At 70.2% G+C, this 56624-nt stretch carries 54 protein-coding genes (2 of these 54 cut by a window edge); 12 read left to right on the top strand and 42 right to left on the bottom strand.

Annotation, left to right across the window (positions count from 1 at the left end; translation table 11 throughout):
- The 3 genes in view from GFH49_RS08820 to hisI are tightly spaced (at most 52 nt apart) and all read right to left on the bottom strand, a layout consistent with a single transcriptional unit that may run on beyond the window.
- A protein-coding gene (locus tag GFH49_RS08820) for a TIGR02234 family membrane protein (protein ID WP_155055243.1) crosses the window boundary here: on the bottom strand, positions 1–393 show its 5' portion. 243 nt of this gene lie to the left of the window's left edge; the window shows 393 of its 636 coding nt (coding positions 1–393); it begins with the start codon at positions 391–393; its stop codon lies beyond the left edge, outside the window.
- A gap of 52 nt (positions 394–445) precedes the next feature.
- On the bottom strand, positions 446–1924 hold the full coding sequence (locus GFH49_RS08815; protein ID WP_155055242.1) for an anthranilate synthase component I: 1479 nt from the start codon (positions 1922–1924) through the stop codon (positions 446–448).
- Between the two features lie 11 nt (positions 1925–1935).
- A complete protein-coding gene (hisI, locus tag GFH49_RS08810) occupies positions 1936–2346 on the bottom strand; it encodes a phosphoribosyl-AMP cyclohydrolase (RefSeq protein ID WP_196217905.1) in 411 nt (136 codons plus the stop codon).
- Between the two features lie 74 nt (positions 2347–2420).
- Here hisI and GFH49_RS08805 point away from each other — a divergent pair, with 74 nt between their 5' ends.
- Positions 2421–3056, top strand: a complete 636-nt coding sequence (locus GFH49_RS08805) for a TIGR03085 family metal-binding protein (protein ID WP_155055240.1) — start codon at positions 2421–2423, stop codon at positions 3054–3056.
- Between the two features lie 6 nt (positions 3057–3062).
- Here the strand turns inward: GFH49_RS08805 and GFH49_RS08800 are convergent, their stop codons facing one another.
- From GFH49_RS08800 to hisD, 11 genes are all read right to left on the bottom strand, one after another.
- A complete protein-coding gene (locus tag GFH49_RS08800) occupies positions 3063–4313 on the bottom strand; it encodes an MFS transporter (RefSeq protein WP_196217906.1) in 1251 nt (416 codons plus the stop codon).
- A 4-nt stretch (positions 4314–4317) separates the two neighbouring features.
- Entirely contained in the window at positions 4318–4686 is a 369-nt protein-coding gene (locus tag GFH49_RS08795) for a hypothetical protein (protein WP_328288271.1), read from the bottom strand.
- A 2-nt stretch (positions 4687–4688) separates the two neighbouring features.
- Positions 4689–4907: a hypothetical protein gene (locus tag GFH49_RS08790; RefSeq protein ID WP_155055237.1), complete on the bottom strand. Its 219-nt coding sequence runs from the start codon at positions 4905–4907 to the stop codon at positions 4689–4691.
- Between the two features lie 79 nt (positions 4908–4986).
- Complete coding sequence (gene hisF / locus GFH49_RS08785; RefSeq protein ID WP_155055236.1) at positions 4987–5742, bottom strand: imidazole glycerol phosphate synthase subunit HisF; 756 nt, start codon at positions 5740–5742, stop codon at positions 4987–4989.
- A 12-nt stretch (positions 5743–5754) separates the two neighbouring features.
- Complete coding sequence (locus tag GFH49_RS08780) at positions 5755–6153, bottom strand: RidA family protein (protein WP_155055235.1); 399 nt, start codon at positions 6151–6153, stop codon at positions 5755–5757.
- Complete coding sequence (gene priA, locus GFH49_RS08775) at positions 6150–6875, bottom strand: bifunctional 1-(5-phosphoribosyl)-5-((5-phosphoribosylamino)methylideneamino)imidazole-4-carboxamide isomerase/phosphoribosylanthranilate isomerase PriA (RefSeq protein WP_155055234.1); 726 nt, start codon at positions 6873–6875, stop codon at positions 6150–6152. Before priA ends, GFH49_RS08780 begins: the two co-directional genes overlap by 4 nt.
- Positions 6872–7513 carry an imidazole glycerol phosphate synthase subunit HisH gene (gene hisH / locus GFH49_RS08770; RefSeq protein ID WP_155055233.1) on the bottom strand — a complete coding sequence of 214 codons (642 nt, stop codon included), beginning with the start codon at positions 7511–7513 and terminating at the stop codon, positions 6872–6874. The genes priA and hisH overlap by 4 nt, the downstream gene beginning before the upstream one ends.
- Positions 7510–7674 (bottom strand): CG2302 family histidine operon protein, encoded by a 165-nt coding sequence (locus GFH49_RS39305; protein ID WP_196217901.1) that lies wholly within the window; start codon positions 7672–7674, stop codon positions 7510–7512. Before GFH49_RS39305 ends, hisH begins: the two co-directional genes overlap by 4 nt.
- Positions 7671–8264 carry an imidazoleglycerol-phosphate dehydratase HisB gene (hisB, locus tag GFH49_RS08765; RefSeq protein ID WP_155055232.1) on the bottom strand — a complete coding sequence of 198 codons (594 nt, stop codon included), beginning with the start codon at positions 8262–8264 and terminating at the stop codon, positions 7671–7673. Before hisB ends, GFH49_RS39305 begins: the two co-directional genes overlap by 4 nt.
- The gene (locus tag GFH49_RS08760) at positions 8261–9418 is read right to left on the bottom strand and encodes a histidinol-phosphate transaminase (protein WP_155055231.1); all 1158 of its coding nucleotides are present in this window, start codon (positions 9416–9418) and stop codon (positions 8261–8263) included. Before GFH49_RS08760 ends, hisB begins: the two co-directional genes overlap by 4 nt.
- Positions 9415–10740 carry a histidinol dehydrogenase gene (gene hisD, locus GFH49_RS08755; protein ID WP_155055230.1) on the bottom strand — a complete coding sequence of 442 codons (1326 nt, stop codon included), beginning with the start codon at positions 10738–10740 and terminating at the stop codon, positions 9415–9417. The genes GFH49_RS08760 and hisD overlap by 4 nt, the downstream gene beginning before the upstream one ends.
- 201 nt (positions 10741–10941) lie before the next feature.
- Here hisD and GFH49_RS08750 point away from each other — a divergent pair, with 201 nt between their 5' ends.
- The 3 genes from GFH49_RS08750 (at position 10942) to ybaK (ending at position 14255) form a co-directional block, all read left to right on the top strand.
- Positions 10942–12519: an oxidoreductase gene (locus tag GFH49_RS08750; protein ID WP_155055333.1), complete on the top strand. Its 1578-nt coding sequence runs from the start codon at positions 10942–10944 to the stop codon at positions 12517–12519.
- 472 nt (positions 12520–12991) lie between these two features.
- Entirely contained in the window at positions 12992–13732 is a 741-nt protein-coding gene (locus GFH49_RS08745) for an LON peptidase substrate-binding domain-containing protein (protein WP_155055229.1), read from the top strand.
- Positions 13733–13748: 16 nt separating this feature from the next.
- Positions 13749–14255: a Cys-tRNA(Pro) deacylase gene (gene ybaK, locus GFH49_RS08740; RefSeq protein ID WP_155055228.1), complete on the top strand. Its 507-nt coding sequence runs from the start codon at positions 13749–13751 to the stop codon at positions 14253–14255.
- A 260-nt stretch (positions 14256–14515) separates the two neighbouring features.
- Here ybaK and GFH49_RS08735 read toward each other — a convergent pair whose 3' ends face one another.
- The 4 genes from GFH49_RS08735 to GFH49_RS08720 all read right to left on the bottom strand — a co-directional run bounded on the left by GFH49_RS08735 (position 14516) and on the right by GFH49_RS08720 (position 18422).
- The gene (locus tag GFH49_RS08735; protein ID WP_155055227.1) at positions 14516–15187 is read right to left on the bottom strand and encodes a DUF2567 domain-containing protein; all 672 of its coding nucleotides are present in this window, start codon (positions 15185–15187) and stop codon (positions 14516–14518) included.
- Positions 15188–15221: 34 nt separating this feature from the next.
- Positions 15222–16043: an ABC transporter permease gene (locus tag GFH49_RS08730; protein ID WP_155055226.1), complete on the bottom strand. Its 822-nt coding sequence runs from the start codon at positions 16041–16043 to the stop codon at positions 15222–15224.
- Between the two features lie 79 nt (positions 16044–16122).
- Positions 16123–17094 (bottom strand): ABC transporter ATP-binding protein, encoded by a 972-nt coding sequence (locus GFH49_RS08725; protein WP_155055332.1) that lies wholly within the window; start codon positions 17092–17094, stop codon positions 16123–16125.
- A 107-nt stretch (positions 17095–17201) separates the two neighbouring features.
- A complete protein-coding gene (locus GFH49_RS08720; RefSeq protein WP_155055225.1) occupies positions 17202–18422 on the bottom strand; it encodes an NYN domain-containing protein in 1221 nt (406 codons plus the stop codon).
- A gap of 224 nt (positions 18423–18646) precedes the next feature.
- On the opposite strand from GFH49_RS08720, the gene GFH49_RS39300 reads away from it, so the two are divergent.
- Entirely contained in the window at positions 18647–18811 is a 165-nt protein-coding gene (locus tag GFH49_RS39300; RefSeq protein ID WP_196217900.1) for a hypothetical protein, read from the top strand.
- A gap of 86 nt (positions 18812–18897) precedes the next feature.
- Here the strand turns inward: GFH49_RS39300 and dnaE are convergent, their stop codons facing one another.
- Positions 18898–22437 carry a DNA polymerase III subunit alpha gene (gene dnaE, locus GFH49_RS08715; protein WP_155055224.1) on the bottom strand — a complete coding sequence of 1180 codons (3540 nt, stop codon included), beginning with the start codon at positions 22435–22437 and terminating at the stop codon, positions 18898–18900.
- A 225-nt stretch (positions 22438–22662) separates the two neighbouring features.
- Between dnaE and GFH49_RS08710 the strand changes: the two genes are divergently transcribed.
- The 3 genes from GFH49_RS08710 (at position 22663) to GFH49_RS08700 (ending at position 25647) form a co-directional block, all read left to right on the top strand.
- Positions 22663–23997, top strand: a complete 1335-nt coding sequence (locus GFH49_RS08710) for a DUF2252 domain-containing protein (RefSeq protein ID WP_155055223.1) — start codon at positions 22663–22665, stop codon at positions 23995–23997.
- A gap of 68 nt (positions 23998–24065) precedes the next feature.
- Positions 24066–24752, top strand: a complete 687-nt coding sequence (locus GFH49_RS08705) for a hypothetical protein (RefSeq protein WP_155055222.1) — start codon at positions 24066–24068, stop codon at positions 24750–24752.
- Positions 24753–24837: 85 nt separating this feature from the next.
- Positions 24838–25647 (top strand): thioredoxin domain-containing protein, encoded by an 810-nt coding sequence (locus GFH49_RS08700; protein WP_155055221.1) that lies wholly within the window; start codon positions 24838–24840, stop codon positions 25645–25647.
- 236 nt (positions 25648–25883) lie between these two features.
- Here GFH49_RS08700 and GFH49_RS08695 read toward each other — a convergent pair whose 3' ends face one another.
- Together GFH49_RS08695 and GFH49_RS08690 are read right to left on the bottom strand one after the other, a co-directional pair.
- Positions 25884–26528 (bottom strand): helix-turn-helix domain-containing protein, encoded by a 645-nt coding sequence (locus tag GFH49_RS08695; RefSeq protein ID WP_230396210.1) that lies wholly within the window; start codon positions 26526–26528, stop codon positions 25884–25886.
- 275 nt (positions 26529–26803) lie between these two features.
- A complete protein-coding gene (locus tag GFH49_RS08690; protein WP_155055220.1) occupies positions 26804–27379 on the bottom strand; it encodes a dienelactone hydrolase family protein in 576 nt (191 codons plus the stop codon).
- A gap of 111 nt (positions 27380–27490) precedes the next feature.
- Between GFH49_RS08690 and GFH49_RS08685 the strand changes: the two genes are divergently transcribed.
- Entirely contained in the window at positions 27491–28606 is a 1116-nt protein-coding gene (locus GFH49_RS08685; RefSeq protein ID WP_155055219.1) for a mechanosensitive ion channel family protein, read from the top strand.
- Between the two features lie 3 nt (positions 28607–28609).
- On the opposite strand, the gene GFH49_RS08680 is transcribed toward GFH49_RS08685, so the two are convergent.
- The 5 genes from GFH49_RS08680 to GFH49_RS08660 all read right to left on the bottom strand — a co-directional run bounded on the left by GFH49_RS08680 (position 28610) and on the right by GFH49_RS08660 (position 33163).
- On the bottom strand, positions 28610–29350 hold the full coding sequence (locus GFH49_RS08680) for an SDR family NAD(P)-dependent oxidoreductase (RefSeq protein ID WP_155055218.1): 741 nt from the start codon (positions 29348–29350) through the stop codon (positions 28610–28612).
- A gap of 214 nt (positions 29351–29564) precedes the next feature.
- Positions 29565–30041, bottom strand: a complete 477-nt coding sequence (locus GFH49_RS08675; RefSeq protein ID WP_155055217.1) for a GNAT family N-acetyltransferase — start codon at positions 30039–30041, stop codon at positions 29565–29567.
- The gene (locus GFH49_RS08670; protein WP_155055216.1) at positions 30038–30982 is read right to left on the bottom strand and encodes an RluA family pseudouridine synthase; all 945 of its coding nucleotides are present in this window, start codon (positions 30980–30982) and stop codon (positions 30038–30040) included. Before GFH49_RS08670 ends, GFH49_RS08675 begins: the two co-directional genes overlap by 4 nt.
- Positions 30983–31025: 43 nt before the next feature.
- Positions 31026–31625, bottom strand: a complete 600-nt coding sequence (gene lspA / locus GFH49_RS08665) for a signal peptidase II (RefSeq protein ID WP_155055215.1) — start codon at positions 31623–31625, stop codon at positions 31026–31028.
- Between the two features lie 98 nt (positions 31626–31723).
- The gene (locus GFH49_RS08660; RefSeq protein ID WP_196217899.1) at positions 31724–33163 is read right to left on the bottom strand and encodes a TraR/DksA family transcriptional regulator; all 1440 of its coding nucleotides are present in this window, start codon (positions 33161–33163) and stop codon (positions 31724–31726) included.
- Between the two features lie 604 nt (positions 33164–33767).
- On the opposite strand from GFH49_RS08660, the gene ileS reads away from it, so the two are divergent.
- A complete protein-coding gene (gene ileS, locus GFH49_RS08650) occupies positions 33768–36953 on the top strand; it encodes an isoleucine--tRNA ligase (RefSeq protein ID WP_155055214.1) in 3186 nt (1061 codons plus the stop codon).
- A 219-nt stretch (positions 36954–37172) separates the two neighbouring features.
- On the opposite strand, the gene GFH49_RS08645 is transcribed toward ileS, so the two are convergent.
- The 16 genes from GFH49_RS08645 to rsmH form a co-directional block, all read right to left on the bottom strand.
- Positions 37173–38387, bottom strand: coding sequence for a DivIVA domain-containing protein (locus GFH49_RS08645; protein WP_155055213.1), 1215 nt, complete (start codon positions 38385–38387; stop codon positions 37173–37175).
- A 52-nt stretch (positions 38388–38439) separates the two neighbouring features.
- Complete coding sequence (locus tag GFH49_RS08640; RefSeq protein WP_155055212.1) at positions 38440–38724, bottom strand: YggT family protein; 285 nt, start codon at positions 38722–38724, stop codon at positions 38440–38442.
- A 62-nt stretch (positions 38725–38786) separates the two neighbouring features.
- A complete protein-coding gene (locus GFH49_RS08635) occupies positions 38787–39428 on the bottom strand; it encodes a cell division protein SepF (protein WP_155055211.1) in 642 nt (213 codons plus the stop codon).
- 128 nt (positions 39429–39556) lie between these two features.
- On the bottom strand, positions 39557–40276 hold the full coding sequence (locus GFH49_RS08630; RefSeq protein ID WP_155055210.1) for a YggS family pyridoxal phosphate-dependent enzyme: 720 nt from the start codon (positions 40274–40276) through the stop codon (positions 39557–39559).
- A 6-nt stretch (positions 40277–40282) separates the two neighbouring features.
- Complete coding sequence (gene pgeF / locus GFH49_RS08625) at positions 40283–41011, bottom strand: peptidoglycan editing factor PgeF (RefSeq protein WP_155055209.1); 729 nt, start codon at positions 41009–41011, stop codon at positions 40283–40285.
- Entirely contained in the window at positions 41008–42201 is a 1194-nt protein-coding gene (gene ftsZ / locus GFH49_RS08620) for a cell division protein FtsZ (protein WP_155055208.1), read from the bottom strand. The genes pgeF and ftsZ overlap by 4 nt, the downstream gene beginning before the upstream one ends.
- Before the next feature lie 286 nt (positions 42202–42487).
- Entirely contained in the window at positions 42488–43282 is a 795-nt protein-coding gene (locus GFH49_RS08615) for a cell division protein FtsQ/DivIB (RefSeq protein WP_155055207.1), read from the bottom strand.
- Between the two features lie 25 nt (positions 43283–43307).
- Positions 43308–44405 (bottom strand): undecaprenyldiphospho-muramoylpentapeptide beta-N-acetylglucosaminyltransferase, encoded by a 1098-nt coding sequence (gene murG, locus GFH49_RS08610; RefSeq protein WP_155055206.1) that lies wholly within the window; start codon positions 44403–44405, stop codon positions 43308–43310.
- Between the two features lie 6 nt (positions 44406–44411).
- The gene (gene ftsW / locus GFH49_RS08605) at positions 44412–45764 is read right to left on the bottom strand and encodes a putative lipid II flippase FtsW (RefSeq protein ID WP_155055205.1); all 1353 of its coding nucleotides are present in this window, start codon (positions 45762–45764) and stop codon (positions 44412–44414) included.
- 76 nt (positions 45765–45840) lie between these two features.
- Entirely contained in the window at positions 45841–47316 is a 1476-nt protein-coding gene (gene murD, locus GFH49_RS08600; RefSeq protein ID WP_196217898.1) for a UDP-N-acetylmuramoyl-L-alanine--D-glutamate ligase, read from the bottom strand.
- On the bottom strand, positions 47298–48368 hold the full coding sequence (mraY, locus tag GFH49_RS08595; protein WP_155055329.1) for a phospho-N-acetylmuramoyl-pentapeptide-transferase: 1071 nt from the start codon (positions 48366–48368) through the stop codon (positions 47298–47300). The genes murD and mraY overlap by 19 nt, the downstream gene beginning before the upstream one ends.
- Complete coding sequence (locus tag GFH49_RS08590) at positions 48368–49789, bottom strand: UDP-N-acetylmuramoyl-tripeptide--D-alanyl-D-alanine ligase (RefSeq protein ID WP_155055204.1); 1422 nt, start codon at positions 49787–49789, stop codon at positions 48368–48370. The genes mraY and GFH49_RS08590 overlap by 1 nt, the downstream gene beginning before the upstream one ends.
- Positions 49790–49817: 28 nt before the next feature.
- The gene (locus GFH49_RS08585) at positions 49818–51341 is read right to left on the bottom strand and encodes a UDP-N-acetylmuramoyl-L-alanyl-D-glutamate--2,6-diaminopimelate ligase (RefSeq protein ID WP_155055203.1); all 1524 of its coding nucleotides are present in this window, start codon (positions 51339–51341) and stop codon (positions 49818–49820) included.
- 214 nt (positions 51342–51555) lie between these two features.
- Positions 51556–53529, bottom strand: coding sequence for a peptidoglycan D,D-transpeptidase FtsI family protein (locus GFH49_RS08580; RefSeq protein WP_328288270.1), 1974 nt, complete (start codon positions 53527–53529; stop codon positions 51556–51558).
- A 5-nt stretch (positions 53530–53534) separates the two neighbouring features.
- Entirely contained in the window at positions 53535–54080 is a 546-nt protein-coding gene (ftsL, locus tag GFH49_RS08575; RefSeq protein ID WP_196217897.1) for a cell division protein FtsL, read from the bottom strand.
- Positions 54081–54163: 83 nt separating this feature from the next.
- Positions 54164–55120, bottom strand: coding sequence for a 16S rRNA (cytosine(1402)-N(4))-methyltransferase RsmH (gene rsmH, locus GFH49_RS08570; protein WP_155055198.1), 957 nt, complete (start codon positions 55118–55120; stop codon positions 54164–54166).
- A 473-nt stretch (positions 55121–55593) separates the two neighbouring features.
- Here rsmH and GFH49_RS08565 point away from each other — a divergent pair, with 473 nt between their 5' ends.
- Together GFH49_RS08565 and GFH49_RS08560 are read left to right on the top strand one after the other, a co-directional pair.
- Entirely contained in the window at positions 55594–56139 is a 546-nt protein-coding gene (locus GFH49_RS08565) for a beta-class carbonic anhydrase (RefSeq protein WP_155055196.1), read from the top strand.
- 260 nt (positions 56140–56399) lie between these two features.
- On the top strand, positions 56400–56624 hold the 5' portion of the coding sequence (locus GFH49_RS08560) for an AAA family ATPase (RefSeq protein ID WP_155055194.1). Its footprint extends 813 nt past the window's final position; the window shows 225 of its 1038 coding nt (coding positions 1–225); it begins with the start codon at positions 56400–56402; its stop codon lies off the right edge, out of view.

Here is a 56624-nt window from a genome sequence, read left to right as displayed (position 1 = left end):
ACCGGTGGCCTCGGCGGCCTGCTCGTCGAGCGCGGAACTGTCGGAGGCGCCGAACACGGCCGCCGCGACGGTCCCGGCGCCGGACAGCGCGAGCAGCGCGGCGACCATGAGCCGCCCGGACCTGCGGACGGCGAAGACGGCGACGAGCGCGGCGAGGCCCACTATGGCGAGGGCCGCCGGCACGCCCGTGACGTCGCTGCCTTTCGCGGTCAGCGGGAAGGAGCCGCCGGCCACGGTGGCGGTGCCCTCCGACCACTGCTGGCGGGTGGCCAGCAGTGCCACGGCCGCGCCGAGCGCGCCGGCCAGCAGGGCGACGGCGAGGCTGCGGCGGCCGGCCTGGGCGGGGCCTACGGCTTCGGAACGGGGGTGAGGTACAGCAGTCACGTACTCCACTATCGCGCGAACCCCGGGCGAAGCGTCACCCGGGGTTCGCATGAGACCCGTCCTACTTCCCGAGCCGGTTCGCCGTGTGCACCGCGCGCAGCACCGCCGCCGCCTTGTTGCGGCACTCGGTGTCCTCGGCGCGCGGGTCGGAGTCGGCGACGATGCCCGCGCCGGCCTGGACGTACGCGGTGCCGTCGCGCAGCAGCGCCGTACGGATGGCGATGGCGGTGTCGGAGTCACCCGCGAAGTCGAGGTAGCCGACGCAGCCGCCGTACACCCCCCGCCGGGACGGTTCGAGCTCGTCGATGATCTGCATCGCACGCGGCTTGGGGGCGCCGGAGAGGGTGCCTGCCGGGAAGCAGGCGGTGAGGACGTCGAAGGCGGTGCGGCCCGCCGCGACCCGGCCGGTGACCGTGGACACGATGTGCATGACGTGCGAGTAGCGCTCGATGGACATGAAGTCCACGACCTCGACCGAGCCGGGCTCGCAGACCCGTCCGAGGTCGTTGCGCCCGAGGTCGACGAGCATGAGGTGCTCGGCGCGTTCCTTCGGGTCGGCGAGCAGTTCGTCGGCGAGGGCCTGGTCCTCCTGCGGGGTGGTCCCGCGGTGCCGGGTGCCGGCGATGGGGTGGACCATCGCCTGCCCGTCCTCGACCTTGACCAGCGCTTCGGGGGACGAGCCGACGACGTCGAAGCCCTCGAAGCGGAACAGGTACATGTACGGGGACGGGTTCGTCGCCCGCAGCACCCGGTAGACATCCAACGCGCTTGCCGTGCACGGCGTTTCGAAGCGCTGGGAGGGAACCACCTGGAAGGCCTCGCCGGCCCGGATGCGCTCCTTGATGTCCTCGACGGCGTCCTGGAAGTCGGGCCCGCCCCAGAGTGCCGTGTACTCGGGGAGTTCGGAGGGCGGGAGCACGGCGGGCGGCTGGGCGACCGCGCGGGTGAGGTCGGCCTCCATGATGTCGAGGCGGGCGACCGCGTCGGCGTAGGCCTCGTCGACTCCGGTGTCGAGGTCGTTGTGGTTGATCGCGTTGGCGATCAGCAGGACGGAGCCCTCCCAGTGGTCCATGACGGCGAGATCGCTGGTGAGGAGCATGGTCAGCTCGGGCAGCTTCAGGTCGTCCCGCTCGCCGGGGCCGATCTTCTCCAGGCGGCGCACGATGTCGTAGCCGAGGTAGCCGACCATGCCGCCGGTGAAGGGCGGCATGCCCTCCTGGTGCGGGGTGTGCAGGGCCTCGATGGTGGCGCGCAGGGCGGCGAGGGGGTCACCGCCGGTGGGGACGCCGACGGGTGGGGCGCCGAGCCAGTGGGCCTGGCCGTCCCGCTCGGTGAGCGTCGCCGCGGAGCGCACGCCCACGAACGAGTAGCGGGACCAGGAGCGGCCGTTCTCCGCGGACTCCAGCAGGAAGGTGCCGGGGCGCTCGGCGGCGAGCTTGCGGTAGAGCGCGACCGGGGTGTCGCCGTCCGCGAGGAGCTTGCGGGTGACGGGGATGACACGGCGGTCGGTGGCCAGCTTGCGGAACATCTCAAGGTCCATGGCGGCTGACCTTACTGATCCGGGGAGGAGGGGCCCGAACCGGCGCCGTCCTTGAGCAGTACGTCGGCGTCGAAGCAGGTGCGTGCACCGGTGTGGCAGGCGGCGCCGACCTGGTCGACCCTGACCAGCACGGTGTCGGCGTCGCAGTCCAGGGCGACGGACTTGACGTGCTGGAAGTGGCCGGAGGTGTCGCCCTTGACCCAGTACTCCCGGCGGCTGCGCGACCAGTAGGTGCACCGGCCGGTGGTGAGCGTCCGATGCAGCGCCTCGTCGTCCATCCAGCCGAGCATCAGCACCTCACCGGTGTCGTACTGCTGGGCGATGGCGGGGAGGAGCCCGTCGGCGCTGCGCTTGAGGCGCGCGGCGATCTCGGGGTCCAGTCGGCTGGGCTGACGGGGCGTGCTGGTGGCCATGGGTGCCATTGTGCCGCGCGGCACTGACAGGGACTGTTCCGTGTCCATTGGGCGGACCCGACGGGTGGTCGTAGGCTGACGGCATGTCGACTTTCGCCAAGCGTGAACGACTTCTCCTGGCCGACCTCCTGGAGGCCGAAGGCCCCGACGCCCCCACCCTGTGCCAGGGCTGGCGGGCCCGTGACCTCGCCGCGCACGTGGTGGTGCGCGAGCGCCGTCCCGACGCCGCCGGCGGCATGCTGATCAAGCAGCTGGCGCCGCGCCTGGAGCGGGTGATGGCGGAGTTCACCGCCAAGCCGTACGAGGAGCTGATCCAGCTGATCCGTACCGGCCCGCCGCGCTTCTCGCCGTTCGCCCTCAAGCAGCTCGACGAGATGTCCAACACGATCGAGTACTACGTCCACACCGAGGACGTCCGCCGCGCCCAGCCCGACTGGACGCCGCGCGAACTCGACCCGGTCTTCCAGGACGCCCTCTGGTCCCGCCTGGAGCGCTCCGCGCGCCTGATGGGCCGCGGCGTCCCGACCGGCCTGGTCCTGCGCCGCCCCGACGGCCAGACAGCGGTCGCCCACCGCGGCACCCCGGTCGTCACGGTGACCGGCGAGCCGTCGGAACTGCTGCTCTTCGCATACGGCCGGCAGAGCGCCGCCAAGGTGGAGCTGGAGGGCGAGGAGGACGCGATCACCAAGCTGCACGAGACGAAGCAGCTGGGGATCTGAGGGCGGTCAGCGGGGCAGTTCGGCCCGGCGCAGGTCCCGTGCGCACAGGCCGGCCACCCCGCCGAGCCCGCAGACGACCGCGCTGGCGACGAAGACCGGACCGGTGCCCCACAGACCGATCGCGGCGCCGGTCAGGGGGAAGGTGAGCGGGGCGACGCCGAGGCTGAAGAAGTTCGACACGGACGTGACCCGGCCGACGTAGGCCCGGTCGGACTCGGCTTGCAGGAGCGCCCCGCACAGGACGCCGTTCAGCCCGGAGATCAGCCCGATGGACAGGGCCACGGCGACGGCGACCGCGACGTGCGGCAGGTAGGCGAGGGCGGCGATCGCGACCGCGCTGACCACGCCGGACACGGACAGCACGAACCCCGCGCGCGGGACGCGTCCACGGGCGGTGAGCAGCAGCGAGGCCGCCCCCGCGCCCGTGCCGAACCCCGCGAGCACCCACCCGACGCCCCCGGCTCCCCAGCCGCGTTCGTCGGCGAGCAGTACCAGGCCGACGTTGAGCGGGCCGACGAAACCGAGGTCGCTGAGCGCGATGACGACGATCAGCGAACGCAGGACACGGTGGCCGCGTACGTAGCGCAGACCGCCGGTCAGATCACTCCACGCTGTTCCACGCACGCGTGCGTCGTCCGCGGGTTGCTCTGCCACACGTACGGCGATCAGGAGCGGCAGGGAGGCCGCGAACAGCAGCCCGGCCAGCCCGAACGCCGCCGCGGTGCCCCCGAGGGCCACGCCGAGGCCGCCGAGCGGCGCCCCGAGGACGTTCGCCAGCCGGACGACGAGCCCGCGCATGCCGTGCACCCGGGCGAGCTGTCCGCGTCCGGTCATCCGGGTCGGCAGGGCACCCAGCGCGGGCATCATGACGGCGTCGACCGCCCCGAAGACCAGCGCCAGCACGGCCAGCGGCCACAGGCCCGGACGGCCCACGAGGAGCAGCCCGGCGACCGCGAGAACCGCCGCGCAGCGCACGGCGTCACTGCTGATCAGCACTCTGCGGGGGCCGAAGCGGTCGGCGATCACTCCCCCGCCCAGCATCAGCACGGCCCGTGGCACCGCGCTGAGCGCGGTGACCAGACCGGCCTGGGCGGGTGTACCGGCCTGGACCGCGGCCCAGGAGAGGGCGAGGTAGTAGACGTTGTCGCCGATGGCCGACGAGGCGTATGCGCCGAGCCAGCGCAGGACGTTGGGGTCGCGGTGGGCGGCGCGGTCGACCGCCGCCGGACGGGCGGCTACGTCCGCGGAGTCGGCCACCGGGTCAGGCGGACCACTCGCGCAGCAGCCGGGCGGTCTCCTGGAGGTCGGCTTCGTCGCTGCGGATGTCGGCGACGAGTTTCGCCCAGTCGCCGGGCTTGGGATTGACCGGCGTCCCTGACGCATCCATGTACGCGCGAACACAGGCGATGCCGATCGACGCGTTGTAGTCCGTGAACGGCCGCAGCCTCAACGCCGTGTGCAGGAAAGTCGCCGCACGCGCTGGAGCCTCCTCGTAGTAGGGCTCGTCGGCGATGCGCTCGTACTTGTGCCGCTCGGCCATGCAGTGCAGTGCGCCCCAGTCGCGAATCGGGGTGTTCGCAGGCGAGACCTCGACCTGAACGTTGAGGATCCAGCCCGCATCCACGTACATCGTCACCGCAACCCCGCCGGAAAGCGCTCGTCGAAGTCGGCCATGATCTCTCGGGCGTACCTCGTGGCCCCCTCGACGAACCGCTGTTTCTGCCGCCGCCGCACCACATCCTCGGTCAGTATGTCGTGGGCGAGCCGCTTGATCGAGAGGCCCTGCTCTTTGGCTTCAGCTCGCAGCTCGGCCAGCTCTTCCTCGGTGAACTCGACAGTGATTCCAGGCATGCGGACAACATAGACGCCGCGCCACCATGATCACTACCGAGTTCGCTACCGGGTTCACCATCAAGGATGGCCGGTCGTACTAACGTACGGGATGCCCCGCCCGCCGCAGCGCGTCCTTCACCTCACCGATCCGCAGATCCCCGAAGTGGAACACGGACGCCGCCAACACCGCGTCCGCCCCCGCCCCGATGGCCGGCGGGAAGTCGGCGAGCTTGCCGGCGCCGCCGGAGGCGATCAGCGGGACCGTCACGTGCTTGCGGACGGCCTCGATCATCTCGATGTCGTAGCCGTCCTTCGTGCCGTCCGCGTCCATCGAGTTGAGCAGGATCTCGCCCGCGCCCAGCTCCGCGGCCCGGTGCGCCCACTCCACGGCGTCGATGCCGGTGCCCTTGCGGCCGCCGTGGGTCGTCACCTCGAAGGAACCGGACTCGGTGCGCCGCGCGTCCACCGACAGGACCAGGACCTGACGGCCGAAGCGCTCGGCGATCTCGCGGATGAGATCCGGGCGGGCGATGGCCGCCGTGTTGACGCCCACCTTGTCAGCGCCCGCCCGCAGCAGCTTGTCCACGTCCTCGGCCGTGCGGACGCCGCCGCCGACGGTCAGCGGGATGAAGACCTGCTCTGCCGTGCGGCGCACCACGTCGTACGTCGTCTCGCGGTTGCCGGAGGACGCGGTGATGTCCAGGAAGGTCAGCTCGTCGGCGCCTTCGGCGTCGTACACCTTGGCCATCTCGACGGGGTCGCCCGCGTCGCGCAGGTTCTGGAAGTTGACTCCCTTGACGACCCGGCCGTTGTCCACGTCCAGGCAGGGGATGACTCGGACCGCCAGGGTCATGAAGCCGGCTCCTTACGCACGTCCTCTGAATGCTTCTATTTCCACTTCGACCAGGATGCGCGAGTCCACGAAGCCCTCCACGACCAGCAGCGTCGAGACCGGGCGCACCCCGTCGAAGATCTCCTTGTGGGCCCGGCCCACGGCGTCCACGTCCCGCGCGTGGGTCAGGTACATCCGCGTACGGAGCACGGCCCCGACGCCGAGCCCGAACTCGCCGATCGCCTCGATCGCGCTGGTGAAGGCCACCCTGGCCTGTTCGTACGGGTCGCCCTCGCCGTACAGCACATCGCCCTTGAAGGACGTCGTGCCCGCCACCAGCACTCGGTCGCCCGCCGCGACGGCACGCGCGAACCCGAAGGTCTCTTCCCACGGACTTCCGCTCTGCACGCGCCGCACGGCATCGGACGTCATGACGACACAGCCTCCAGGGCCTCTTCCAGCGTGAACGCCTTCGCGTACAGGGCCTTCCCTACGATCGAGCCCTCCACGCCCAGCGGCACGAGCTCGGCGATGGCCCGCAGGTCGTCCAGCGAGGACACGCCGCCGGAGGCCACGACCGGGCGGTCCGTCGCCCCGCAGACGTTCTTCAGCAGCTCCAGGTTCGGGCCCTGCAGCGTGCCGTCCTTCGCGATGTCGGTGACCACGTAGCGCGCGCAGCCCTCGTTGTTGAGGCGCTCCAGCGTCTCGTAGAGGTCGCCGCCGTCGCGGGTCCAGCCACGGCCGCGGAGCGTGGTGCCCCGTACGTCCAGACCCACCGCGATCTTGTCGCCGTGCTCGGCGATGACCCGGGCCACCCACTCCGGGGTCTCCAGGGCGGCCGTGCCGAGATTCACCCGGGTGCAGCCGGTGGCGAGGGCGGCGGCCAGCGTGTCGTCGTCGCGGATGCCGCCGGACAGCTCGACCTTGATGTCCATCGCCCCCGCGACCTCGGCGATGAGCGCGCGGTTGTCGCCGGTGCCGAACGCGGCGTCCAGGTCGACCAGGTGCAGCCACTCGGCGCCGGCCCGCTGCCAGGCGAGGGCGGCTTCCAGGGGGGAGCCGTACGACGTCTCGGTCCCGGACTCGCCGTGCACGAGGCGGACGGCCTGGCCGTCGCGGACGTCGACGGCGGGGAGGAGTTCGAGCTTGCTCACAGTGTTCCGATCCAGTTGGTGAGGAGCTGGGCGCCGGCGTCGCCGGACTTCTCGGGGTGGAACTGCGTGGCCCACAGCGCACCGTTCTCCACGGCGGCCACGAAGGGCTTGCCGTGCGTCGACCAGGTGATCTTGGGAGCGGCCATCGTCGGGTTGTGCACTTCGAGGTTCCAGTCGTGGACGGCGTACGAGTGCACGAAGTAGAAGCGCGCGTCCGCCTCAAGACCGGCGAACAGCTCGGAGCCGGGCGCCACGTCGACGGTGTTCCAGCCCATGTGGGGCACGATGTCGGCCTGCAGCGGCTCGACCGAGCCGGGCCACTCGTCGAGGCCGCCGGTCTCCACGCCGTGCTCGATGCCGCGCGCGAACAGGATCTGCATGCCGACGCAGATGCCCATGACGGGACGGCCGCCGGCGAGACGGCGGTCGATGATCCAGTCGCCGCGGGCCTCGGTCAGGCCCTTCATGCAGGCGGCGAAGGCACCGACACCGGGCACGAGGAGCCCGTCGGCGTTCATGGCCCTGTCGTAGTCACGGGTGATCTCGACGTCGGCCCCCACGCGCGCGAGGGCGCGCTCGGCCGACCTCACATTGCCGAAGCCGTAGTCGAAGACCACGACCTGCTTGGGTGCACTCAATTCCACACCTCCAGCCGTAGGACGCCCGCTGCCAGACACATCGCGGCGCCGATCGAGAGGAGCACGATGAGGCTCTTCGGCATGTCCTGCTTGGCGAAGGAGATGATCCCGCCGACCAGGAAGAGCCCGACGACGATCAGGATGGTGGACAGCCCGGTCACAGCGCGCCCTTCGTGGAAGGCAGGATTCCGGCGGCGCGCGGGTCGCGCTCGCTGGCGTAGCGGAGCGCTCGGGCCAGCGCCTTGAACTGGCACTCCACGATGTGGTGCGCGTTGCGCCCGTACGGCACGTGCACGTGCAGGGCGATCTGCGCCTGGGCGACGAAGGACTCCAGGATGTGCCGGGTCATCGTGGTGTCGTACTCGCCGATCATCGGCGCCATGTTCTCGGGCTCGGTGTGCACGAGGTACGGGCGGCCTGACAGGTCGACCGTCACCTGGGCGAGGGACTCGTCCAGCGGGACCGTGCAGTTGCCGAAGCGGTAGATCCCCACCTTGTCGCCGAGCGCCTGCTTGAAGGCGGCGCCCAGCGCGAGGGCGGTGTCCTCGATGGTGTGGTGCGAGTCGATGTGCAGGTCGCCCTCGGTCTTCACGGTCAGGTCGAACAGACCGTGCCGGCCGAGCTGGTCGAGCATGTGGTCGTAGAAGCCGACGCCGGTCGACACATCGACCTTGCCGTGGCCGTCGAGATCGATCTCGACGAGCACCGACGTCTCCTTGGTGACTCGCTCCACGCGTCCTACGCGGCTCATGTGCGCTGCTCCTTCGGGGGTGCGGGGGTGTCCCCCACAAAGCTCATCGGTTCACGTACAAAGCTCAGTGGTTCACGTACCGCGTCGAGGAACGCGTCGTTCTCCTGTGGGGTTCCGGCGCTGACCCGAAGCCACCCCGCGATGCCGTTGTCCCGGACCAGGACTCCCTGGTCGAGGATCCGCTGCCAGGCCGCGTGGGAGTCCTCGAACAGCCCGAACTGCACGAAGTTCGCGTCGGACTCCACCACTTGGTAGCCCAGCGCCCGCAGCTCGGTGACCAGCCGGTCCCGTTCGGCCTTCAGCTGCTCGACGTACTTCAGCAGCGTGTCGGTGTGTTCCAGGGCGGCCAGCGCGGTCGCCTGGGTGACGGCCGACAGGTGGTAGGGCAGCCGTACGAGCTGGACCGCGTCGACCACGGCCGGGTGGGCGGCGAAGTAGCCGAGGCGGAGGCCGGCCGCGCCGAACGCCTTCGACATCGTCCGGGAAACGACGAGAGTCGGCCGGCCTTCGATCAGCGGCAGCAGCGAATCGCCGTGGCTGAACTCGATGTACGCCTCGTCGACCACGACCAGCGACGGCTTCGCCGCCTGCGCGGCCTCGTACAGCGCGAGGACCGTCTCGGGCGGAACCGCGTTGCCCGTGGGGTTGTTGGGGGTGGTGATGAAGACGACGTCCGGCCGGTTCTCGGCGATCGCCTTCTCGGCGGCGGGGAGATCGATCGTGAAGTCGTCCTCGCGGGGGCCCGAGATCCAGCCCGTTCCGGTCCCGCGCGCGATGAGCGCGTGCATCGAGTACGACGGCTCGAATCCGATCGCGGTACGGCCCGGTCCGCCGAAGGTCTGCAGCAGCTGCTGGATGACCTCGTTGGAGCCGTTGGCCGCCCACACGTTGGCGAGGCCGACCTGGTGACCGGACGTGTCGGTCAGGTACCTGGCCAGCTGCGTGCGCAGTTCTACGGCGTCCCGGTCCGGGTAGCGGTTGAGGTTCCGGGCCGCCTCGCGCACCCGCTCGGCGATCCGTTCGACCAGCGGCTCGGGCAGCGGGTAGGGGTTCTCGTTGGTGTTCAGCCGTACGGGGACGTCCAACTGGGGCGCACCATAAGGGGACTTGCCGCGCAGCTCGTCCCGTACGGGGAGATCGTCGATGCCAGTCACTTGCTTCCGGGTACCTTCCAACCGAACCTAGCCTTGATCGCCGCGCCGTGTGCGGGCAGGTCCTCCGCCTCCGCCAGCGTCACCACGTGGTGCGCGACCTCGGCCAGCGCGTCCCGCGTGTAGTCGACGATGTGGATGCCGCGCAGGAAGGACTGGACCGACAGGCCCGAGGAGTGGCAGGCGCAGCCACCGGTGGGCAGCACGTGGTTGGACCCGGCGGCGTAGTCACCGAGCGAGACCGGCGCCCAGGGGCCGATGAAGATCGCGCCGGCGTTCTTCACCCGGTCGGCCACGGCGCCCGCGTCGGCCGTCTGGATCTCCAGGTGCTCGGCGCCGTACGCGTCCACCACCCGCAGGCCGTCGTCGATGCCGTCGACCAGGACGACGGCGGACTGCCTGCCCTTGAGGGCGGGCACGATCCGGTCGTCGATGTGCTTGCTGGCCGCGACCTGCGGCTCCAGCTCCTTCTCCACCGCGTCCGCGAGTTCCACGGAGTCGGTGACCAGGACGGCGGCGGCCAGCGGGTCGTGCTCGGCCTGGCTGATCAGGTCGGAGGCGACGTGGACGGGGTCGGCGGAGGAGTCGGCCAGGATCGCGATCTCGGTCGGGCCCGCCTCGGCGTCGATGCCGATCTTGCCGGTGAAGTAGCGCTTGGCGGCGGCGACCCAGATGTTGCCGGGGCCGGTGACCATGTTCGCGGGCGGGCAGGACTCGGTGCCGTACGCGAACATCGCGACGGCTGTGGCGCCGCCGGCGGCGTACACCTCGTCGACGCCGAGCAGGGCGCACGCGGCGAGGATCGTCGGGTGCGGGAGGCCGCCGAAGCCGGCCTGCGCCGGGGAGGCGAGGGCGAGGGACTCGACGCCGGCTTCCTGGGCCGGGACGACGTTCATGATCACGGACGACGGGTAGACGGCCCGTCCGCCGGGCGCGTACAGCCCGACCCGCTCGACCGGCACCCACTTCTCGGTGACCGAACCGCCGGGCACGACCTGGGTCGTGTGCGTCGTACGGCGCTGCTCGCGGTGGACGAGACGGGCACGCCGGATGGACTCCTCCAGGGCGGCGCGGACGGCCGGGTCGAGTTCTTCGAGCGCCTTTTCGAGTTCTGCGGCCGGGACGCGTACCGAATCCAGACGCACCCCGTCGAACTTCTCGGCGAAGTCGATCAGCGCCGCGTCGCCCCGATGATGCACGGCCTCGCAGATCGGGCGCACCTTCTCAAGGGCGGCCGCAACGTCGAAGTCGGCTCGGGGCAGCAGGTCGCGCAGGGCGGGACCCTCCGGGAGGGCGTCGCCGCGCAGATCGATTCGGGAGATCACGGGCTCAATTCTCGCAGACCGGAGCCGGGCCTCGTTCGCGCATTCCAATGGCTGATACGCCACCCGGAAGATCAGGGGGGTGCGGGGGGTGTCCCCCCACAAAGCGCAGCACGGCTAGCGTTCGGGGCGTCACTCAGCGGGCATGAACGATTGTACGAAACCCATGAGTAACAGCATGAGTAACAGGAGGACGTGACCACCGTGACCGAGGGGGCCGGCATCCGCGCCGGGGAGCTGCCGGACGATCTGACCGCCGCCGAGGCCGGCATGTGGCAGGCCTTCCGCAACGGCAGCATGTACGACCTGAGCAGCGGCGACCCGATCGTCGACGATCCGCACGGCGGGCACCCGTGGGGGTCCGAGCGGACCGTGCGGGCGCGGATCGTGTGCTGGCTGCTGCTGGACGGCCCGCCGGCACTTGCGGGCCGGGTGTCGTCCCTGAAGCTCACCGGGGTGCAGATCAGCGGCACCCTGGACCTCGCGGGCGGCACGGTCACGCCCTACGTCGAACTGCGCGGCTGCCGTTTCGAGCGGGAGATCCTGCTGCCGGAGGCCCGCTTCACCACCGTACGGCTGGTGGACTGCTCGGTGCCGCGGCTGGAGGCGGCGCGGGTGCACACGGAGGGCGATCTGCATCTGCCGCGCTGCCGCTTCCACAACGGGGTACGGCTGACCGACGCGCACATCGGCACGGATCTGCTGCTCAACCAGGCCATCGTCTACCGGGACCGCAGCGGGCGTTCCATCTCCGGGGACGGCATGACCATCGGCCAGGACCTCCAGGCCGAGCTGCTTGAGTCGCACGGCGAGCTGCGGCTGCGCGGGGCCACCGTCGGCGTGTCGCTGAGCCTGCGCGGCGCCCGGCTGGCCAACCCGTACACCCGGTTCGCGCTGAACGCGCCGCAGCTGACCGTGGGGCGGACGCTGTACCTGACCCCGGCCGGTGTCGGCAGCGTGCTGCTGAGCGGGACCACACCCGCGCGCGGGACCCGGGTCCAGCGGGTCGAGTGCGAGGGCGGGGTGCGGCTGGACGACGGGCGGTTCGGGGACTCCGTGGACTTCGAGCGGGCCCGGTTCACCTTCACCGACGAGCAGGAACTGTCACTGCGGCGGGTCCAGACGCCGGAGCTGCGCTTCCTCGGAAAGGCGCCGGCCCGCGGGCGTGTCGTGCTCTCGGGGGCGAAGATCGTCAACCTGATGGACCGGGGGGACAGCTGGCCCGGTCCCGGGCGGCTGCACATGGGCGGCTTCGCCTACGAGAACCTCGTGCCGCGCGGCCCGTTCCCGCTCGCCGAGCGGCTGGAGTGGGTGGCCGCCGCGACCGCCGAGTACAACCCGGAGCCGTACGAGCGGCTGGCCACCGTGCTGCGGGCCGGGGGCGAGGACGAGGACGCCCGCGAGGTGCTGCTGGCCAAGCAGCGCCGCCGGCGCGAGACACTCCCCGCGGCGGCCAAGCTGTGGGGGTACGTGCAGGACTGGACGGTGGCCTACGGCTACCGGCCCGGCCGGGCGGCGGTCTGGATGGCGCTGCTGTGGGCGGCGAGTTCGGTGGCCTTCACGCAAGCCGACCATCCGCCGGTCGAGTCCGGCGAGAATCCGCCGTGGAACTCGACCCTCTTCGCGCTCGACCTGCTCCTGCCGGTCATCGACCTCGGTCAGGTGGGTTTCTGGCGGCTGCGCGGCGGCTGGCAGTGGCTGGCGGCGGCGATGATCCTGGTCGGCTGGATCCTTGCGACGACGGTGGCGGCGGGGGCGACGCGGCTGCTGCGCAGGAGCTGAGCGCTCCGCGGGACGGGCGCTCCGCGGGACAGCCGGTACACGGGACAGCCGGTACACGGGACGGGCGGTACACGGGACGGGCGGTACGCGGGACGGCCGGTACGCGGACCACGGGCCTGAGCGGGGCGGGCGAAGTCGGCTGCGGTGCGGAAGCACCCTGGAAGGGACGCGGGGCTGTACCGAATCTGCGGCTCCGCCGCGCGGACGCCGCCAGCCGCTACGGCGCCGCAGACGGCCGACGGCACATCGCGACCCCCGCGGCGGAGCCGCATGTCGACGCGGCCGGCGGAGCGCCTGGTGCGGCCGGTCGCTCCCCCGCCCGGGCTCCGTTGCGGAAACCGCTCGGCTCCGTTGCGGAAACCGCCGGCTCCGTTGCGGAAACCACCCGGCTCCGCTTGCCCGGTCGCCCGCGTTGCCCACCAGATGGGCGGTACGCACGCCCGTTCTGCCGCGACCACTAGGCTTTTGCGCCGTGACCACCGTCCGGCTTCCGCTCTTTCCCCTGAACTCGGTGCTGTTCCCGGGGCTCGTGCTCCCGTTGAACGTCTTCGAGGAGCGTTATCGTGCCATGATGCGCGAACTCCTCAAGTCCCCCGAGGACGAATCGCGCCGTTTCGCCGTCGTGGCGATCCGCGACGGCCACGAGGTGGCCGCCAGCGCGCCCGGCATGCCGGACCCGACGGCCCTGCCCGAGCGCGGGCCCGCGGCCGGCTTCGGCGCCGACCCCGGCAAGGCGTTCCACGGCGTGGGCTGTGTCGCGGACGCGGCGACGATCCGGGAGCGGGCCGACGGCACGTTCGAGGTCCTGGCGACGGGGACGACCCGGGTGCGGCTGCTGTCGGTCGACGCGTCCGGTCCGTTCCTGACGGCCGAGCTGGAGGAGCTGGGGGAGGATCCCGGCGACGAGGCGGGGGCGCTGGCCCAGGGGGTGCTGCGGGCGTTCCAGCAGTACCAGAAGCGGCTGGCGGGCGCCCGGGAGCGGTCGCTGTCGACGGGCGCGGAACTGCCGGACGAGCCGGCCGTGGTGTCGTATCTCGTGGCCGCCGCGATGATGCTGGACACCCCGACGAAGCAGCGTCTGCTCCAGGCACCCGACACCGCGTCGCGGCTGCGCGACGAACTGAAACTCCTTCGCTCCGAGACGGCCATCATCCGTAACCTGCCGTCGTTGCCGGCGTCGGACCTGACGCGCGGCCCGACGAACCTCAACTGAACCTGGAACAGGCCGGATGGCGAAGAAGTCGAAGAAGAAGCAGCAGCAGTCGGGGGGCACGCCCGCGACGGTGGCGTTGACGGCGGCGGGCGCGGACTTCACGGTCCACGCCTACGCCCACGACCCCGCGCACCCCTCCTACGGCGAGGAGGCGGCCGAGGCGATGGGTGTGTCCCCGGAGCGGGTCTTCAAGACGTTGGTCGCGGACGTCGACGGCACGCTGGTGGTCGGCGTCGTCCCGGTGTCCGGCTCACTGGACCTCAAGGCCCTGGCGACGGCGGTGGGCGGCAAGAAGGCGGCGATGGCGGACCCGGCCCTGGCGGAACGCACGACGGGCTATGTCCGGGGCGGCATCTCCCCGTTGGGCCAGCGCAAGAAGCTCCGGACGGTCCTGGACGCCTCAGCGGCGGCCTTCGCCACGATCTGCGTCTCGGCGGGCCGCCGGGGCCTGGAGGTCGAGCTGTCCCCGAAGGACCTGACCGACCTCACGGACGCCATCGTGGCCCCGATCGCCCGCGCCTGACCTCTCGACACCGGTCCCTTCCTCGGTTAAGCAGAGGGGACATGTCGAAGAAGACCCGGAAACGCAGGTGGCGCGTCAAGAAGGGCCGAGCGAATCATGGTCGTCGACCAGCTTGAGTGAGGCCCACAACCAGCCCGTCCCGCGTTTGAGGACGAGGCCGTTCAGGCCGAAGCGGCGATCTGGGGGCGCAGCCCCGGAGACGGGAAGAGCAGGGGCGGCGGGGGCGAACCACCCCCGCCGCAGCCACAGCGGACCTGTCCCTACGCGGGCGGCGCCCCGTACGCCACTTGCTGGTCCGGCTCCGGATCCCGGGGCCCGAACGCCGCCGTGAGCCCCAGGTGCACCAGCAGCCCGGCCAGCGGCCACGCCAGCAACGCGCCCCTCGCGCTCAGCTTCAGAGGCGCGGAGAACGTGGCTCCCTGGCCCACGTCCTTGGCGTGGGCGATGACGTCGTCGGTCGGCCCGAGCCAGATCCCCAGCCGCCAGGCGAGCAGCGACGCGAGCAGCCCCCCGACGGCCAGCCCCACCACCAGCGGCACACCGCCACGGCGCCGCAGGAGGAACACGACCAAGGCGCTCACGACACCGAAGGCGACGGCCAGCAGGGTGAACGTTCCGTCCACCCCCACCGCCTGCTCCCCCTCGCTGTCCTTGAGGTAGACGACCCAGTTCCCGTCGACGACGTCCCCCACCAGCGGCACCCGCGGCGCCAGCCAGGCCCACACCGCGCCCAGCAGCAGTCCGCTCAGCGCCACCACGACCGCGATCACCGCGGCTTCCCGCACTTCGGTCTTCATCCCGGGCCCGTCCTGTCCGTACCGGACATCATGCGTCGCGAGGGCCCCGTACGCCTGCCCGGCAGGCGACGGCGGCCACCCCCCGTGGGGCGGCTGTTCATGCGGCGGCGGAGGAGGATTCAGCGGTGCGGTCACCCTGACATCGTGCCAGGCCCACCTGTGCGGTGGGTCATCGGACGGCAGCCCGGCGATACGCCCAGGTCGCGACGGCCAGCGAGACCACGCCCACCACCCCGCACACGGCGAGGTCACCGAGTACGAAGGCCCAGTCGGGCCGCGGCCCGAACGTACGCGCGAAGGCCTCCACGCCATACGTCGACGGCAGCAGATCCCGCAGGAACTGCACCCCCTCCGGCATCCGCTCCGCCGGCAGCACGCCCAGCAGCAGCGCCGCCGACATGCCCAACTGCCCGAGCAGCGTGGCCAGTTCGGGCCGTGGCGCGAGCAGCCCGAGGGCCGCTCCGAGCCCGGCGAGTGCGGCACCGGCGAGCGGGATCACCGCCGCGAGCACCCACAGATGCGCCAGCGGCAGCCCGAACAGCACACACCCGAACACCGCCGTCACGACGGTCCCCGGCACGGTGAACGACGCGTACGCGCCCGCCGCCCCCAGCACCACCGCCGCCGGCGGCACCGGCAGCGTCGCATAGTGGTCGAGCCCACCGCTGGCCCGCAGCTGCCCGAAGTACTGGGCGAGCAGGTTCAGCGCGACGAAGGCCACGACGAGCACCGACGACCCGGCCACCACGGCCCGCGCCTCGCCCCCGCCGTCCACGACCCCGCGCATCAGAATCATGATCCCGACCGACTGGAAGGTCGCCACGAACAGCAGCGGTATCCGCGCGACCCGCGCCCTGGACAGCTGCGCCCGGTACACGGCGGCGAGGGACGGCCACAGCCGCGCCCGCGGCCCGAGGACGGCCGCACCATCGGCGGTCTCCTCCACGGCCAGGGCCCCGCCCGGCAGGACATCGGCGGATACGACACTCACGTCGAGCTGCTCCCCTTCGTACGGCCCACTGAGGCAGTCCCCCTGTCCCATACGGATACGGATACGACGATCCGCGCGCTCATGCCTTCACCAGCCCCCGTGCGTCGCCGCCCAGCGCCAGGTACACGTCCTCCAGGCTCGGTGTGGCGAGCGTGAAGTCGTCCAGGGCGGTGAACGCGGCCCCGCCGGTGACCGTGGCGACGGCCACCCGGGCCTCCTCCGGTGCGAGCCGCAGCGTCCAGCGACGCCCGGACTCCACGGCCCGTTCCCGCAGCGCGGCGACCTCCGGCACCTCCAGCGGCGCCCGGTCCCGCCACACCAGCTCGACCCGGACCTCCCCGGCGACCTTCTCCTTGAGCCCGGCGGGACTGTCGCAGGCGATCACGCGTCCCTGGTCGAGGACGGCGACCCGGTCGAGGACGGTCTCCGCCTCGATGACGTTGTGGGTGACCAGCAGGACTGTGGTGCCGCGCTCGGCCCGGCGCCGGTCGACGGCGGACCACACGGCCCGCCGGGCCACCGGGTCCATACCGGTGGTCGGTTCGTCGAGCACCAGCAGCGGCCGCTCCCCCACCAGCGCCGAAGCGAAGCAGGCCAGCCGCCGCTGCCCGCCGGACAGCTTCCTGATCGGGCGCCCGGCGAGCGGCGTGAGGCCCAGCTCGTCGAGTACGTCGTCCCGCTCGGCCCGAGCCTGCTTCACCTCAAGGCCGCGCAGCCGCCCGGTGGTCTCGGCGGCCAGCGACACCGTGAGTTCGTCGAGGGCGGTGGACTCCTGGCCGAGGTAGGCGAGGATCCGCGCGGCCCGCTCCGGATGCCGCACGATGTCGTGCCCGAGGATCTCCACGCTGCCGCGGTCCGGCCGCATCAGCCCGGTCAGCTGCCGTACGAGGGTGGTCTTCCCGGCCCCGTTCGGCCCGAGCAGCCCGAAGATCTCACCGCGCCGGATGTCCAGCCGTACATCGTCGGTGGCCCTGACCTCGGGCGTCGCCGGAACCCCGCGCCGCCCCCGCACCGCCGGATAGGTCTTCGTCAGCCCGCGCACCGCGCACACGGCATCCCCACCGTGCCGAAGTGCCTGTCCCGCGCGCATGCTCACAAGGGACGAGGGTACGGGGTCGGGAAGCTCTGCTCGCCCTTGGGGGAGGCGTATGTGCCGTTTCACTCCCCCGCGGAAGCGGGTTCCGCGGTCGTGCGCGCATCGATCTCACGCCAGAACCCGGCCCGGATCGCGTAGCGGTCGTGCTCGTCGATCTGGTCGTCCTTGTGGGCGAGCAGCCCGAACCGGGCGGCGTACCGCAGCAGTTCCCCGTCGACGCGATGCGGGATCCGCGGATACATCCCCGACAGCTTCTGCAGATGGCTCTGGTCGCCGAGCCGCTCCATCCACCGCCGCGCGAACACCTGCCCCACCTCGAACGGGTCCCCGCCGACGGTGGTGATGTCCTCCTCCCGGTCCGCCCACCGCTGTTCCGCCGTGGTCAGCTGCGCGAGCGTCGGCATGGAGGCGACCTCGGGCGGCTCGGCCGCGACGCCGGGCCGGTCGACCCAGCCTCTGTCGGAGGACCAGCGCAGCGTCGCGCTCGCGGGCTGCTTGTCGGTCTGACCACCGCCGGGGGCACGCAGCGCGGCCAGGTCCTTGGGGGTGGGCACGCCCTTGGGGGCCGGCACCCGCTCCCGCGTGCCGTTCTCGGAGGCGGTGGCCGCGGGCGGGTGCTCCCGCTCCTCGGCGGACCGCTCGGCCGAGGCGAGCGCGGACTCCGGCAGCGGCGCGGAGAGGATCGCGGCGATCTCGGGCCGCGGCACCGGCGGCGGCGCGCAGATCCCGCCGAGTTCCTTGGCCCGTACCGCCTTGGTGATCCAGGTGCGGTCGAGCACGCGCCGCTCGTCCGCCTCGGCGACCAGGTCCTCGGACTGGTTGTAGTCGCCGTCGGCGGCCTGCACGGCCCACAGATGTACGGCGACCCCGTGCTCCTTGGCGGCCATCATGCCCGGCAGCAGATCGCCGTCGCCGGTGACCAGGACGATGTCGGAGCAGGCGCGGTTGCGGGCCAGCTCGGTCAGCTCGGCGTGCATCGCGGCGTCGACGCCCTTCTGGGCCCAGCGGCCGTCGCTGCGGGTCAGGGCGCCGAGCCGGACGGTGACCCGGGGCATCACGCGCAGCCTGCGGTGCTCGGGCTGCGGGACGCGGTCGGGGGCGCCGTCGAACCAGTAGATGCGCAGCAGCGGCCGTTCGGTGTCCGACTCGGCGCGCTCGCGCAGGCCCTGGATGAGGGCGGTGTGGTCGACGGTGATGCGGGAGCGGGAGGGCTCTCCGGCGAGAAGAGAGGCGGCGGCCCCCAGCAGATACCCGGCGTCCACCAGGACGATGCAGCGGTCCACGCGATCCACCCTCTTTCCGGGAGGTTTGCTTCGGGCTTCCTTCGAGTCTGCCCGACCACGCGAGGGTTAACGGTCCGAACTCGATCTTCGGCGTGGCGTTTCGGGGCATCGCCCCCCGACAAGGGCTGTCACAGACGGTAATTATCCGAAATGCGTTCCTTGTCAGCCTATGTGAGTCTGGTCGCGGCCCTGGCCCCTAGATCCCCCACAGGAGGCAGATCACCATGGCCAAGAACAAGAAGCAGGACCGAAAACAGCCCCAGTCCGAGCGCGGGCAGCACCAGGCCCAGCAGCCCCCGATGGAGGCGCAGGCCGAGCAGCACATGTCCCAGGTGACTCCCAGTGACATCGCGCGCAAGGGCAAGCAGAAGCGCTTCGGTCACAACTGACATCTTCATAACGGGCTGTTGCAGCCCAGGCACACGACAGGGGGCGTGCCCGGCACGGCGCACGCCCCCTCTCGCCCGACTGCGCCTCAGCCGGCCAGACAGGACGGGCCGAGCAGCACCTTCAGGTCGCCGAAGAGCGCGGGATCCGGCTTGACCCGGTGCCGGTCCAGGCGGAGCACGGTCGTCTTCCTCGGCCCCTGGAGCCTGATCCGCACCTCGCTGTCGCCCTTGTGGTGGCTGAGGATCTCCCCGAGGCGGCTGACCATGGGCGGGGTGACCCGGGTGGCCGGGATGGTGAGGATCACGGGCGCGTTGGTGCCCGCGTTCGACAGGTCGGGGACCTGGAGCTCCATCGCGACGAGCCGCGGCACGTCCTCACGCTTGTCGAGCCGCCCCTTGACGAACACCACGGCGTCCTCGACGAGTTGGGTCGACACCAGCTGGTACGTGGCCGGGAAGAACATGCACTCGATGGAACCGGCGAGGTCCTCGACGGTGGCGATCGCCCAGGCGTTGCCCTGCTTGGTCATCTTGCGCTGGAGGCCCGAGATGATGCCGCCGATGGTGACGACCGCGCCGTCCGCGTGCTCACCTCCGGTGAGCTGGGCGATGCCCGCGTCGGCCTTGTCGGACAGCACATGCTCCAGGCCGAAGAGCGGGTGGTCGGACACATACAGTCCGAGCATCTCCCGCTCCTGGGCGAGCAGATACGTCTTGTCCCACTCCTCGGTGGTGAACTCGACGTCGAGTCCGAAGCCGGGCTCGCTGGTGTCCTCCTCGCCCATCCCGCCGAAGAGGTCGAACTGCCCCTCGGCCTCCTTGCGCTTGACCGCCACCACGTTGTCGATCATCGGCTCGAAGTGCGCGGTGAGGCCCTTGCGGGTGTGCCCCAGGGAGTCGAACGCACCCGCCTTGATCAGCGATTCGGTGGTGCGCTTGTTGCAGGCGGCGGCCTCGACCTTGTCGAGGTAGTCGGGGAAGGAGGCGTACTTCCCCTTCGCGTTGCGGGACCGGATGATCGAGTCGACCACGTTCGTGCCGACGTTGCGCACGGCTTCCAGGCCGAAGAGGATCACGTCGTCGCCCTGGGCGGCGAAGTTGTGCAGCGACTCGTTGACGTTCGGCGGGAGCACCTTGATGCCCATGCGGCGGCACTCGTTGAGGTAGACGGCCGACTTGTCCTTGTCGTCCTTGACCGAGGTGAGCAGGGCGGCCATGTACTCGGCGGGGTGGTTCGCCTTCAGGAACGCGGTCCAGTACGAGACCAGGCCGTACGCCGCCGAGTGCGCCTTGTTGAACGCGTAGCCGGCGAACGGGACCAGCACGTCCCACAGGGCCTGGATCGCCTCGTCGCTGTAGCCCTTGTCCCGCGCGCCCTTCTGGAAGAGGACGAAGTTCTTCGCCAGTTCCTCGGGCTTCTTCTTGCCCATCACGCGGCGGAGGATGTCGGCCTCGCCGAGCGAGTACCCGGCGATGATCTGGGCGGCCTTCTGGACCTGCTCCTGGTAGACGATCAGGCCGTAGGTGACGGCCAGGACCTCTTCGAGGGGATCCTCCAGTTCCTTGTGGATCGGGGTGATCTCCTGGAGCTTGTTCTTGCGCAGCGCGTAGTTGGTGTGCGAGTCCATGCCCATCGGGCCGGGACGGTAGAGCGCCGAGACGGCGGAGATGTCTTCGAAGTTGTCGGGCTTCATCAGGCGCAGCAGCGAGCGCATGGGACCGCCGTCGAACTGGAAGACGCCGAGCGTCTCACCGCGCTGGAGCAGTTCGAAGGTCTTCGGATCGTCGAGCGGGAGGGCCAGCAGGTCGAGGTCGATGCCCTTGTTGGACTTCACCATCTTGACGGCGTCGTCCATGATCGTCAGGTTGCGCAGGCCGAGGAAGTCCATCTTCAGCAGGCCGAGCGACTCGCACTGCGGGTAGTCCCACTGCGTGATGGTCACGCCGTCCGTATGCCGCACCCAGATGGGAGCGTGGTCGACGATGGGCTCGCTGGACATGATCACGCCGGCGGCGTGCACGCCCATCTGCCGGACCAGGCCCTCGACGCCCTTGGCGGTGTCGATGACCTTCTTCACGTCCGGTTCGTTCTCGTACATCGCGCGGATCTCGCCCGCCTCGCTGTAGCGCGGGTGCGAGGGGTCGGTGATGCCGTTCAGGTCGATGCCCTTGCCGAGCACGTCGGCGGGCATCGCCTTGGTGAGCCGGTCGCCCATCGCGTACGGGTAGCCCAGCACGCGCGCGGAGTCCTTGATCGCGTTCTTGGCCTTGATCTTGCCGTAGGTGCCGATCATGGCCACCTTGTCGGCGCCGTACTTCTCCGTCACGTACCTGATCACCTCGACGCGCCTGCGCTCGTCGAAGTCGATGTCGACGTCGGGCATGGAGACGCGCTCGGGGTTGAGGAACCGCTCGAAGATCAGGCCGTGCGGGATCGGGTCGAGGTCGGTGATGCCCATGGCGTAGGCGACGATCGAACCGGCCGCGGAGCCCCGGCCGGGGCCGACCGCGATGCCGTTGTTCTTGGCCCACATGATGAAGTCGGCGACCACGAGGAAGTAGCCCGGGAACCCCATCTGGATGATGACGTCCATCTCGTACTCGGCCTGCTTCTGCCGGTCCTCCGGGATGCCGCCGGGGAAGCGGCGCTCCATGCCGCGGCGGACCTCCTCCTTGAACCAGGTGACCTCGGTGTAGCCCTCGGGGATGTCGAACTTCGGCATGAGGTTCTTGGCCTCGAACATGCCGGTGGTGTCGATCTGCTCGGCCACCAGGAGGGTGTTGCGGCAGCCTTCCTGCCAGGCGTCCGAGGAGTCGACGGCGTACATCTCGTCCGTGGACTTCAGGTAGTAGCCAGTGCCGTCGAACTTGAAGCGGTCCGGGTCGGAGAGGTTCTTGCCGGTCTGGATGCACAGCAGCGCGTCGTGCGCGGTCGCCTCGTGCGCGTAGGTGTAGTGCGAGTCGTTGGTGACCAGGGGCGGGATGCCGAGCTTCTTGCCGATCTCCAGCAGGCCGTCGCGGACCCGGCGTTCGATCTCGATGCCGTGGTCCATCAGCTCCAGGAAGTAGCGGTCCTTGCCGAAGATCTCCTGGTACTCGGCGGCCGACTTCAGGGCCTCGTCGTACTGGCCGAGGCGCAGCCGGGTCTGCAGCTCGCCGGAGGGGCAGCCGGTGGAGGCGATGAGCCCCTCGGACCACTGGGAGATGGTCTCCTTGTCCATCCGGGGCCACTTCTGCAGCCAGCCCTCGGCGTACGCGTCGGAGGAGAGCCGGAAGAGGTGGTGCAGGCCGGTGGCGTTCGCCGCCCAGATCGTCTTGTGGGTGTAACCACCGGAACCGGAGACGTCGTCGCGCTTCTGGTGCGGCTGGCCCCACTGGATCTTGCGCTTGTTGCGCCGCGACTCGGGGGCGACATAGGCCTCGATGCCGATGATCGGGGTGACTCCGGCCTTCTTCGCGGAGTGGAAGAAGTCGTACGCCCCGTGCAGGTTGCCGTGGTCGGACATGGCGATATGGGTCATGCCCATCTCGTTGCACGCGTTGAACATGTCCTTCAGCCGCGCGGCACCGTCCAGCAGCGAGTACTGGGTGTGGACGTGCAGGTGCGTGAACGGCGGCTTTGACACGGCTTCGGCCTCCAAGGAAAACGTACGTCGACGAGGGTCCGACAAGCTGCGGACGGTCCGGGGGACAGCGACGAAGTCTATGCCTCGGCACTGACACTCGCGGGGGTTCCCCGCGTACCTTCATCCAGGGGTCACGGGCACTCCCGCGGACCTTCGGACGTTGGTCTGGACGGAAGGTCCGCCCCACATGTCATGCACCACCCCCGCACCAGGAGGCACCAGGCAATGTCGGTCCCGCAGCTCAGCGCCGAGCAACGCGGCGAGGAGATCCTCACCGTCTTCGACACCGCCTTCGGCGAACTCCTGGCCGCCGACCCGGCCGCGTTCCGCGTGAAGTTCCGCAAGATGGCGGCCTCGGCGTTCGCGTTCTACCGGGGCACGGCGTGCCTCTTCTACCACGACCAGGACGCGGAGAAGCGCGGCGGCCCGTACCTGGACGAGCGCACCTCGCGGGTGTGGATCCACGGCGACCTGCACGCCGAGAACTTCGGCACGTACATGGACGCCAACGGCCGGCTGATCTTCAACGTCAACGACTTCGACGAGGCGTACGTCGGCCCCTTCACCTGGGACCTCAAGCGCTTCTCGGCCTCCATCGCGCTGATCGGGTACGCCAAGGCGCTCAGTGACGAGCAGATCACCGAGCTGGTGCAGGTGTACGCGGGCGCGTACCGCGAGCGGATCCACGCCCTGGCGACCGGCGCCAAGAGCGACGAGGTGCCGCCGTTCACGCTGGACACCGCCCAGGGCGCGCTGCTGGACGCGCTGCGTGACGCCCGCTCGCTGACCCGTTTCGGGCTGCTGGAGTCGATGACCGAGATCCGCGACTTCGAGCGTCGCTTCGCGCCGGGCGGCGGTTCCATCGAACTGGACGCCGCCACCCGCTACAAGGTGCTCGCGGCCTTCGACGGCTACCTGGAGACACTCCCCGAGGCCTCCCTCTCCCGCCCGGACTCCTACCGCGTCAAGGATGTCGTCGGCCGCCGCGGCATCGGCATCGGCTCGGCCGGGCTGCCCTCGTACAACATCCTCCTGGAGGGCCACACCGACGCCCTGGAGAACGACGTCGTCATCTACATCAAGCAGGCCCAGACCCCGGCCGTCTCCCGGCACGTCGCCGACCCGGCGATCCGCGACTACTTCCAGCACGAGGGCCACCGCACGGTGATCTCCCAGCGCGCCCTCCAGGCGCACGCCGACCCGTGGCTGGGCTGGACCGAGCTGGACGGCGCCGGTCAGCTGGTCGCCGAGGTCTCGCCGTACGCCGTGGACCTGGACTGGGGCGACATCGACGACCCGGAGGAGATCGCAGCGGTCGTCGCCGACCTCGGCCGGGCGACGGCGACGATGCACTCCGCGGCCGACAACACCTCCGGCGAGTCCCTGGTGCCCTTCTCCACCGAGCGGGCCATCGACGCGGCGATCGCGGCGGACTCCGACGACGGCGCCGGCTTCGCGGACCTGCTGGTGGACTTCGCGCACAGCTACGGCGCACGCGCGCGTGCCGACCACCAGATCTTCCTGGACCTGTTCCGCAACGGCCGGATTCCGGGTCTGTGACGGAAGGGCCACTCACAGGAGCCCTTTAGGGATCCCTTACCGGCCCACGTGACACACTTTCCTCCGCCATGGACATATCCGGGACCCAGCTCAGAGCCGTACGCGCGGCGCTGTTCACGGCACTCGTCGTGACGCTCAGCACCGCGTCGCACGTGCTGCTGTCCGGGGTCCCGCTGCCGCTGAACACGGTGGCCGCGGTCGCCGCCGCCGTGTTCGCCATCGCCTACGCCCTGGCCGGCCGGGAGCGCGGGTTCGGGCGGATCGCCGCCCTGCTGATCCCGCTGGAGCTGGCCGCCGACACCGTCTTCACCACCGGCCAGCACGTCTGCTACGGCGCCGCGGGCGGCCCGGTCGCGGGCCCGCTGCGCTCCGTCGGCTTCGACGTCCTGTGCGGCGGCGGCACCGGCGTCGGCACCCCGCTGGCCCGGGTCACCGGGGCCGACCCCGACCAGGCCGCCCTGCTCGCCCACGTCGACCCGACGGCGGCCTGGCTGCTGCTGGGCGCCCATGTCGGAGTCGGGCTGCTGGCCGCCGCCTATCTGCGCCGCGGTGAGCGGGCCCTGGCCCAGCTGCTGTGCGCGGTGGCGGCGACCACGTTCCGGCCGCTGCTCCTCGCGACCGCCGCGGTGACCGTGCGCCCGGCCTCGCCGGCCCGCCGCCTGCCGCGCTCCGCCCACCGCCCGGCCGTCATCCGCGACCGGATCCTCGTGCACTCCCTGGGACGCCGAGGGCCGCCGTGCCCGGCCTTCGCCTGAGCCTTCACGCGAACAGCCGCTGAGCACCAGCAGTCCCCATACGTATCCCGCGCACGACAGGTGCGCGTCCCACTGGAGAACCCCCATGAGCAAGCGGAACAGCCAGGCCGCGAAGTCCGCCGCCCGCGAGCGGCTGCGCCAGGAGCGCGAGCGGCAGGCCAAGCGCGACAAGGTCAAGCGCCAGGTCATCGTGGCCTGTTCGATCGTCGGCGTCCTCGCGATAGCCTTCGGCATCGCCTACGCGGTGCAGCAGAGCAACCAGCCCGGTTACTGGGAGGCCGCGAAGGACGACAGGCTCGTCAAGCCGGCCAACACCACCGGAAAGAACGGCACGACCGTCGTCATCGGCGAGTCCAGCGCCAAGAAGACCCTGGTCATGTACGAGGACCCGCGCTGCCCGATCTGCGCCCAGTTCGAGCAGGCCGTCGGCGCGACGGTCGACAAGGATGTCGAGGACGGCAAGTTCAAGATCCAGTACGTCGGCGCCACCTTCATCGACAACGGCGTGCCCGGCGAGGGCTCCAGGAACGCGCTCAGCGCCCTCGGCGCGGCCCTGAACGTCAGCACCGACGCCTTCCTCGACTACAAGACCGCGATGTACTCGGCTAAGTGGCACCCGGAGGAGACGGACGACAAGTTCAAGGACGACGACTACCTGATCGAGATCGCGGACACGGTCGACGCCCTGAAGGGCAACAAGCAGTTCCAGAACGCCGTGACCAACGGCACCTACGACAAGTGGGCGCTGGAGATGTCGGCCACCTTCGACGACAGCGGCGTGACCGGCACCCCGACCCTGAAGATGGACGGCAAGACGCTCACGGCCTCCGACGGCAACGTGCCGATGACGGTGGCCGACTTCAACACGGCGGTCGACGCGGCCCTCAAGGCCTGAACCACGATTCCCGGTCGACCCCCGGCCGAAGAGCGGGCGAACTCTTGCGAGTTCGCCCGCTTTCGTTCATACCGGTCAGTAACCTGATCGCTCGTGCCCCGTCGACACAGAACTTCACAGAGCGCCAACTCGCTTGCACCGCGCTGCCGACGACGCCCCCGCGTTCCTGCACGGTGTCGCCTCGGGCGACCCGCCCGCTCCCCCGACGGTGTCCTGCTTTGACATCCTCCCCCTCCTCAAGAGAGGGGGGTTCCAACCCGGGTGGGTTGAGGTTCACGAGCACTCGAACGGACAGTGGCCGTTGTCACCCTCCGGCACCGGCTGAACACCACAGGAGTACGGAGCCGGGACGTCCTCCATACGTCCGGGGCCTTGTGCCCGGTGCGCCGCCGGAGCACAAGGCCCCAGCCCTGGGCGAGAATCACCCGGTTCAGTCCGGCCTTCTGCCTGACCTTCTCCCCGGGCTCGTCGACCGTCCCTCTCGCGGAGGCGGTCATGTTCCTGATGTTCAGCTTCTCGAACCGCACCAGGTCACAGGTTCGGGCGAGCATCGTGCTGGTCTTCTCGCACCAGTCCTCACGCCGGTCAGCTTCGCGTGCCTTGAGTGTGGCGACCTTGGCGTACTCGGCGGTCCTGGCCTTGCCGAAGTCCTTGAGGGCCTGCTGCTGCACGTCAGCGTTCCCGGCCGCCAGCCATTCGTTGTCACGCCGGGCCTCGGTGAGCTGGCGGCACTGCTCGGCGAAGCCGGGCGCGGCCTTGCGCCCCTTGTACCAGTGCGAGTGCTGCTCGACGGCCAGATCCCACACGTACCGGGCATGCGCACAGTGGCCGGGCATGATGCCCGCCTGCCCGCTCGTCGGGTACATCCGAAACCGTGCCATGCCCTGAACCCAGCTCGCGTGTTCCCCGGCCGCGCACACCATCGGTCAACATCACCCGAGTGAGTGACCGCCCAGGCCGCCACCCCGGCCGGCCACCGATCACAGGCCTCAACTCCCCCGTCACGACCGTCTGTTTGCAGCCACCGTCAGCGCCTACCTTCCGGAACGCCGAATCACCCTGCCCGCGATTCGGCTTCCCCTGCCCGAAGGCAAGGGGCCGACAGCACAGCGCGGCCCCGCGGCCAGGCCGCATGTCGACACAGCCGGCGGAGCGCTTACGCGTCCATGCCGTCGAGGAAGCCGAGTGCCACCCGCCAGGTGGCCTCTGCGGCCTCCTCGTCGTAGTCCGGCAGGCCGGGGTCGGTGAACAGGTGCCCGGCCCCGGCGTATCTGTAGACCTCCACGTCGGCGCCCGCTCTGCCCATCTGCAGATACCAGGCGCTCAGCCAGTCGTCGGTCTCGAACGGGTCCGGCTCGGCGACATGCAGCTGCACCGGCAGATCGTCCGCCGAGACGTTCGGCGCGAGGTCCGAGGTGCCGTGCAGAAGCAGCAGCCCGCGCGCCTTCTCGTCGCCCAGTGCGAGGGTCTGCGCGATGGAGGCGCCGAGCGAGAAACCGGCGTACACCAGCCCCCGCCCGGAATAGGGCGCCGCGGCCAGCACGGCCCGCTTCAGCAGCTCGTCCTTGCCGACCTCGTCATTGAAGGTCATGCCCTCCTCGACCGTCTCGAACGTCCGCCCCTCGAACAGGTCCGGCGTCCACACCTCGTGTCCGGCGCCGCGCAGCCGGTCCGCCGCGGCACGCACCGCGGGCCTGAGGCCATAGGTCGAGTGAAAGAGCACGATGTTCATGAGGCCATGGTGCCAGCCGGGTACGACAACGCCCCGCGACGCCCGCCTCGCAGGACCCGCACCGGGGGCGCCATGTTCACGCCCCCGGTCGGCCGGTTACGGTTCGGAGGCATGGAGAACATACTCCGCCCGCTGATCGTCATCGGCGGCTCGATCGTGCTGCCGCTGCTCATCGGCTGGGCCACCGACCGGCTGCTGTGCAAGGCCGACGCACGGCACAGCGAGACGCCGCTGTGGGGCCTGCTGCGCCGCGCCAGGATTCCCTACCAGGTCGTGCTGTGCGCGGCGATGCTCAGAGGGTCGTACGACGCGGCGGAGCTGCTGGAGGAGTTCCAGGTCGGCATCGGCCGGACGCTGACGCTGGTGCTGATCGGGGCCGCCGCCTGGCTGGTGGTCCGGATCACCGCGGCCGTCGTCGAGACGTCGTACAGCCGCTATGCGCGCGCCCATCGCGACGCGGCCCGGGTCCGGCGGGTCCGTACGCAGGTGACGCTGATCATGCGGGTGGTGGCGGCGATCGTCGGCGTGGTGGCCGTGGCCGCGATGCTGCTGACGTTCCCGGCGATGCGCGCGGCCGGCGCCTCGCTGCTGGCGTCGGCGGGCATCCTCGGCATCGTCGCCGGTGTCGCCGCGCAGTCGACGCTGGGCAACATGTTCGCGGGACTGCAGATCGCCTTCGGCGACATGGTGCGCATAGGCGACACGGTCGTCGTGGACGGCGAGTGGGGCACGGTCGAGGAGATCACGCTCACCTTCCTGACCGTGCGGACCTGGGACGAGCGCCGGATCACCATGCCGGTGTCGTACTTCACATCCAAGGCCTTCGAGAACTGGTCGCGCGGCGGCGCCCAGATGACCGGAATCGTCTACTGGCAGGTCGACCACTCCGCCCCGGTGGAGGCGATGCGCGAGCAGCTGCGCGACATCCTGCGCGAGTGCCCGGCCTGGGACGGCCGCCACTACGGCCTGGACGTCACGGACGCCACCGCCAGCACCATGGAGGTGCGGGCGCTGATGACGGCCAAGGACGCGGACGACATCTGGACGGTACGGGTCATGGTGCGCGAGCGGATGATCCGCTGGCTGGCCGCGGAGCACCCCTACGCACTGCCCCGCGTCAACACGGCGGACGCGGTACTGCCGCCGGGCCACGTCGACGGCCGCGCGCTCCGCGACGGCACGGCCCCCCGCCGCGCCTATGAGCCGCCGCACCGCCCAGGCCGCTGACGGTCAATGCCCGCGCTCAGCGCCCCCGTTGACCTGGATCACCTGGGAGGTGATGTGGCCGGCCGCGTGGGAGGCGAGGAAGTGCAGGGTCGCGGCGATGTCGCCGGGCGTGCCGGCCCGCCCGGTCGAGGTCTCTTCGATGAGCCGTTCCCGTCGCGCCTGGTCCATCGTGTCCCCGAAGAACCCGGTGTCCTCGACATACCCCGGCGCGACCACGTTGACGGTGATCGCCCGCGGCCCCAGCTGCCGGGCCAGGTCATGGGTGTACGGATGCAGCGCGGCCTTGGCGGCGGCGTACGCGCCGCTGCCCGACCCCCGGAACGCGGCGATGGAGCTGAGGAACAGCACCCGCCCACCGGGTTCGGCGAGCCGCTCCTTGAGCGCCTCGGTGAGCAGCACGGCGGTCAGCGTGTTGAGCCGGAAGTTGACGGTCCAGTCGTGGGCGACCGCGTCGAGCGGATCGTCCGATTCGGCCGGCGGTTCGAGATACCCGGCACCACCGGCACTGTGGATCAGTACGTCCACGGTCCCGAACTCCCGCGCGACGAAATCGGCGACGCCGCGCACCTCACGCGGATCGCTGAGATCGGCGGCACATGTCAGCGCACCGGCCACCCCGGCTTCCGCCAGCACCTCCGCCCGCCGCCCCAGGAGCAGCACCCGGTCCCCGTCACCGGCGAAGAGCCGCGCCGCCGCGAGCCCGATCCCCGTACCGCCACCACTGATCACCACGTTGCGAGCCATGATCAAACCCTACGACGTCGGCCACGAATGGCGACATATCACCTTAAAACTGGACACATCCAGCTGCCCCAACAACCCGCTCCACCACCTCGGAATCCGCCCCCGCCGGGCGCATCGTCTCTCCCCCCGTCCCCGGCTGATCCGCACCCCGAGGCCGAAAGCCCGCCGCACAAACTGCTCGGACAGCTCCTCCAGCTGTTCCCCCGGGCTCGGGCTACACAGACCGCCGCATCGCCCGATGCGGCATCCCCGCGTCCAGGAACTCCGGTCCGTACGCCGCGTACCCCAACCGCTCGTAGAACCCCGTCGCGTGGGTCTGCGCATGCAGATCCACGGCCCGCAGTCCACGCGCGCGTGCCGCCTCCTCGACGGCCCGCACCAATGCCGCCCCGATGCCCAGCCCGCGTGCCGCCTTCGTCACCGCGAGCCTGCCGAGCGAGCCGACGGACGGATCACCGCCGTTCTTCGCGGCGGCCTCCTCACCGCACAGCAGCCGCCCGGCCCCGAGCGGCGTCCCGTCCTCCCGAACGGCCAGCACATGCACCGCTACGGCGTCATAGGCGTCGTACTCAAGATCCTCGGGCACGCCCTGCTCGGCGACGAAGACCTCCTTGCGCACGGCGAAGCACGCCTCGCGGTCGCCGGGACCCTCGGCGACCCGGACCACGTACGACGGGGTGGCGGAGCTCATCCGTACGTCTCCTCACGGACCTGGTCCAGGGCCTTCTGCAGGTCGGCCGGGTAGTCGCTGGCGAACTCGACCCACTGCCCGTCTCCGGGGTGCTCGAAGCCCAGCCGTACGGCATGCAGCCACTGGCGGGTCAGGTGGAGCCGCTTGGCGAGCGTCGGGTCGGCGCCGTAGGTGAGGTCGCCGACGCAGGGGTGCCGGTGGGCGGCCATGTGGACGCGGATCTGGTGGGTGCGGCCGGTCTCCAGCTTCACATCGAGCAGGGAGGCCGCGCGGAACGCCTCGATGAGGTCGTAGTGCGTCACGGACGGCTTGCCGTCGGCGGTGACCGCCCACTTGTAGTCGTGGTTGGGGTGGCGGCCGATGGGGGCGTCGATGGTGCCGCTGGTCGGGTCGGGGTGGCCCTGGACCAGCGTGTGGTAGCGCTTGTCGACCGTGCGCTCCTTGAACTGGCGCTTCAGTGAGGTGTACGCGCGCTCCGACTTGGCGACCGCCATCAGCCCCGACGTACCGACGTCGAGGCGGTGCACGATGCCCTGGCGCTCGGCGGCGCCGGACGTCGAGATGCGGTACCCGGCGGCGGCGAGCCCGCCGATGACCGTCGCTCCGGACCACCCGGGGCTGGGGTGCGCGGCCACGCCGACCGGCTTGAGGATGACGACCACGTCCTCGTCGTCGTGAATGATCTCCATGCCCTCGACCGGCTCGGCGACCACCTGCACCGGCGCGGGCGCCTGCGGCATCTCGACCTCCAGCCAGGCGCCGCCGTGCACCCGCTCGGACTTCCCGACCACCGAGCCGTCGACGACGACCTTCCCCGCCGCCGCCAGCTCGGCGGCCTTGGTACGGGAGAAACCGAACATGCGGGAGATGACGGCGTCGACGCGCTCGCCCTCCAGGCCGTCGGGCACGGGCAGGGTGCGGATCTCGGGAAGCGTGCTCACCCGTCGAGTATGCCGGACACCGCCGACACCCCCGAACGCGTGCTCAGTCCTTGTGGACGGTCCCGTCCGGATCGAGCCCCCGGAACGACAGCAGCACGATCAGGATGCCGCCGCACACGATCGCCGAGTCGGCCAGGTTGAACACCGCGAAGTGCTTGGGCGCGATGAAGTCGACGACCGCTCCCTCGAAGACGCCCGGCGAGCGGAAGATCCGGTCGGTGAGGTTGCCGAGCGCACCGCCGAGCAGCAGGCCGAGCGCGATCGCCCAGGGCAGGCTGTAGAGCTTGCGGGCGAGGCGTGCGATCACGACGATCACGGCCGCGGCGATCACCGTGAAGATGACCGTGAAGGCCTCGCCGAAGCCGAAGGCCGCGCCCGCGTTGCGGATCGCCTCCAGCTTCAGCCAGTCCCCGAAGATCTCGATCGCGTCGTGGTGCTCCAGCTCGGCGACCACGATCATCTTGCTGATCAGGTCCAGGGCGTACGCGAACGCGGCCACGGCGAACAGGACGGCGATCCGGCGCTTGCCCCTGGACCCCTCACCACCGCTCTCCTGCCCATCCCGACCGGACGACCGCTCCGGCTCAGCTCCAGCTCCCTCGGGGGAATCCGGCGTACCGATGATGCGCTCCGCCTCTGCCACGTGAGTCCCTCAACCTAGGTACCTGACTGAGCACGAGCGTACGGCACGCCTCATGGGACCGGCGTGCTGGAGGCGTACGACGAACCGGCCGCCGGCGATCAGTAGCGGCGCTCCTGCTTCTGCTTGCACTCGACGCACAGGGTGGCCCGCGGGAAGGCCTGCATGCGGGCCTTGCCGATGGGGTTCCCGCAGTTCTCGCACAGGCCGTACGTGCCCGCGTCGAGCCGCTCCAGGGCGCGCTCCGTCTGGATCAGCATCTCGCGCGCGTTGGCGGCGAGGGCCAGCTCGTGCTCGCGCGTGATGTTCTTGGTGCCGGTGTCCGCCTGGTCGTCGCCCGCACCGTCCCCGGAGTCCCGCATCAGACCCGCGAGCGACTCCTCGGACGACGTGATCTCGGTACGCAGCCGCGTCCCCTCGGACAGCAGCTCGGTACGCGCCTCCTCGACCTCCTCCGGGGTCCAGGGGTCCTCACCGGGGCGCACCGCGAGCTCGCCCGGCTCCACCGCCGCGGCGATCCGTGCCTTCGGAACGGCGGTCTTCGCCGCCGTGGCCGTGCCAGGAGTCTTCTTCGCAACCACCGTCGTGGCTCCCGTCTGCTTCGCGGCCTCGGCCGCGCCCGCCTTCTTGGCCGTGCTCTTCTTCTTGGCCGCACTCTTCTTGGAGGTGCTCTTCGCAAGCGTGCTCTTCGTGGCGCCGTCCTGCTCGGCGGCACTCTTCGAAACAGCCGTCTTCTTCGCAGCCGCCTTCCTGGTACCGGCCGCCCTGACCTCCTTCTCCGAGGCCGCCTTCTTCGCCACGGCCGTCCTGTCCCCCGCCTCCTCGGCAGCGGCCTCCTCTGCCGCCAGCTTCTCGGCCGCCGCGCCCTTGGCCGCCGCCTTCGCTGCCGCCGCCTTCTCCACCACGCCCTTCTCTGGGGACACCTTCCTACCTGCCGCCTTCTTGGCAGCGGCCTTGGTGGCGACCGCCCCTTTCGTGGGGACCGCCTCCCTCGCAGCGGCCTTCTTGGCAACCGCCCCCTTCGAGGAAGCCGACGGAGGTGAAGGAGCCGAGGGAGCCGCCTTCGATGCCGCCGACGCCCTCTTGGCGGCGGTCTTCGTGGCGGCGGTCTTCGTGGCGGCCGCCTTCTCGGTCGCCGTCCTCTTGGCAGCCACCTTCTTGGCAGCCGTCTTCTTCACGGCCGTCTCTTCGTCAGCCGACCCCTTCGCGACCGACCCCTTGTCAGCCGACCCCTTGTCAGCCGTCTTCCTCTCGTCCCCTTTGGATGCACCGGGCCCCTTCTTCTCCGACCCCTTCTCCCCCGGCGACTTCCCCCCCGCCCCCTTCCTCCCCGCCAGGCTGCCTGCCGCCGTCGCACCGGCCACCTTCCCGGCGGCGTCAGCCTCACGCACCGTCTTCACCGGCTTCGCCGCCTCCGCGGCCCTCCCCGCGGCACCCCCTTGCGCGCTCTTCTTGCCGCTCACGTCCTTGGCCGCACCGTCGGAGCCACGTGTGGATCTGCCGGACGCCGACTGCTGTACGGCGGTCTTCTTCGCCACCATGGCCGCGGCCCCTTCACATATTGTGATCTTGCTCGCGAATCGTGCTGGGACGATAAATCGACTTGAGTCCCGCGGCAACGGGGCACGCCGCCCGATTCGCCCGCCCCGCAGGCGCCGGGCGGGAAGCATGCATCCGTTGTGCCCAGCTCTCCGCCGGGTAATCCGCCAAGCCCGCCGTCCCAGGATCCGAGCGCACCTACCTGGCCAATCGGGTCATCCCGGAACCCGCCACCGGTCCGCCCCCGGCCACCGGAAAACCGGTCGGCCGCTGTCCGCGGGGCGCCGTACACTGGGCGGAGCGAAAAGCGTGGATGGGGACGAGTAGCGGCGTACGCAGCCCAGAGCGACCCGGGGACGGTGGAAGCCCGGGGGCGAGCGCGACGTGAAGATCACCCCGGAGCCGCCGGAAGAAAGCCGCAGTCGAACAGCTGCGGTCGGTAGAACCGGCATCGCGACCCCAATGAGGGGGCTCACCGGCGTGGACGACGCACCGGGGAGCCAAGGAGGGTGGTACCGCGGGAGCGCGCCGAAGGCGGCGCAAGGAAAGACGTAGCTCTCGTCCCTCCGGTCGGAAGGCAGAAAGTCCGCCGGAGGAAGCTCGCTGATGACAACGCCGACGTACCGCCAGGTGCCCGCCCAGGTCGACCTGCCCGCGCTGGAGCACGCCGTGCTCGACTTCTGGCGCGATCAGAAGATCTTCGCCAAGACTCTGGAGCAGTCCGAGGGCCGCCCCGAGTGGGTGTTCTACGAAGGCCCGCCCACCGCGAACGGCATGCCGGGCGCCCACCACATCGAGGCACGCGTCTTCAAGGACGTCTTCCCCCGCTTCCGCACCATGCGCGGCTACCACGTGGCCCGCAAGGCCGGCTGGGACTGCCACGGCCTGCCGGTGGAGCTGGCGGTCGAGAAGGAGCTCGGCTTCTCCGGCAAGCAGGACATCGAGGCGTACGGCATCGCCGAGTTCAACGCCAAGTGCCGCGAGTCGGTGACCCGCCACACCGACGCCTTCGAAGCGCTCACGACCCGCATGGGCTACTGGACCGACCTCAACGACCCCTACCGCACCATGGACCCCGAGTACATCGAATCCGTCTGGTGGTCGCTGAAGGAGATCTTCACCAAGGGCCTGCTGGTCCAGGACCACCGCGTCGCCCCGTGGTGCCCGCGCTGCGGCACCGGCCTGTCCGACCACGAGCTGGCACAGGGCTACGAGACGGTCGTCGACCCGTCCGTGTACGTCCGTTTCCCCCTCACCTCCGGTCCGCTCGCCGGCCAGGCCGCCCTCCTGGTGTGGACGACGACCCCCTGGACCCTGGTCTCCAACACGGCCGTCGCCGCCCACCCCGAGGTCACCTACGTCGTCGCGACCGACGGCGACGAAAAGCTCGTCGTCGCCGAACCGCTCCTCGCCAAGGCCCTCGGCGAGGGCTGGGAGACCACCGGTCAGACCTTCACCGGCGCCGAGATGGAGCGCTGGACGTATCAGCGCCCGTTCGAGCTGGTCGAGTTCCCGAGCGTCAGCGAGGGAACCGACGAGCACAGCCCGGAGACCGAAGGCGGCACCCACTACGTGGTGAACGCCGAGTACGTCACGACCGAGGACGGTACGGGTCTGGTCCACCAGTCCCCCGCCTTCGGTGAGGACGACCTCAAGGTCTGCCGCGCGTACGGCCTGCCCGTCGTGAACCCGGTCCGCCCGGACGGCACCTTCGAGGAGGACGTCCCCCTCGTAGGCGGCGTCTTCTTCAAGAAGGCGGACGAACGGCTCACGGAAGACCTCCAGCAGCGCGGCCTGCTCTTCAAGCACATCCCGTACGAGCACAGCTACCCGCACTGCTGGCGCTGCCACACCGCGCTCCTCTACTACGCGCAGCCCTCCTGGTACATCCGCACCACGGCCCTCAAGGACCGCCTCCTGGCGGAGAACGAGAACACCAACTGGTTCCCGGACACGGTCAAGCACGGCCGGTACGGCGACTGGCTGAACAACAACATCGACTGGGCCCTGTCCCGCAACCGCTACTGGGGCACCCCGCTGCCGATCTGGCGCTGCGAGGACGACCACCTCACCTGCGTCGGCTCCCGCGCGGAGCTGACCGAGCTGACCGGCACCGACCAGTCCGGCCTCGATCCGCACCGCCCGTACATCGACGAGGTCACCTTCGCCTGCCCCCAGGACGGCTGCGCCAAGCCGGCCACACGCGTGCCGGAGGTCATCGACGCCTGGTACGACTCGGGTTCGATGCCGTTCGCGCAGTGGGGCTACCCGTACAAGAACAAGGAACTGTTCGAGGCCCGCTACCCGGCGCAGTTCATCTGCGAGGCCATCGACCAGACCCGCGGCTGGTTCTACACGCTGATGGCCGTCGGCACCCTGGTCTTCGACAAGTCGTCGTACGAGAACGTGGTCTGCCTCGGCCACATCCTCGCCGAGGACGGCCGCAAGATGTCCAAGCACCTGGGCAACACCCTGGAGCCGATCCCGCTCATGGACCGGCACGGCGCCGACGCCGTCCGCTGGTTCATGGCGGCCGGCGGCTCCCCGTGGGCGGCCCGCCGCGTCGGCCACGGCACGATCCAGGAGGTCGTCCGCAAGACGCTCCTCACGTACTGGAACACGGTCGCCTTCCAGGCCCTGTACGCCCGCACCTCCGACTGGGCCCCGAGCGAGGCCGACCCGGCCCCCGCCGACCGCCCGCTCCTGGACCGCTGGCTGCTGTCCGAACTCCACGCGCTCACCGACCAGGTGACCCAGTCCCTGGAGGCGTACGACACCCAGCGCGCCGGCAAGCTCCTGTCGGCGTTCGTCGACGACCTGTCCAACTGGTACGTACGCCGCTCCCGTCGCCGCTTCTGGCAGGGCGACAAGGCCGCGCTGCGCACGCTGCACGAGGTCGTCGAGACCGTCACCAAGCTCATGGCCCCGCTGACGCCGTTCATCACCGAGCGGGTCTGGCAGGACCTGATCGTGCCGGTCACCCCGGGCGCCCCGGAGTCGGTGCACCTTGCGTCCTGGCCCGAGGCGGACCTGTCGGCGATCGACCCGGAGCTGTCGAAGCAGATGGTCCTGGTCCGCCGCCTGGTCGAGCTGGGCCGTGCCACGCGCGCGGAGTCCGGCGTCAAGACGCGCCAGCCGCTGAAGCGGGCCCTGGTCGCGGCGACGGGCTTCGGCTCCCTCAACCCCGAACTGCACACCCAGATCACGGAGGAGCTGAACGTCGAGTCGCTGGCCTCGCTGTCCGAGGTGGGCGGCTCGCTGGTCGACACGACCGCGAAGGCCAACTTCCGCGCCCTGGGCAAGCGGTTCGGCAAGCGCGTCCAGGACGTGGCCAGGGCCGTGGCCGATGCGGACGCGGCAGCGCTGTCGCTGGCCCTGCGCGAGGGCACGGCGTCGGTGGAGGTCGACGGTGAGACGATCACCCTCGCCCCCGACGAGGTGATCATCACCGAGACCCCGCGCGAGGGCTGGTCCGTGGCCTCCGACTCCGGTGCGACGGTCGCTCTCGACCTGGAGATCACGGAGGAACTCCGCCAGGCGGGCCTCGCCCGTGACGCGATCCGACTGATCCAGGAGGCCCGCAAGAACAGCGGCCTCGACGTGGCCGACCGGATCGCCCTGCGGTGGACGGCGACGGACCCGGCGACGATCGCGGCCCTGACCGCGCACACCGAACTCATCGCCGACGAGGTCCTGTCCACGGACTTCGCCCAGGGAGAGGCAGACGGCACGTTCGGCTCTCCGTTCACGGACGAGACGCTGACCCTGACCTTCCACCTCCGCAAGGCATAACGCCCACGCATGCCCGCAGGCGGCACCCCACCTGGAAGGCCCGGCCCACCGAGGAATTCTCGGTGGGCCGGGCCTTCGGCATTGCGTACGTCGGACACCTCACCCCCGCCCGAACAAACACCGCACATGTCCGTGTACGCACAGCAAAGGGCGGGCCCCGGATCAGAAACCCGGGGCCCGCCCTGAACGCTGCCGACGTCTACGCCGTACTACGAACCGTCAGTTGTCGTCCTCGTCAATGAGGAACCCCCGCATCGGAGAGGGAGCCTGTCCCATCGGACCCGGACCCTGCGGCCGTACCGGCGCCATCGGCTGGGTCATCGCCGGCGACATCTGCTGCTGACCGCCGTAGGACGGAGCGGCAGGAGACGGGGCGCCGCCCATCGCCTGGTTGCCGCCGTACGACGGCGCGCTCGCACCGGCCGGAGCCATGGAAGGCGCCGGGGACGGCGGGAGAGACGCCGTGGCCGGGGTGCGCGGCGGGGCCAGCGAGTCGTCGGACTGGGTCTCCAGCTGACGCAGCTGCGACTCCAGGTACGACTTCAGCCGCGTGCGGTACTCGCGCTCGAAGCCGCGCAGGTCCTCGACCTTGCGCTCCAGCGTGGCGCGGGCGGACTCCAGGGAGCCCATCGCGACACGGTGCTTCTCCTGCGCGTCCCGCTCCAGGGCGTCGGCCTTGGCACGGGCGTCCCGCTCAAGACCCTCGGCACGCGAACGCGCCTCGCCGACGATCTTGTTGGCTTCGGAACGGGCCTCGGCGATCGCCTGGTCGGCGGTCTGCTGGGCCAGCGAGAGGACACGGGCGGCACTGTCGCCACCGGGGCCCTGACCGGGGCCGCCCATCGGACCGCCCATGGGGCCGCCCATCGGGCCACCCATCTGCTGCTGCATCGGGGGCTGACCCCCCATGGGGCCCTGACCCATCGGACCCTGGCCCATCGGGCCGGGACCCTGCGGGCCACCCTGTCCGCCGGGGCCGGCGGGCAGCTGCGGTGCACCGCTCGGCAGCTGGGGCGGGCCTCCCATGGGGCCACCCATCTGCTGCTGCGGCGGGCCCGATATGCCGGCGGGCACGGGGGCGCCGGGACCACGCATACCCTGCTGCGGCATACCACCCTGCTGCATACCACCCTGCGGCATACCGCCCTGCTGCGGCATTCCGCCCGGCTGCATTCCGCCCTGCGGCATTCCACCCTGCTGCTGGTCCTGCGGACCGGGACCCTCCGGGGGCTTGCGCATGTTCTGCTGGTTCTGGGCAGCAGCACGCGTGGCCGCGGCCAGCTTGGCGCGCAGGTCCTCGTTCTCGCGAAGCAGGCGGGTCAGTTCGGCTTCGACCTCATCGAGGAAGGCATCGACCTCGTCCTCGTCATAGCCTTCTCGGAGGCGGACGGTCGTGAACTGCTTGTTCCGCACGTCCTCGGGGGTCAACGGCATCTCTTCACCTCAACGTAGTCGTCGGCATCGGCAAGACGGTAGTTCACATCGCTCACAGCCCGCTCACGATCGAGATCAGGATGTAGACGATGATCATCAGTACGAAGAAGGACAGGTCGAGCGCCACGCCCCCGAGACGCAGCGGCGGAATGAACCGCCGCAGAAGCTTGAGCGGTGGATCAGTGACAGTGTAGGTGGCCTCCAGAACGACCACCATCGCCTTGCCGGGTTGCCATGAGCGGGCGAACTGGAAGACATAATCCATGACCAACCGGAAGATCATCACGATGAGGAAGCACATCAGCGCGATATAGACGACATCCAGGACCACGCTCATGACCCTTGCTTCCCTCTCCCCTGATCCGTGCTGTTCGGTACTGCTGTTTCCGGTGGTGCGTCTCAGCTCTGGTTGAAGAACCCGCCCTCTGCGATACGGGCCTTGTCCTCCGCCGTGACATCGACGTTAGCAGGCGACAACAGAAACACCTTCTGCGTCACCCGCTCGATGCTTCCATGAAGACCAAACACCAAACCGGCCGCAAAGTCGACAAGTCGCTTGGCGTCTGTGTCATCCATCTCAGTCAGATTCATGATCACCGGGGTGCCCTCACGGAAGTGTTCCCCGATGGTACGGGCCTCGTTGTAGGTCCGCGGGTGAAGCGTGGTGATCCGGTAAGGCTCTCGTTCCGACACGACCTTGGGCATGATCACCGGTGCGTTCTTCTCCAGGCTTTGACGTTCTTGTGTGATGGACGCCACGGGCGCGATGCGCGCCGGACGCCCGGATTCAGCAGGCAGTGCGGCCGCGTGAGGCACCGGATCGCGCGGCGCCGGAGGCTGCACCACTCGTACCGATTCATCCCTTTGGGAGTGATGTGATCCGTGGGACTGGTGCGACGGTTCGTGTCGCCGGTGGTCCCGTTCGGGCTCCGGGTCGAGTTCGGGTTCGAAGTCGTCGTCGGGGTCGAAACCGCGGCCGTCGTACCCATCGTCCTCCACGAGGCCGAGGTAGACCGCCATCTTGCGCATCGCGCCGGCCATGCTCTGAGTCCTCCGCTCTGTGGTGGATCGGCTGACGACTGCCAAGTGCCAGGGATCCACGAGGTCGTTATGCCCGCTGTACAGCGGTAATGACCATATTTTCTGCTGTGGTCCGACTCTTGGCGACGTTACCCGAGCCCGGCACGGACTCCGAGTACCGCGGTGCCGACGCGCACATGTGTCGCTCCGGCAGCCACGGCTTGCTCAAGGTCCGCGCTCATTCCTGCCGAGACCATGTTCGCAGCCGGATGTGCCCGGCGCAGGTCAGTCGACAAATCCATCATGCGCTCGAACGCCGCCAGTTCGCGTCCCGCGTACTCCCCGGCGAGCGGCGCGACGGTCATCAGTCCGTCGAGCCGCAGCCCCGGAGACCGAGCGACCAGTTCGGCCAACTCGGCGATTCCGTCCGGTGCCACGCCTCCCCGCTCCCCTCTGCCGCTCGCACCCGCGTCGAGCGCGACCTGGATCAGGCAGCCCACCTCGCGCCCGGCCCGCACGGCCTCGTTCGAGAGGGCCGTCACCAGCCTGGAACGATCGACGGACTGCACGTGATCCGCGTAACCGACCACGGATCGCACCTTGTTGGTCTGGAGCTGACCCACGAAATGCCATGTAAGGGGCAGATCCGAGCATTCGGCGGCCTTGGGTGCCGCGTCCTGGTCGCGGTTCTCGGCGACATGACGCACACCGAGTTCCGACAGGACTCGCACATCACTCGCCGGGTACGTCTTGGTGACCACGATCAGGGTCACCTCCTCGCGCTTCCGTCCGGCGGCCGCGCACGCGGCGGCGATCCGCTCCTCCACCTTCGCCAGGTTTACGGCGAGTTCTTCCTTACGGTCCGTCATGCCCCATCAGCCCAGCCAGACATAGCCCGCGAGCCGACCGGTGGTGCGGTCGCGGCGGTACGAGAAGTGGTCGCCCGACTCCAGCGTGCACACCGGTGACTGCTCCCGGTCGCGCACCCCGAGCCGTTCGAGTTGCGCATGCACGCCGGCGCTCACATCGACGGCGGGTGTACCCCAACTCGTCTCGGCGTACGCCGTCGGCTCCACGGCGGCCACCTCGGCTCGCATCGCCTCCGGCACCTCGTAGCACCTACCGCAGACGGTGGGTCCGGTGCGGGCCACGATCCGGGAGGGCTCGGCGCCCAGGTCCGTCATCGCGCGTAGCGCGGCGGGGACGACTCCGGTGATCATGCCGGGCCGTCCGGCGTGGGCAGCGGCCACGACCCCGGCGACCGGGTCGGCGAGGAGAACGGGCGTGCAGTCGGCGGTGAGGACGGCGAGGGCGAGTCCGCGCCGCACGGTCACGATCGCATCGACCTCAGCGGCGGGCCGTTCACCCCAGGGACCGTCCACCATCGCGACGTCGTTGCCGTGCACCTGGTTCATCCAGACCACGTCGGCCGGGTCCAGGCCCAGCGACTTGGCGGCCAGTTCGCGATTGGTCCGTACGGCGTCGGGGTCGTCGCCGACCGCGCCGCCGAGGTTGAGCTCCTCATACGGAGCGGCGCTCACCCCGCCCCACCGGTCGGTGAAAGCGAAGTGCGCGCCGCTCACGCTCTCGCGCCGTCCTATCACTTCAGGAAGTCCGGCACGTCCAGCTCCTCGGCCGCGCTGTCCGAGTAGGACCGGGACGGCGGGACCGGCGGGGCGACCGGGATGTCGTTGGCCGGCTCGGGCGCCGGCGGCTCCGGCTCCTCCTTGGGCTTGACGCTGCCGAGCGAGCCGAAGGACGGACGGCTCTCGATCTGCCGTGCCGGAGCCGGCTCCTCGCGCTTGGGCGCGGACGAGCCGAGGATGTTGTCCCGCTTGGACGGCGGCTGGCCCCCGTCGAAGCCGGCCGCGATCACGGTGACCCGGACCTCGTCGCCGAGGGCGTCGTCGATCACCGCGCCAAAGATGATGTTGGCCTCGGGGTGGGCGGCCTCGCTGACCAGCTGGGCGGCCTCGTTGATCTCGAACAGGCCGAGGTCGGAGCCGCCGGAGATGGAGAGCAGCACGCCCCGGGCGCCGTCGATGGACGCTTCGAGGAGCGGCGAGGAGATCGCCATCTCGGCGGCGGCCACCGCGCGGTCGTCGCCGCGGGCCGAGCCGATGCCCATGAGGGCCGAACCGGCCTCGGACATGACCGACTTGACGTCGGCGAAGTCGAGGTTGATCAGGCCGGGCGTGGTGATGAGGTCGGTGATGCCCTGGACACCGGAGAGCAGGACCTGGTCGGCCGACTTGAAGGCGTCGAGTACCGAGACCTGGCGGTCCGAGATGGACAGCAGCCGGTCGTTCGGGATGACGATGAGGGTGTCGACCTCTTCGCGGAGTTCGGCGATGCCGTCCTCGGCCTGGTTGGCACGGCGCCGCCCCTCGAAGGTGAACGGGCGGGTCACCACGCCGATGGTGAGCGCGCCGAGCGACCGGGCGATGTTGGCCACGACGGGGGCGCCGCCGGTGCCGGTGCCGCCGCCTTCACCGGCCGTCACGAAGACCATGTCGGCCCCCTTGAGGACCTCCTCGATCTCCTCGCGGTGATCCTCTGCGGCCTTGCGGCCCACGGCCGGGTTGGCTCCGGCCCCGAGTCCGCGGGTGAGTTCGCGGCCGACATCGAGCTTGACGTCGGCGTCGCTCATCAACAGCGCCTGTGCGTCGGTGTTGATGGCGATGAACTCGACGCCCTTGAGACCGACCTCGATCATCCGGTTGATGGCATTGACACCACCGCCGCCGACACCGATGACTTTGATGACTGCGAGGTAGTTCTGCGGTGCTGCCACGTCGAAGGCCTCTCGCCTCGAGTTACGTGCCGCCGGCCGGTCGAAGCACTGCTGCTTCGCGATCCGGCGACTGATGCCGAATGGGACGGTCCGAACGCCGACCCGAACCCTAACGTTGAAGTTTAGGGTTACCAGTGTGTCTGTTCGCTGGAATCTTCTGAACAGGACACTAAGTCGACAAGTGGCGCACGTTCAACGAACACGCCGAACCTCCCGTTTTTCTTTTCACCCTATGTGATCAGGCGTTGCACTGCCCAACCAGGGTGCTGGCCTGCGCGGATGTGCGTCAACTCCCGGATGACGCAGGGGCGGTGGGAACGCTGACATCGAAGTGCCGCGCATCCGGTGATGCTTTCATGAGAGCGGTGAGCGTACGCGCCTTCGCGGCACCGTTCTCCGCACTCCCCCACGCGACGGTGCGGCCGTCGCTCAACTCCAGTGAGATGTCGTCGTACGAACTCGCCCTGACGGTCCGGGTGTCACGGGCGACGGCGGCCGGAATGGCACCCGCGGCGCGTACGGCCTCGCGCACCAGTCGGTCCTCGCCGAAGCGGCGCTGGCTCGCGGCGCTCGAACCGCTGCGGGACAGCGTCAATTCGAGTGTGGGGATACCTTTCGGGGCTTCAGAAACCGTGGCGAATCGGACACCTTCATCGTCCACTTCGACGAACTTTCCGCCCTTTTCGACAATCAGAACCGGAACGCGCTCAATCACTTTCAGCCCGATTCCATGGGGCCACGAGCGGACCACGTCAACCGAGTCAATTCGGGGCAATTTTCGACTCAGCCGTGCCTCAATCGCATCGGTGTCGACGGATACCAGCGGCGCCCCGACCGGTACGTCGGCGGCCTTACGTACCTGCTGCGGCGTCAGAACCCGTGTGCCCGCGATCGATACACGATCCACCCGCAGCCACTGCGAGCCGTAGAGCACCCAGACCGAGCCGGCCCCGATGAGCACCAGCACCACAGCCAGAATGACAATCGTACGAAGCCTCGGTCCCCGTCGGCGACGTACCGGAGGCGGGCCGGCCGACTCCTGCTGGCTCTCACCGCGTTCGGCGGTCGTCGGTCCGGCCACGCTTCCTGCCCTCCGTCATCAGCCCCTACTGGCGTGCACGACGCGCGGCGATCGCCTCGTACACCATGCCGACGAGCAGTTCGTCGGCGTCCCGGCGGCCGAACTCGCCGGCGGCGCGGGACATCTCGTACAGCCGGTGCGGGTCGGCGAGCACGGGCAGGACGTTCTGCTGCACCCACTGGGGGGTGAGTTCCGCGTCGTCGACCAGCAGTCCACCGCCGGCCTTGACCACCGGCTGGGCGTTCAGCCGCTGTTCGCCGTTGCCGATGGGCAGCGGTACATAGGCGGCCGGGAGCCCGACGGCGGAGAGTTCGGCGACGGTCATCGCGCCCGCGCGGCAGAGCATCATGTCGGCCGCGGCGTACGCGAGGTCCATCCGGTCCAGGTAACTTACCGGGATGTACGGGGGCATCCCCGGCATCTGCTGCACGTGCGGCAGTTCGTTCTTCGGGCCGACCGCGTGCAGGACCTGGATCCCGGCCTGCTGGAGGTAGGGGGCGACCTGCTGGACCACCTCGTTGAGGCGGCGGGCGCCCTGGGAGCCGCCGGAGACCAGCAGCGTGGGCAGGTGGGGGTCGAGGCCGAACATGTGCCGGGCCTCGGGGCGGACGGCGGCCCGGTCGAGGGTGGCGATGGAGCGGCGCAGCGGGATGCCGATGTAGCGGGCGTCACGCAGCTTGCTGTCCGGGGTCGAGACGGCGACCTTGGCGGCGTACCGCGAGCCGATCTTGTTGGCGAGGCCGGGGCGGGCGTTGGCCTCGTGGATGATGATCGGCACGCCGAGACGCTTGGCGGCGAGATAGCCGGGCAGGGCGACATAGCCGCCGAAGCCGACCACCGCGTCCGCCTTGGCGCGCTCCAGGATCTGCTCGGCCGCCTTGATCGTGCCGCGCAGCCGCCCCGGAACCGTGATCAGCTCGGGCGTGGGCTTGCGCGGCAGCGGTACGGCGGGGATCAGCGCGAGTTCGTACCCGCGCTCGGGTACGAGTCGGGTCTCCAGGCCGCGCTCCGTGCCCAGGGCCGTGATTCCCACGGTGGGGTCCTGCCTGCGCAGGGCGTCCGCGAGGGCGAGCGCGGGCTCGATGTGGCCGGCGGTCCCCCCACCGGCGAGTACGACATGCACCGAAATTCACCGCTCTCCGGACGAGCGCGCCGCTGAGGCACGCCGTCGCATCGTGTTCCATCTGCCCGGCCCCGAAGGGCGTCCCGCGCGCTTTCTACCAAAGCGAGATTGCCGCATGGAAAGCGCCGCCCGCGCAGCGGGCTCGTCGCGCGCGAACGCGATCAGCAGCCCGGTGGCGAACATGGTCGGCAGCAGGGCTGACCCTCCGTAGGAGAACAGCGGGAGGGGGACGCCGGCGATCGGCAGCAGACCGAGCACCGCACCGATGTTGATCACTGCCTGAGCGGTGATCCAGGTGGTCACGCCTCCCGCGGCATACCTCACGAAGGGGTCCTCCGTGCGTCCGGCCACGCGGATACCCGCATAGCCTAGAGCCGCGAAGAGGGCGAGCACCGACAGCGTCCCCGCCAGACCCAGTTCCTCACCGGTGACGGCGAAGATGAAGTCCGTGTGCGCTTCGGGGAGTTGGCCCCATTTTTCCACACTCGCACCGAGCCCGGAACCGAAGAGTCCGCCGGAGGCGAGCGCGTAGATCCCGTGCACGGCCTGCCAGCAGTCGGCGGTGCCGGTGCCGGGCTCGGTGGCGCCGATGCAGGCGAAGCGGGCCATACGGTTCGGGCTGGTCTTGATCAGGATCGCGCCGACGAAGGCCGCGCCCGTCAGCACGCCCACGAACAGCCTGGTGGGCGCCCCGGCCAGCCACAGCAGGCCGAACAGGATCGCCGTCAGGATGATCGCCGTACCCATGTCACCGCCGAGCATGATCAACCCGAGCAGCATGAACGCCACCGGAACGAGCGGCACCAGCATGTGCTTCCACTGGGTGAGCAGCCGCTTGTCCTGCTTGCGGGCCAGCAGGTCGGCGCCCCACAGCACCAGCGCGAGCTTGCCGAACTCGCTGGGCTGGAGCTGGAAGGGGCCGACGATGGAGATCCAGTTCTGGTTGCCGTTGACCGCCACCCCTATCCCCGGCACCTGCACCAGGGCCATCAGGAACACGGCGCTCGCCAGTATCGGGTAGGCCAGCGCCCGGTGCAGCTTGACCGGCATGCGCGAGGCGGCGAGCAGCAGTGCGGCGCCGATCAGCGCGGCCACGGCCTGCTTGCGGAAGAAGTACGACCCCGGCAACGACAGCTGCAGCGCGGTGATCTGGGAGGCCGAGTAGACCATCACCAGCCCGAGCACGGTGATCAGCAGGCTGCCGCCGAGGATCAGGTAGTACGCGGTCAACGGCCGGTCCCAGGCCTTGCGGGTGCGTGTGAACAGCCGTACGACGGGATTCTCGCCCGGGGTTCCCGGCACGGCGGGCTTGCGGACGGCACGCTGCACGGGCGGCCGCCCGGTACGGCTACCGGGCATCGGTGCCTCCGCTGTACGTCGGCCTCGACGGCTCCACGCGTCCCTCCCAAGGTCGCCCGGCAGCCGGCGGCCGGGGTCAGGCGCCGAGTTCGCGAACAGCGTCCGCGAACGCGTCTCCACGCTTGTTGTAGTTGACGAACATGTCCATGGAGGCACAGGCAGGTGCCAAGAGCACCGTGTCTCCGGCGACGGCGAGTCGCCGCGCCTCCCGGACAGCCGCCGGCATCGCCCCAGTGTCGGTCCGGTCGAGGTCGACGACGGGTACCTCGGGCGCGTGTCGCACCAGGGCTTCATGGATCAGCGCACGGTCGGCGCCGATCAGCACCACTCCGCGCAGCCGCTCGGCCGACTGGGCGACCAGCTCGTCGAAGGTCGCGCCCTTGGCCAGACCGCCCGCGATCCAGACGACCGAGTCGTACGCCGCCAACGACGCCTGGGCCGCGTGCGTATTGGTCGCCTTGGAGTCGTCGACATACGCGACCCCGTCCACATCGGCGACGTGCGCGATGCGGTGGGCGTCCGGGGTGAACGCCCGCAGCCCGTCCCGTACGGCCGCCGCGGGCACCCCGAAGGCGCGCGCGAGGGCCGCGGCGGCAAGGGCGTTGGCGATGTTGTGCGGGGCCGGCGGGCTGACGTCGGAGACCTCGGCGAGTTCCTGGGCGTTCTTCTGCCGGTTCTCGACGAAGGCGCGGTCGACCAGGATGCCGTCCACGACGCCGAGTTGGGAGGGGCCGGGGGTTCCGAGGGTGAAGCCGATCGCCCGGCAGCCCTCCTCGACGTCGGCCTCGCGGACCAGGTCCTCGGTGGCCTTGTCGGCGACGTTGTAGACACAGGCGACGCGATTGCCCTCGTAGATACGGCCCTTGTCGGCGGCGTACGCCTCCATGGAGCCGTGCCAGTCGAGGTGGTCGGGGGCGAGGTTGAGGACGACGGCGGAGTGGGCGCGCAGGGAGGGCGCCCAGTGGAGCTGGTAGCTGGAGAGTTCGACGGCCAGTACGTCGAGATCGCGGTACGGCTCCTCGCCGAGCACCGCGTCCAGCAGGGAGACGCCGATGTTGCCGACCGCGGCCGTGCGCAGGCCCGCCGCCGTCAGGATCGAGGCGAGCATCTGGACGGTGGTGGTCTTGCCGTTGGTGCCGGTGACGGCGAGCCAGGGGGCTGCTTCTCTGCCGTCCCGGCCGCGCAGCCGCCAGGCGAGTTCGACGTCGCCCCAGATCTCGATGCCGACTTCGCGCGCCGCCGCGAACAGCGGCTTGTCCGGCTTCCAGCCGGGTGCGGTGACGATCAGGTCGGTGCCCTCGGGCAGGGTGCCCGCGGCAGAGCCGCTATTGGATGCAGTGTCGCCGAGGCGGACGGTGACACCGAGCGCCTCCAGCTCCTCGGCCTGGGCACGCGCGCGTGCGTCGTCGCCGTCGTTGACGACGGTGACGTGCGCGCCGAGGCCGTGCAGGACCTTGGCCGCCGGGACACCGGAGACGCCCAGCCCGGCGACGGTGACGTGCTTGCCCTGAAACTCGAAGGGCTCCGAGGAGATCACTTTTCCGCTGCCCATCCCGCGTAGAAGAGGCCCAGTCCAACGATCACACAGATGCCCTGAATGATCCAGAAGCGGACCACGACGAGCACTTCCGACCAGCCCTTGAGTTCAAAGTGATGCTGGAGTGGCGCCATCCGGAAGACGCGTTTGCCGGTCATGCGGAAGGAGCCGACCTGGATGACCACCGACATCGTGATCAGGACGAAGAGACCGCCGAGGATGGCGAGCAGCAGCTCGGTGCGGGAGCAGATGGCCAGGCCCGCGAGCACCCCGCCGAGCGCGAGCGAACCGGTGTCCCCCATGAAGATCTTGGCGGGAGAGGTGTTCCACCACAGGAAGCCGAGGCAGGCGCCCATCAGCGCGGCGGAGACGACCGCGAGGTCGAGCGGATCGCGCACCTCGTAACAGGCGTTGGGGTTGGTCAGGTCCTGCGCGTTGGCGCACGACTCCTGGAACTGCCATACGCCGATGAACGTGTAGGCGCCGAAGACGAGCACGGACGCGCCGGTGGCCAGACCGTCCAGGCCGTCGGTGAGGTTCACGCCGTTCGACATCGCGAGGATCATGAACAGCGCCCAGACGACGAACAGCACCGGGCCGATCGTCCAGCCGAAGTCGGTGATGAACGACAGCTTCGCGGACGCCGGGGTGTTGCCGCGGGCGTCCTCGAACTGCAGCGAGAGCACAGCGAAGGCGATGCCGCCGAGCAGCTGGCCGGCCATCTTCGCCTTGGCCCGCAGGCCCAGCGAGCGCCGCTTGACGATCTTGATGTAGTCGTCGAGGAAGCCGACCAGGCCCATGCCGACCATGAGGCCGAGTACCAGCACACCGGAGTAGGTCACCGAGTAGCCGGTGATCAGCTTGGACAGGAAGTAGGCGGCCACCGTCGCGAAGATGAAGGCGATACCGCCCATCGTCGGCGTACCGCGCTTGCTGGCGTGCTCCCGCGGGCCGTCGTCCCGGATGTACTGGCCGTAACCCTTGCGGGCCAGCAGCTTGATCAGCAACGGGGTGCCGACCAGCGTCAGGAAGAGGCCAATGACTCCTGAGAACAGGATCTGCTTCATCATCGGGCGGCAACCTCACCCTCGGCACCGGCCTCGACGAGCGCCTGCGCCACGCTCTCAAGCCCGACCGACCGGGACGCCTTCACGAGTACGACGTCTCCCGGGCGCAATTCGCTGCGCAACAGGTCGATCGCCGCCTGTGCGTCGGACACGTGCACCGACTCCTCACCCCACGAACCCTCGTTATATGCGCCCAGTTGCAGCCAGGACGCTTCCCTTCCCCCGACCGCGACGAGCTTGCTGACGTTGAGCCGGACGGCGAGCCGTCCGACCGCGTCGTGCTCGGCGAGCGCCTCGTCCCCGAGCTCGGCCATCTGCCCGAGCACCGCCCACGTCCGACCCCCTTTTGCCCGTGAGGCTTCGCCCATGGCCGCGAGCGCGCGCAGGGCGGCTCGCATGGACTCGGGGTTCGCGTTGTAGGCGTCGTTGACGACCGTCACGCCGTCCGGGCGCTCGGTGACCTCCATCCGCCAGCGGGAGAGGGAGCCCGCCTCGGAGAGCGCGGTGGCGATCTCTTCCGCGGACATGCCCAGCTCATGGGCGACGGCGGCCGCGGCGAGCGCGTTCGACACGTGGTGCTCACCGTACAGGCGCATGGTCACGTCGCTTGCACCGGAGGGTGTGTGGAGCGTGAAAGCAGGCTGTCCGGTGTCCGTGAGCCGCACGTTCTCAGCGCGTACGCCCGCTTCGCCGGACTCTCCGAAAAGGACCACCTTCGCCTTCGTACGGGATGCCATGGCCCGTACGAGGGGATCGTCTGCGTTGAGGATCGCGGCCCCGTCTTCCGGAAGGGCCTCTACGAGTTCACCCTTGGCCTGCGCGATCTGCTCCCGGCCGCCGAACTCGCCGATGTGGGCGGTGCCGACGTTCAGGACGAGGCCGATCTTCGGGGGCGTCAGATCCGTGAGGTAGCGGATGTGGCCGATACCGCGGGCGCCCATCTCCAGGACGAGGAACCTCGTCTCCTCGGTGGCGCTCAGGGCGGTCAGCGGCAGCCCGATCTCGTTGTTGAACGAACCGGGCGTCCACACGGTCGGCGCCTTGCGCTGCAGCACCTGGGCGATGAGGTCCTTGGTACTGGTCTTGCCGGCCGAGCCGGTGAGCGCCACGAGGGTCGTGCCGAGCCGTCGTACGACATGACGCGCGAGCGCGCCGAGGGCCGTCTGGACGTCCTCGACCACGATGGCGGGGACGCCCACGGGACGGGACGCCAGCACGGCGGCGGCTCCCGCTTCGACGACCTGGGCCGCGAAGTCGTGGCCGTCCACGCGCTCGCCGACGAAGGCGACGAAGAGGCTGCCGGGACCCGCCTCACGGGAGTCCCGGACGACCGGTCCCGTGACCTGGACGGACGGATCCGGTATGTCGTGTGTCTGCCCGCCGACGACTGCTGCGATCTCGGCGAGAGAGAGGGCGATCACAAGTTCATCCCCTGGATCTTCTGGATTCTCATCCCTGGGTTTTCCGGATTGCTTCGCCAAGCACCTGGCGGTCGTCGAAGGGACGGACCACCCCGGCGATGTCCTGGCCCTGCTCGTGGCCCTTGCCCGCGACCAGCACGGTGTCCCCGGGCTGCGCGCGGGCGACGGCGGCGGCGATCGCGGCGGCCCGGTCCTCGAAGACCTGGACCTCGCCGCGCTCGTGTACTGGCACGGACGCCGCGCCCTGCAGCATGGTTGCGAGGATCGCGAGGGGGTCCTCGGAGCGGGGGTTGTCGGAGGTCAGTACGGCGGTGTCGGCGAGCCGGGCGGCGGCGGCGCCCATCGGTGCCCGCTTCGTCCGGTCGCGGTCGCCGCCGCAGCCGAGTACGACGTGCAGCCTGCCCTCCGTGACCTTGCGCAGGGCCCGGAGCACCGATTCGACGGCGTCGGTCTTGTGTGCGTAGTCCACGACCGCGAGATACGGCTGGCCGGCGTCCACCCGCTCAAGCCGGCCCGGCACGCCCGGCACGGCGGCGACGCCGTCGGCGGCGGCCTGCGGGGCGAGGCCGGCGGTGGCCAGGGCGACGATCGCGGCAAGGGTGTTGGCGACGTTGAAGGGGCCCGCCAGCGGCGACTTGGCGGCGATCCGCTCGCCCTTGGGGCCGATCACGGTGAACGCCGAGTCCATGGGCCCGACGTTGACGTCGTCCGCGCGCCAGTCGGCGTCGGGGTGGCCTTCGGCGGAGAAGGTGACGACCGGGACCGTGGATTCCTTGGCGAGCCGGCGGCCGTACTCGTCGTCGAGGTTGACGACACCGAGTTTGCTGCGTCGAGGCGTGAAGAGCTGTGCCTTGGCCCGGAAGTAGTCCTCCATGTCGGAGTGGAACTCCATGTGTTCCGGACTGAGGTTGGTGAAGACGGCGATGTCGAAGACGCAGCCGTCGACGCGGCCGAGGACCAGCGCGTGGCTGGAGACCTCCATGGCGACGGCCTCGACGCCGCGTTCGCGCATGACGGCGAACAGGGCCTGGAGGTCGGTGGCTTCGGGGGTGGTCCGCTCGGACTTGATGCGCTCCTCGCCGATGCGCATCTCGACCGTGCCGATGAGCCCGGTGGACCTGGCCGTCTTCAGACCGCCCTCCACGAGGTAGGCGGTCGTGGTCTTGCCCGAGGTGCCGGTGATGCCGATCTGGAGCAGATCCCGGCCGGGGTGGCCGTAGATCGTGGCCGCCAGCTCGCCCATCCGTCCCCGCGGGTCGTCGACGACCAGGACCGGGAGCCCGGTGGCCGCGGCGCGTTCGGCCCCGGTGGGGTCGGTCAGCACGGCGACCGCGCCGAGACCGGCGGCCTGCGTGACGAAGTCGGCGCCGTGCAGGCGCGCGCCGGGGAGAGCGGCGTACAGGTCGCCGGGCCGGACGGCGCGCGAGTCATGGGTGATGCCCGTGACCTCGGCGGCGACTTCCGGCTGCGCGACACCACCCAGCTGATCGGCGAGCTCCACGAGGGATGTTGCGGAGACCTGAACCGGCCTGGGCGGTCCCGGATATGTCACGGGTGCGCCCTTCTGAGTGGTTTGGGACTGATCAGCGTGTGGCACGGCGGTGAGCGTACCCGGCGTACCCGCTTCGGAGCTAAAAAGGGGCCCGCGGACAGCGCGGTCCGGCAGGGGCGGTGGGTGACGGGTGGGCGAGGGCTCGGGCGGGCCCTGGTTCCCGGAGTCGGGGGTGATCGTTGTCACGAGGTGGTTCCCGGTGGCTCGGTGCTGATCAGGGTCCGTAGGTGACCGGCAAGTTGGCGGGCTTGGCCCCGGTCGGCGGGACCTGAAGGGTCTTCAGCGCGAACTCCATGACCTCCTTGTAGACGGGCCCGCAGATCTGGCCGCCGAAGTAGCTGCCCGCGGTGGCGTTCTGGATGGCGCAGTAGACGGTGACGCGGGGGTTGTCGGCGGGCGCGAATCCGGCGAACGACGAGGTGTAGCCGTGGTACTTGCCGGTGGCCGGATCCACACGGTTCGCGGTGCCCGTCTTGCCCGCGACGCGGTAGCCGGGAATCCGCGCCTTGGTGCCGGTGCCCTCCCGGTCGTCCACGACGGACTCCAGCATCTGGGAGAGGCTCTTGGCCGTCTTCTCGCTGACGACCTTGGTCTTCTTGGGTTTCGCGGCGGGAGTGAAGCGGCCGTCGGGGCCTGTGGTGCCGCGGATGAGCGAGGGTTCCACGCGTACGCCGCCGTTGGCGATCGTCGAGTAGACGGAGGCGGCCTGCATCGCGTTGAGGGACATGCCCTGGCCGAAAGGAATCGTGTACTGCTGCGAGGTCGACCACTGGTCGGGCGGCGCGAGGATGCCCTTGGTCTCGCCGGGGACGCCGAGCCCGCTGTAGCTGCCGAGGCCGAACTTGCGCAGATACGAGTAGAGGATCTCGTTGGACTCGGCCTGGGTCTCGCCGAGCTGGCCGGTCGCCAGGATGGTACCGATGTTGCTGGACTTGGCGAGCACGCCGTTCAGCGTCAGGTACCAGGTCTCGTGGTCGATGTCGTCCCTGAACAGCCGGTCGCCGCGGTGCAGCCGATTGGGCACGACGACATGCGTCAGCGGGGTCGCGGCGTTCTCTTCGAGGACGGCGGCCATCGACATGACCTTGGCGGTGGAACCGGGCTCGTAGGCGTCCTCCAGGGCCCAGTTGTGCAGGGCGTCCGGTTCGGCCTGGGAGAGGTCGTTGGGATCGAAGCCGGGCGAGTTCGCCATGGCGAGGATCTCGCCGGTCTGGTTGTCCTGCACTATCACGTAGCCGCGGTCCGCCTCGGACTCGCGCACCTGCTCGGTGATCGCGTTCTGTGCGGCCCACTGGATGTCGCGGTCGATGGTCAGCTCGACATCGCTGCCGGGAACGGCGGGCGTCTCGGTGGAGGCCACGGTGGGCACCTGGCGGCCACCGGACTGGGCGTAGCGGATCTTGCCGTCCTTGCCGGCCAGCTCGGAGTTCAGCTGCCGCTCGACACCGCCGCCGCCCTTGCCGTCGGCGTTGACCCAGCCCAGTATCCCGGCGGCGAGTTCGCTGTTGGGGTAGACCCGCTTGCTGGTGGGTTCCGCGAGCACGCCCGCGAGGACGTTGACCGTGCCCTTGTCGGACTCGGCCTTGGTGGCGAGCGCGGTCTTCAGGTCCTTGATCTGCTGCCAGACCTGCGGCGTCTGCCGCCGCGCCAGCAGGGCGTAGCGCGACTCCTTGTTCTCCGGCCTGAGCTTCTTGACCAGGCCGTCCTGGTCCACGCCGAGGATCGGCGCGAGGAGCGCGGCGGCCTGCTCGGGCCCGTCGTCGATCTTCAGCTGCTCACGGGTGAACAGCGTGGGGTCGGCCGTGATGTCGTACGCGTCCTCGCTGGTCGCGAGAGCGATGCCGTTACGGTCGGTGATCTCGCCGCGCTCGGCGGACAGAGTGCGGCCGACGTACCGGTTCTCCCCGGCCTTGGCGGCCAGGGTGTCGGCGTCGACGGCCTGGACCTGGAGCAGTCGTACGACGAACGCGATCAGTACGAGGGTCAGCGCGAGGCTGACCATGCGCAGCCGGGGGCGTGGGCTGCCCAGCCGGATGACGCGGGGGGCCGGGGGACGCCGCGCGGCGGCCGGGTTCGGGCGGCGGACCGGGCGGGCGCCGGGGCCGGGGCGCCGCTGGCTGCCGCCGCGGGGGCGGTCGGGCCGGGCCGGGCCGGGCACGCGGCGGCGCGGCTGTTCCCTGTCGGACACTTCCGTCACCTGCCGGGGGTTGTGGTCGGAGTGGGGGCCGGTACTGCGGGCGCGGCGGGCGTCGGGAGCGCCGCGGCGTCCAGGGGGGTGGGCGTCGGGATCGTGGCCGGGTCTGCCGCCGGGTCGGCCGACAGCGCCTCGGGGGCGAGCACGAGGGGCGCGAACTCGTCCGTCTCGAAGGCCCCGGCGGGTGAGGGGACGCCCTTCACGGTGCCGTCGGGGGCGAGGAAGGCGGGGTCGCCGCCGGGGATCATGCCGAGTTCGAGGGCACGGCGCTGGAGGGCGTCGGGGGCCGCGTAGGCGTCGATGTCCCGTTGCAGGGCCTGTTCCTCGTCGGTGAGGCTCTGGGTCTCCTTCTGCAGGTCGTCGAGTCTGAACGACCCTGCGCTGAGCGCCGAGTTCAGCACCAGGAGTCCGATGAGGCCGCCGCCGAGCAGGAGGACGACCAGGAGGACGAAGGGGGTACGGGCGGCCTGCTTGCGGCCCATCGCTCCTGGGATGAGGCGTGCGAGACGTGCCGCCCGCCCTCTCAGCTGGGGTTTGCTACTCACTCGCCCTCCCCTGAGTCCGGTTCCCCAACCGACTCGCCCATCTGCGGGTCCGGTTTCCCAACCCACTCACGCCCCTCACACCCCTAATCAACGTCTTCCCTGACCCGCTGGGCTCCGCGCAGTCGCGCCGGTGCCGCTCGCCGGTTGTCTGCGACCTCTTCCTCGGTGGGAAGTTCGGCGCCGCGGGTGAGCAGCTTGAGCCGCGGCTGGTAGCGCTCGGGGACGACCGGCAGACCGGGCGGCGCGGTGCCGGCGGCGCCGGTCGCGAACACCTGCTTGACCAGCCGGTCCTCCAGCGAGTGATACGACAGCACGGCGATCCGTCCGCCCACGGCGAGCGTCTTCACGGCCGCCGGGATCGCCCGCTGAAGGACGGAGAGTTCCCCGTTGACCTCGATACGCAGGGCCTGGAAGGTGCGCTTGGCCGGGTTGCCGCCGGTGCGTTTGGCGGCCTGGGGCAGCGCGTCCCGGATCAGCTCCACGAGCCGGGCGCTGTTGCTGAACGGCTCCTTCTCGCGCTCCCGCACGATCGCGGCGACGATCCGCTTGGCCTGCTTCTCCTCGCCGTACATACGCAGGATCCGGACGAGCTCGCCCGCCGGGTAGGTGTTGAGGACCTCGGCGGCGCTGATGCCGGTCGTCTGGTCCATGCGCATGTCCAGTGGCGCGTCCTGCGCGTAGGCGAAACCGCGGCCGGCCTCGTCGAGCTGCATGGAGGAGACGCCGAGGTCGAAGAGGACGCCCTGCACGGGCGCGATGCCGAGCCGGTCCAGTACGTCCGGCAGCTCGTCGTACACGGCGTGCACCAGGGTGGCCCGCTCACCGAAGGGGGCGAGCCGCTCGCCGGACAGGCGCAGGGCCTCCTTGTCCCGGTCGAGGGCGACCAGCCGGGCCTCGGGGAACCGCGCGAGCAGGGCTTCGCTGTGGCCGCCGAGACCGAGCGTGCAGTCGACCACCACCGCTCCGGGGGCCTGGAGGGCGGGGGCCAACAGGTCCAGGCACCGCTGGAGCATCACCGGGACGTGTCGGCTCTCTCCCACCCGTCGCCCGCCACCACCCTCATTCGAATGCGCTTCGCGCCCCATTTGATTGCGGGCCCTCTCAGATCCGGCGGTCCCGCACGCACCGCCGGGTCCCGGCCCGCTCGACAAGGGGAATGCCGGCCGGCGCCGGAAGCGTCAGCCGACCGGGAGCGGGAGGAGGCCGAGCCGTACGTACGCGCCGCGCACGCGGGGAGATCTCCGGAAAATCACCGGGGTCTCCGGGGGAATGCAGTCCAGCAGGGAGAGTCTCGCCTCCCACCTCGCGCCACTTTAGTCCACGCTCTCTCGCGGTCAATCAACCGGCCTGCGCGTCGCGGCCCAGGGCGCGCAGGAAGCGGCCGGCACGGAAAACCACTCGTCCGAGGGCTCCCCGGTCCCACTTGTGGGTTACCTCACAACAAGGTTCATTGATGTTCTTTGTCCTCTCTCACAGCGGGCCCAGATCGGACGTGACCAGTACCGTCATGGGTATGACGACTTCCGCATCAGTTCCCGCTGGACCCGAAGGCGCCATATCGGCCGGCACCGTCACCGATCGTCTCGTAGACGCCAACGCGCGGTATGCCGCCGCATTCACCGACCCGGGGATGGACGCCCGTCCCGTTCTGCATGTCGCCGTCGTGGCGTGCATGGACGCCCGCCTCGACCTGCACGACGCGCTCGGCCTGGAGTTGGGCGACTGCCACACCATCCGCAACGCGGGCGGCGTGGTCACCGACGACGTGATCCGCTCCCTGACCATCAGCCAGCGCGCGCTCGGCACGCGCAGTGTGGTCCTCATCCATCACACCGGCTGCGGTCTGGAGACCCTCACCGAGGAGTTCCGGCACGACCTGGAGATGGAGGTCGGCCAGCGGCCCGCCTGGGCGGTGGAGGCTTTCCGGGATGTCGACCAGGACGTACGGCAGTCGATGCAGCGCGTGCGCACGTCGCCGTTTCTGCTGCATACCGACGATGTGCGGGGCTTTGTGTTCGACGTGAAGACAGGTCTGCTGCGCGAGATCGACCCCGCGTAACCGGCCGCAGAACCCCGCGTAACCCGCCGCCAAAGCTGTCGTTTCGCTGTTGATTTCCTGGTTCGGGGGTGCCCAAAAGGCCATAACACCGGCAAATCGCGGCCAGTTGTCCGCAGGCGAGTGACACGAAACGGTAACGGCAGCAAGAATGCGGGTGTGGCGTCACGCGGAACTTTTCACGTGTGGTGTCCGTGTTCCAGGGGTGGGCCGGTCCGCAGCGCAGAGCGGCGGCCCGGACAGAACGGGCCGAGGAGGGCCGGGTGACGACCTATGACGATCGAGCGAACCTCACTGATCTGACCGCCACTGTGGAGCGTGTCCGCAGTTCGGTGGAGGATGTGATCGAGGGCAAGCCCGAGGTCGTACGGCTTTCGCTGACCGTATTGCTCGCCGAGGGACATCTTCTGATCGAAGACGTTCCAGGTGTGGGCAAGACAATGCTGGCCAAGGCGCTGGCGCGGTCCATCGACTGTTCGGTGCGACGG

Origin of the sequence: Streptomyces blattellae, from assembly GCF_009709555.1 — a bacterium.
Lineage (GTDB): Bacteria > Actinomycetota > Actinomycetes > Streptomycetales > Streptomycetaceae > Streptomyces > Streptomyces blattellae.
This window is presented reverse-complemented; position numbering and strand designations above follow the sequence as displayed.

Excerpts from the sequence above, each read along its gene's own strand:
- GFH49_RS08815 (WP_155055242.1), bottom strand. The coding sequence starts at position 1,924 with ATGGACCTTGAGATGTTCCGCAAGCTGGCCACCGACCGCCGTGTCATC.
- hisI (WP_196217905.1), bottom strand. The coding sequence starts at position 2,346 with ATGGCACCCATGGCCACCAGCACGCCCCGTCAGCCCAGCCGACTGGAC.
- GFH49_RS08805 (WP_155055240.1), top strand. The coding sequence starts at position 2,421 with ATGTCGACTTTCGCCAAGCGTGAACGACTTCTCCTGGCCGACCTCCTG.
- GFH49_RS08795 (WP_328288271.1), bottom strand. The coding sequence starts at position 4,686 with ATGTACGTGGATGCGGGCTGGATCCTCAACGTTCAGGTCGAGGTCTCG.
- GFH49_RS08790 (WP_155055237.1), bottom strand. The coding sequence starts at position 4,907 with ATGCCTGGAATCACTGTCGAGTTCACCGAGGAAGAGCTGGCCGAGCTG.
- hisF (WP_155055236.1), bottom strand. The coding sequence starts at position 5,742 with ATGACCCTGGCGGTCCGAGTCATCCCCTGCCTGGACGTGGACAACGGC.
- GFH49_RS08780 (WP_155055235.1), bottom strand. The coding sequence starts at position 6,153 with ATGACGTCCGATGCCGTGCGGCGCGTGCAGAGCGGAAGTCCGTGGGAA.
- hisB (WP_155055232.1), bottom strand. The coding sequence starts at position 8,264 with ATGAGCCGCGTAGGACGCGTGGAGCGAGTCACCAAGGAGACGTCGGTG.
- ybaK (WP_155055228.1), top strand. The coding sequence starts at position 13,749 with ATGGCGAAGAAGTCGAAGAAGAAGCAGCAGCAGTCGGGGGGCACGCCC.
- GFH49_RS39300 (WP_196217900.1), top strand. The coding sequence starts at position 18,647 with ATGGCCAAGAACAAGAAGCAGGACCGAAAACAGCCCCAGTCCGAGCGC.
- GFH49_RS08710 (WP_155055223.1), top strand. The coding sequence starts at position 22,663 with ATGTCGGTCCCGCAGCTCAGCGCCGAGCAACGCGGCGAGGAGATCCTC.
- GFH49_RS08705 (WP_155055222.1), top strand. The coding sequence starts at position 24,066 with ATGGACATATCCGGGACCCAGCTCAGAGCCGTACGCGCGGCGCTGTTC.
- GFH49_RS08700 (WP_155055221.1), top strand. The coding sequence starts at position 24,838 with ATGAGCAAGCGGAACAGCCAGGCCGCGAAGTCCGCCGCCCGCGAGCGG.
- GFH49_RS08695 (WP_230396210.1), bottom strand. The coding sequence starts at position 26,528 with ATGGCACGGTTTCGGATGTACCCGACGAGCGGGCAGGCGGGCATCATG.
- GFH49_RS08690 (WP_155055220.1), bottom strand. The coding sequence starts at position 27,379 with ATGAACATCGTGCTCTTTCACTCGACCTATGGCCTCAGGCCCGCGGTG.
- GFH49_RS08685 (WP_155055219.1), top strand. The coding sequence starts at position 27,491 with ATGGAGAACATACTCCGCCCGCTGATCGTCATCGGCGGCTCGATCGTG.
- GFH49_RS08680 (WP_155055218.1), bottom strand. The coding sequence starts at position 29,350 with ATGGCTCGCAACGTGGTGATCAGTGGTGGCGGTACGGGGATCGGGCTC.
- GFH49_RS08675 (WP_155055217.1), bottom strand. The coding sequence starts at position 30,041 with ATGAGCTCCGCCACCCCGTCGTACGTGGTCCGGGTCGCCGAGGGTCCC.
- GFH49_RS08660 (WP_196217899.1), bottom strand. The coding sequence starts at position 33,163 with ATGGTGGCGAAGAAGACCGCCGTACAGCAGTCGGCGTCCGGCAGATCC.
- ileS (WP_155055214.1), top strand. The coding sequence starts at position 33,768 with ATGACAACGCCGACGTACCGCCAGGTGCCCGCCCAGGTCGACCTGCCC.
- GFH49_RS08645 (WP_155055213.1), bottom strand. The coding sequence starts at position 38,387 with ATGCCGTTGACCCCCGAGGACGTGCGGAACAAGCAGTTCACGACCGTC.
- GFH49_RS08640 (WP_155055212.1), bottom strand. The coding sequence starts at position 38,724 with ATGAGCGTGGTCCTGGATGTCGTCTATATCGCGCTGATGTGCTTCCTC.
- GFH49_RS08635 (WP_155055211.1), bottom strand. The coding sequence starts at position 39,428 with ATGGCCGGCGCGATGCGCAAGATGGCGGTCTACCTCGGCCTCGTGGAG.
- GFH49_RS08630 (WP_155055210.1), bottom strand. The coding sequence starts at position 40,276 with ATGACGGACCGTAAGGAAGAACTCGCCGTAAACCTGGCGAAGGTGGAG.
- ftsW (WP_155055205.1), bottom strand. The coding sequence starts at position 45,764 with ATGCCCGGTAGCCGTACCGGGCGGCCGCCCGTGCAGCGTGCCGTCCGC.
- murD (WP_196217898.1), bottom strand. The coding sequence starts at position 47,316 with ATGGGCAGCGGAAAAGTGATCTCCTCGGAGCCCTTCGAGTTTCAGGGC.
- mraY (WP_155055329.1), bottom strand. The coding sequence starts at position 48,368 with ATGAAGCAGATCCTGTTCTCAGGAGTCATTGGCCTCTTCCTGACGCTG.
- GFH49_RS08565 (WP_155055196.1), top strand. The coding sequence starts at position 55,594 with ATGACGACTTCCGCATCAGTTCCCGCTGGACCCGAAGGCGCCATATCG.